General features: G+C 64.9%; 57 protein-coding genes and 5 tRNA genes (1 of these 62 only partly in view). 9 read left to right on the top strand and 53 right to left on the bottom strand.

Annotation, left to right across the window (positions count from 1 at the left end):
* The 40 genes from rplO to AC1VXD_RS10770 all read right to left on the bottom strand — a co-directional run.
* Nucleotides 1–425 carry the 5' portion of a 50S ribosomal protein L15 gene (gene rplO / locus AC1VXD_RS10965; protein ID WP_108758325.1) on the bottom strand. The gene continues 19 nt to the left of window position 1, outside the view, so only the first 425 of its 444 coding nucleotides appear in the window; the start codon lies at nt 423–425; its stop codon lies beyond the left edge, outside the window.
* Between the two features lie 6 nt (nt 426–431).
* Nucleotides 432–623, bottom strand: coding sequence for a 50S ribosomal protein L30 (gene rpmD, locus AC1VXD_RS10960; protein WP_004154497.1), 192 nt, complete (start codon nt 621–623; stop codon nt 432–434).
* Nucleotides 616–1,158, bottom strand: coding sequence for a 30S ribosomal protein S5 (rpsE, locus tag AC1VXD_RS10955; protein ID WP_004145411.1), 543 nt, complete (start codon nt 1,156–1,158; stop codon nt 616–618). Before rpsE ends, rpmD begins: the two co-directional genes overlap by 8 nt.
* Nucleotides 1,159–1,319: 161 nt before the next feature.
* Complete coding sequence (rplR, locus tag AC1VXD_RS10950) at nt 1,320–1,679, bottom strand: 50S ribosomal protein L18 (protein WP_024957318.1); 360 nt, start codon at nt 1,677–1,679, stop codon at nt 1,320–1,322.
* An 80-nt stretch (nt 1,680–1,759) separates the two neighbouring features.
* Nucleotides 1,760–2,284, bottom strand: a complete 525-nt coding sequence (rplF, locus tag AC1VXD_RS10945; RefSeq protein ID WP_108767852.1) for a 50S ribosomal protein L6 — start codon at nt 2,282–2,284, stop codon at nt 1,760–1,762.
* An 18-nt stretch (nt 2,285–2,302) separates the two neighbouring features.
* Nucleotides 2,303–2,701, bottom strand: a complete 399-nt coding sequence (gene rpsH / locus AC1VXD_RS10940) for a 30S ribosomal protein S8 (protein ID WP_005408210.1) — start codon at nt 2,699–2,701, stop codon at nt 2,303–2,305.
* 257 nt (nt 2,702–2,958) lie between these two features.
* Nucleotides 2,959–3,264: a 30S ribosomal protein S14 gene (gene rpsN, locus AC1VXD_RS10935; protein ID WP_079220758.1), complete on the bottom strand. Its 306-nt coding sequence runs from the start codon at nt 3,262–3,264 to the stop codon at nt 2,959–2,961.
* Between the two features lie 18 nt (nt 3,265–3,282).
* On the bottom strand, nt 3,283–3,825 hold the full coding sequence (rplE, locus tag AC1VXD_RS10930) for a 50S ribosomal protein L5 (RefSeq protein ID WP_079220757.1): 543 nt from the start codon (nt 3,823–3,825) through the stop codon (nt 3,283–3,285).
* An 11-nt stretch (nt 3,826–3,836) separates the two neighbouring features.
* Nucleotides 3,837–4,154 carry a 50S ribosomal protein L24 gene (rplX, locus tag AC1VXD_RS10925; protein WP_079220756.1) on the bottom strand — a complete coding sequence of 106 codons (318 nt, stop codon included), beginning with the start codon at nt 4,152–4,154 and terminating at the stop codon, nt 3,837–3,839.
* 16 nt (nt 4,155–4,170) lie between these two features.
* Nucleotides 4,171–4,539: a 50S ribosomal protein L14 gene (gene rplN / locus AC1VXD_RS10920; RefSeq protein WP_010483978.1), complete on the bottom strand. Its 369-nt coding sequence runs from the start codon at nt 4,537–4,539 to the stop codon at nt 4,171–4,173.
* A gap of 11 nt (nt 4,540–4,550) precedes the next feature.
* On the bottom strand, nt 4,551–4,820 hold the full coding sequence (rpsQ, locus tag AC1VXD_RS10915; RefSeq protein ID WP_079220755.1) for a 30S ribosomal protein S17: 270 nt from the start codon (nt 4,818–4,820) through the stop codon (nt 4,551–4,553).
* Nucleotides 4,821–4,831: 11 nt separating this feature from the next.
* Nucleotides 4,832–5,017: a 50S ribosomal protein L29 gene (rpmC, locus tag AC1VXD_RS10910; RefSeq protein WP_004145353.1), complete on the bottom strand. Its 186-nt coding sequence runs from the start codon at nt 5,015–5,017 to the stop codon at nt 4,832–4,834.
* The gene (gene rplP / locus AC1VXD_RS10905; RefSeq protein WP_004154486.1) at nt 5,017–5,430 is read right to left on the bottom strand and encodes a 50S ribosomal protein L16; all 414 of its coding nucleotides are present in this window, start codon (nt 5,428–5,430) and stop codon (nt 5,017–5,019) included. Before rplP ends, rpmC begins: the two co-directional genes overlap by 1 nt.
* Before the next feature lie 5 nt (nt 5,431–5,435).
* Complete coding sequence (gene rpsC / locus AC1VXD_RS10900; protein WP_005415414.1) at nt 5,436–6,170, bottom strand: 30S ribosomal protein S3; 735 nt, start codon at nt 6,168–6,170, stop codon at nt 5,436–5,438.
* Between the two features lie 18 nt (nt 6,171–6,188).
* The gene (gene rplV, locus AC1VXD_RS10895; protein WP_004145348.1) at nt 6,189–6,524 is read right to left on the bottom strand and encodes a 50S ribosomal protein L22; all 336 of its coding nucleotides are present in this window, start codon (nt 6,522–6,524) and stop codon (nt 6,189–6,191) included.
* Nucleotides 6,525–6,536: 12 nt separating this feature from the next.
* Nucleotides 6,537–6,806 (bottom strand): 30S ribosomal protein S19, encoded by a 270-nt coding sequence (gene rpsS, locus AC1VXD_RS10890; RefSeq protein ID WP_004145340.1) that lies wholly within the window; start codon nt 6,804–6,806, stop codon nt 6,537–6,539.
* A gap of 6 nt (nt 6,807–6,812) precedes the next feature.
* Nucleotides 6,813–7,640 carry a 50S ribosomal protein L2 gene (gene rplB, locus AC1VXD_RS10885; RefSeq protein WP_004145339.1) on the bottom strand — a complete coding sequence of 276 codons (828 nt, stop codon included), beginning with the start codon at nt 7,638–7,640 and terminating at the stop codon, nt 6,813–6,815.
* A gap of 10 nt (nt 7,641–7,650) precedes the next feature.
* Nucleotides 7,651–7,950, bottom strand: coding sequence for a 50S ribosomal protein L23 (rplW, locus tag AC1VXD_RS10880; RefSeq protein WP_079220754.1), 300 nt, complete (start codon nt 7,948–7,950; stop codon nt 7,651–7,653).
* Nucleotides 7,947–8,552, bottom strand: coding sequence for a 50S ribosomal protein L4 (gene rplD, locus AC1VXD_RS10875; RefSeq protein WP_004145337.1), 606 nt, complete (start codon nt 8,550–8,552; stop codon nt 7,947–7,949). The genes rplW and rplD overlap by 4 nt, the downstream gene beginning before the upstream one ends.
* A 12-nt stretch (nt 8,553–8,564) precedes the next feature.
* Nucleotides 8,565–9,215, bottom strand: coding sequence for a 50S ribosomal protein L3 (rplC, locus tag AC1VXD_RS10870; RefSeq protein WP_025879301.1), 651 nt, complete (start codon nt 9,213–9,215; stop codon nt 8,565–8,567).
* 11 nt (nt 9,216–9,226) lie between these two features.
* Nucleotides 9,227–9,538 carry a 30S ribosomal protein S10 gene (gene rpsJ / locus AC1VXD_RS10865; RefSeq protein ID WP_010341589.1) on the bottom strand — a complete coding sequence of 104 codons (312 nt, stop codon included), beginning with the start codon at nt 9,536–9,538 and terminating at the stop codon, nt 9,227–9,229.
* A gap of 332 nt (nt 9,539–9,870) precedes the next feature.
* Nucleotides 9,871–11,061, bottom strand: a complete 1,191-nt coding sequence (gene tuf / locus AC1VXD_RS10860; protein WP_108746020.1) for an elongation factor Tu — start codon at nt 11,059–11,061, stop codon at nt 9,871–9,873.
* A gap of 51 nt (nt 11,062–11,112) precedes the next feature.
* Nucleotides 11,113–13,254 carry an elongation factor G gene (fusA, locus tag AC1VXD_RS10855; protein WP_482992058.1) on the bottom strand — a complete coding sequence of 714 codons (2,142 nt, stop codon included), beginning with the start codon at nt 13,252–13,254 and terminating at the stop codon, nt 11,113–11,115.
* Between the two features lie 138 nt (nt 13,255–13,392).
* Nucleotides 13,393–13,860 (bottom strand): 30S ribosomal protein S7, encoded by a 468-nt coding sequence (gene rpsG / locus AC1VXD_RS10850; RefSeq protein ID WP_108767848.1) that lies wholly within the window; start codon nt 13,858–13,860, stop codon nt 13,393–13,395.
* Nucleotides 13,861–13,872: 12 nt separating this feature from the next.
* The gene (rpsL, locus tag AC1VXD_RS10845; RefSeq protein ID WP_004145320.1) at nt 13,873–14,247 is read right to left on the bottom strand and encodes a 30S ribosomal protein S12; all 375 of its coding nucleotides are present in this window, start codon (nt 14,245–14,247) and stop codon (nt 13,873–13,875) included.
* A 282-nt stretch (nt 14,248–14,529) separates the two neighbouring features.
* Complete coding sequence (gene rpoC / locus AC1VXD_RS10840; RefSeq protein WP_482992057.1) at nt 14,530–18,753, bottom strand: DNA-directed RNA polymerase subunit beta'; 4,224 nt, start codon at nt 18,751–18,753, stop codon at nt 14,530–14,532.
* Between the two features lie 87 nt (nt 18,754–18,840).
* Complete coding sequence (gene rpoB / locus AC1VXD_RS10835; protein WP_482992056.1) at nt 18,841–22,995, bottom strand: DNA-directed RNA polymerase subunit beta; 4,155 nt, start codon at nt 22,993–22,995, stop codon at nt 18,841–18,843.
* Between the two features lie 307 nt (nt 22,996–23,302).
* Complete coding sequence (gene rplL, locus AC1VXD_RS10830) at nt 23,303–23,668, bottom strand: 50S ribosomal protein L7/L12 (RefSeq protein WP_108767846.1); 366 nt, start codon at nt 23,666–23,668, stop codon at nt 23,303–23,305.
* Between the two features lie 64 nt (nt 23,669–23,732).
* Nucleotides 23,733–24,266 carry a 50S ribosomal protein L10 gene (rplJ, locus tag AC1VXD_RS10825; protein ID WP_108758331.1) on the bottom strand — a complete coding sequence of 178 codons (534 nt, stop codon included), beginning with the start codon at nt 24,264–24,266 and terminating at the stop codon, nt 23,733–23,735.
* A gap of 387 nt (nt 24,267–24,653) precedes the next feature.
* Nucleotides 24,654–25,352 carry a 50S ribosomal protein L1 gene (gene rplA, locus AC1VXD_RS10820; protein WP_079220747.1) on the bottom strand — a complete coding sequence of 233 codons (699 nt, stop codon included), beginning with the start codon at nt 25,350–25,352 and terminating at the stop codon, nt 24,654–24,656.
* Nucleotides 25,353–25,356: 4 nt separating this feature from the next.
* Nucleotides 25,357–25,785, bottom strand: coding sequence for a 50S ribosomal protein L11 (gene rplK, locus AC1VXD_RS10815; RefSeq protein WP_004145248.1), 429 nt, complete (start codon nt 25,783–25,785; stop codon nt 25,357–25,359).
* A 258-nt stretch (nt 25,786–26,043) separates the two neighbouring features.
* Nucleotides 26,044–26,604 (bottom strand): transcription termination/antitermination protein NusG, encoded by a 561-nt coding sequence (nusG, locus tag AC1VXD_RS10810; RefSeq protein ID WP_108748649.1) that lies wholly within the window; start codon nt 26,602–26,604, stop codon nt 26,044–26,046.
* Between the two features lie 10 nt (nt 26,605–26,614).
* Complete coding sequence (gene secE, locus AC1VXD_RS10805; protein ID WP_079220746.1) at nt 26,615–27,028, bottom strand: preprotein translocase subunit SecE; 414 nt, start codon at nt 27,026–27,028, stop codon at nt 26,615–26,617.
* A 48-nt stretch (nt 27,029–27,076) separates the two neighbouring features.
* Nucleotides 27,077–27,152 (bottom strand) — tRNA-Trp (locus AC1VXD_RS10800).
* A 103-nt stretch (nt 27,153–27,255) separates the two neighbouring features.
* A complete protein-coding gene (gene tuf, locus AC1VXD_RS10795) occupies nt 27,256–28,446 on the bottom strand; it encodes an elongation factor Tu (RefSeq protein WP_108746020.1) in 1,191 nt (396 codons plus the stop codon).
* A 39-nt stretch (nt 28,447–28,485) separates the two neighbouring features.
* Nucleotides 28,486–28,561, bottom strand: a tRNA-Thr gene (locus tag AC1VXD_RS10790).
* Nucleotides 28,562–28,609: 48 nt separating this feature from the next.
* Nucleotides 28,610–28,683: transfer RNA gene (locus AC1VXD_RS10785), tRNA-Gly, on the bottom strand.
* Nucleotides 28,684–28,709: 26 nt separating this feature from the next.
* Nucleotides 28,710–28,795: transfer RNA gene (locus AC1VXD_RS10780), tRNA-Tyr, on the bottom strand.
* Between the two features lie 137 nt (nt 28,796–28,932).
* Nucleotides 28,933–29,961, bottom strand: coding sequence for an isoaspartyl peptidase/L-asparaginase family protein (locus tag AC1VXD_RS10775; protein ID WP_482992055.1), 1,029 nt, complete (start codon nt 29,959–29,961; stop codon nt 28,933–28,935).
* A 91-nt stretch (nt 29,962–30,052) separates the two neighbouring features.
* Nucleotides 30,053–31,018 carry a cyanophycinase gene (locus tag AC1VXD_RS10770; RefSeq protein ID WP_482992061.1) on the bottom strand — a complete coding sequence of 322 codons (966 nt, stop codon included), beginning with the start codon at nt 31,016–31,018 and terminating at the stop codon, nt 30,053–30,055.
* Between the two features lie 231 nt (nt 31,019–31,249).
* Between AC1VXD_RS10770 and AC1VXD_RS10765 the strand changes: the two genes are divergently transcribed.
* On the top strand, nt 31,250–33,988 hold the full coding sequence (locus AC1VXD_RS10765; protein ID WP_482992054.1) for a TonB-dependent receptor plug domain-containing protein: 2,739 nt from the start codon (nt 31,250–31,252) through the stop codon (nt 33,986–33,988).
* 534 nt (nt 33,989–34,522) lie between these two features.
* Here the strand turns inward: AC1VXD_RS10765 and ychF are convergent.
* The 8 genes from ychF to AC1VXD_RS10725 all read right to left on the bottom strand — a co-directional run bounded on the left by ychF (nt 34,523) and on the right by AC1VXD_RS10725 (nt 41,572).
* Nucleotides 34,523–35,614, bottom strand: a complete 1,092-nt coding sequence (ychF, locus tag AC1VXD_RS10760) for a redox-regulated ATPase YchF (RefSeq protein WP_108767842.1) — start codon at nt 35,612–35,614, stop codon at nt 34,523–34,525.
* A gap of 213 nt (nt 35,615–35,827) precedes the next feature.
* The gene (gene pth, locus AC1VXD_RS10755; protein WP_100439553.1) at nt 35,828–36,406 is read right to left on the bottom strand and encodes an aminoacyl-tRNA hydrolase; all 579 of its coding nucleotides are present in this window, start codon (nt 36,404–36,406) and stop codon (nt 35,828–35,830) included.
* A 48-nt stretch (nt 36,407–36,454) separates the two neighbouring features.
* Nucleotides 36,455–37,072: a 50S ribosomal protein L25/general stress protein Ctc gene (locus AC1VXD_RS10750; RefSeq protein WP_150453323.1), complete on the bottom strand. Its 618-nt coding sequence runs from the start codon at nt 37,070–37,072 to the stop codon at nt 36,455–36,457.
* A gap of 110 nt (nt 37,073–37,182) precedes the next feature.
* On the bottom strand, nt 37,183–38,142 hold the full coding sequence (locus tag AC1VXD_RS10745) for a ribose-phosphate diphosphokinase (protein ID WP_025879147.1): 960 nt from the start codon (nt 38,140–38,142) through the stop codon (nt 37,183–37,185).
* 137 nt (nt 38,143–38,279) lie between these two features.
* Nucleotides 38,280–38,356: transfer RNA gene (locus AC1VXD_RS10740), tRNA-Gln, on the bottom strand.
* Between the two features lie 11 nt (nt 38,357–38,367).
* Entirely contained in the window at nt 38,368–39,237 is an 870-nt protein-coding gene (gene ispE / locus AC1VXD_RS10735) for a 4-(cytidine 5'-diphospho)-2-C-methyl-D-erythritol kinase (protein WP_482992053.1), read from the bottom strand.
* Complete coding sequence (gene lolB / locus AC1VXD_RS10730) at nt 39,234–39,890, bottom strand: lipoprotein insertase outer membrane protein LolB (protein WP_482992052.1); 657 nt, start codon at nt 39,888–39,890, stop codon at nt 39,234–39,236. Before lolB ends, ispE begins: the two co-directional genes overlap by 4 nt.
* Nucleotides 39,887–41,572 carry a tetratricopeptide repeat protein gene (locus tag AC1VXD_RS10725; protein ID WP_482992051.1) on the bottom strand — a complete coding sequence of 562 codons (1,686 nt, stop codon included), beginning with the start codon at nt 41,570–41,572 and terminating at the stop codon, nt 39,887–39,889. Before AC1VXD_RS10725 ends, lolB begins: the two co-directional genes overlap by 4 nt.
* A gap of 63 nt (nt 41,573–41,635) precedes the next feature.
* Between AC1VXD_RS10725 and hemA the strand changes: the two genes are divergently transcribed.
* The 4 genes from hemA to ppk2 all read left to right on the top strand — a co-directional run bounded on the left by hemA (nt 41,636) and on the right by ppk2 (nt 46,532).
* A complete protein-coding gene (gene hemA, locus AC1VXD_RS10720) occupies nt 41,636–42,919 on the top strand; it encodes a glutamyl-tRNA reductase (RefSeq protein WP_108767837.1) in 1,284 nt (427 codons plus the stop codon).
* Nucleotides 42,897–43,979, top strand: a complete 1,083-nt coding sequence (gene prfA, locus AC1VXD_RS10715) for a peptide chain release factor 1 (RefSeq protein WP_108767836.1) — start codon at nt 42,897–42,899, stop codon at nt 43,977–43,979. Before hemA ends, prfA begins: the two co-directional genes overlap by 23 nt.
* A 4-nt stretch (nt 43,980–43,983) precedes the next feature.
* Nucleotides 43,984–45,687: an O-linked N-acetylglucosamine transferase, SPINDLY family protein gene (locus AC1VXD_RS10710; RefSeq protein ID WP_482992050.1), complete on the top strand. Its 1,704-nt coding sequence runs from the start codon at nt 43,984–43,986 to the stop codon at nt 45,685–45,687.
* Between the two features lie 62 nt (nt 45,688–45,749).
* The gene (gene ppk2, locus AC1VXD_RS10705) at nt 45,750–46,532 is read left to right on the top strand and encodes a polyphosphate kinase 2 (RefSeq protein ID WP_482992049.1); all 783 of its coding nucleotides are present in this window, start codon (nt 45,750–45,752) and stop codon (nt 46,530–46,532) included.
* Between the two features lie 319 nt (nt 46,533–46,851).
* Here the strand turns inward: ppk2 and AC1VXD_RS10700 are convergent, their stop codons facing one another.
* Together AC1VXD_RS10700 and AC1VXD_RS10695 are read right to left on the bottom strand one after the other, a co-directional pair.
* A complete protein-coding gene (locus tag AC1VXD_RS10700; RefSeq protein ID WP_482992048.1) occupies nt 46,852–47,433 on the bottom strand; it encodes a TlpA family protein disulfide reductase in 582 nt (193 codons plus the stop codon).
* Nucleotides 47,430–48,704 (bottom strand): YihY family inner membrane protein, encoded by a 1,275-nt coding sequence (locus AC1VXD_RS10695; RefSeq protein ID WP_482992047.1) that lies wholly within the window; start codon nt 48,702–48,704, stop codon nt 47,430–47,432. Before AC1VXD_RS10695 ends, AC1VXD_RS10700 begins: the two co-directional genes overlap by 4 nt.
* A 77-nt stretch (nt 48,705–48,781) precedes the next feature.
* On the opposite strand from AC1VXD_RS10695, the gene wrbA reads away from it, so the two are divergent.
* From wrbA to AC1VXD_RS10680, 3 genes are all read left to right on the top strand, one after another.
* Nucleotides 48,782–49,375, top strand: coding sequence for an NAD(P)H:quinone oxidoreductase (wrbA, locus tag AC1VXD_RS10690; protein ID WP_482992046.1), 594 nt, complete (start codon nt 48,782–48,784; stop codon nt 49,373–49,375).
* Nucleotides 49,372–49,707: a DUF2069 domain-containing protein gene (locus AC1VXD_RS10685; RefSeq protein WP_482992045.1), complete on the top strand. Its 336-nt coding sequence runs from the start codon at nt 49,372–49,374 to the stop codon at nt 49,705–49,707. The genes wrbA and AC1VXD_RS10685 overlap by 4 nt, the downstream gene beginning before the upstream one ends.
* Nucleotides 49,708–49,786: 79 nt before the next feature.
* Nucleotides 49,787–50,272, top strand: coding sequence for an asparaginase domain-containing protein (locus AC1VXD_RS10680; RefSeq protein WP_079220726.1), 486 nt, complete (start codon nt 49,787–49,789; stop codon nt 50,270–50,272).
* 148 nt (nt 50,273–50,420) lie between these two features.
* On the opposite strand, the gene AC1VXD_RS10675 is transcribed toward AC1VXD_RS10680, so the two are convergent.
* The 3 genes from AC1VXD_RS10675 to sufT form a co-directional block, all read right to left on the bottom strand.
* Nucleotides 50,421–52,172 (bottom strand): S8 family peptidase, encoded by a 1,752-nt coding sequence (locus AC1VXD_RS10675; RefSeq protein ID WP_482992044.1) that lies wholly within the window; start codon nt 52,170–52,172, stop codon nt 50,421–50,423.
* 467 nt (nt 52,173–52,639) lie between these two features.
* Nucleotides 52,640–53,734: a branched-chain amino acid aminotransferase gene (locus AC1VXD_RS10670; RefSeq protein WP_482992043.1), complete on the bottom strand. Its 1,095-nt coding sequence runs from the start codon at nt 53,732–53,734 to the stop codon at nt 52,640–52,642.
* 59 nt (nt 53,735–53,793) lie between these two features.
* Complete coding sequence (sufT, locus tag AC1VXD_RS10665) at nt 53,794–54,345, bottom strand: putative Fe-S cluster assembly protein SufT (protein WP_108767828.1); 552 nt, start codon at nt 54,343–54,345, stop codon at nt 53,794–53,796.
* 122 nt (nt 54,346–54,467) lie between these two features.
* On the opposite strand from sufT, the gene AC1VXD_RS10660 reads away from it, so the two are divergent.
* Nucleotides 54,468–54,887 carry a hypothetical protein gene (locus AC1VXD_RS10660; RefSeq protein WP_482992042.1) on the top strand — a complete coding sequence of 140 codons (420 nt, stop codon included), beginning with the start codon at nt 54,468–54,470 and terminating at the stop codon, nt 54,885–54,887.
* Nucleotides 54,888–54,984: the final 97 nt, after the last annotated feature.

Raw genomic sequence — 54,984 nt, 5'->3', positions numbered from 1 at the left:
CCGGCAGCTTCGATTGCAGCCTTGGCACCGGCCGTGGCAGCAATACCCTTCAGGGTGAACGCCTTGGTCAGTTCGCCCTTGAGGACGACCTTGGCCTTCTTTGCAGTGCTCGGGACCAGCTTGGCAGCACGCAGGGCGGCGAAGTCGATCTCACCGGCCGGCAGCTTGTCCAGCGCGTACAGCAGCACTTCAGCGGTGTCCTTGGCGATCGGCGAACGGAAGCCGATCTTCGGCAGACGACGCTGCATGGGGGTCTGGCCGCCTTCGAAGCCAGCCTTGATCTTGCCGCCACCCTTACGGGCGAACGAACCCTTGTGGCCGCGGCCGGCAGTCTTGCCCAGGCCCGAGCCGATACCACGACCGACGCGGGTACGCTCGGTGCGGGCGCCCGGTGCCGGGCTCAGTTCATTGAGACGCAGAGTCATGATCGATTACTCCTCAACCTTGACGAGGTAGTGAACGGTGTTGATCAGACCGCGAACCTGCGGGCTGTCCTTCAGTTCACGGACATCGTTGAGCTTGTTCAGGCCCAGGGCACGCACCGACAGGCGGTGACGCGACTGGGTACCACGCAGGCCGCGCACCAGGCGCACCTTCACAGTCTTGTTGGACTCATTAGCCATGGTTGAGTTCCTCCACCTTCTTGCCGCGCTTGGCCGCGATGCGAGCCGGCGACTGCGCAGCAGACAGGCCCTTCACGGTGGCACGCACCAGGTTGATCGGGTTGCGCGAACCGGTGGCCTTGGCCAGCACGTTCTTCACGCCAACCGCTTCCAGCACGGCGCGCATGGCGCCGCCGGCGATGACGCCAGTACCTTCGGAAGCCGGCTGCATGAACACGCGGGCTGCGCCGTGACCATCCTTGATGGTGTGCCACAAGGTGCCGTTGTTCAAGTCAACGCTGACCAGGTTCTTGCGAGCCTGTTCCATCGACTTCTGGATGGCGACCGGCACTTCGCGCGCCTTGCCATAGCCGAAACCGACCTTGCCTTCGCCGTCGCCGACCACGGTCAGGGCGGTGAAGGTGAACTGGCGGCCACCCTTGACGGTCTTGCTGACGCGGTTGACCGCGACCAGCTTTTCGATCATGCCGTCGTCGACTTTCTCTTCGCGGTTACGGTCGCGATCGCGACCCCGCTGCTGACGTTCTTCTGCCATCTTGATTCCTTGGTAGTTTGGGTATGTACGGCTCGGGGCCGCTTATGGTTGTGGAGTACCGCGTTGGTGCGGTGGGCCGCTGCAGAAGAGCGGCGCCGCCCCGCCTCACTCAGGCGGGCGAGCAGGCGGACAGGGGACGCGAGGTCCCCTGCCCTTATCCCTTAGAACTGCAGGCCGGCTTCGCGGGCGGCTTCTGCCAGGGCCTTGATGCGGCCGTGGTAGCGGTAGCCCGAACGATCAAAGGCAACCTTCTCGACGCCGGCGGCCTTGGCGCGCTCAGCAACGATACGGCCAACCTTGGCGGCGGCATCGGCGTTCTTGCCGTTCTTCAGGCCTTCCATGACGTCGGTCTGGGTGGTGTTGGCGGCAGCCAGCACCTTGGAACCGTCGGCGGTGAAGACCTGGGCGTACAGGTGCTGGCCGGTGCGCAGCACCGACAGGCGGGCAACGCCGAGCTCACGAATGTGGGCGCGGGTCGACTTGGCGCGACGCAGGCGGGCGATGTTCTTGTTCATTTTGATTGTTCCTTGAAAGCTGAAGGATGGGCTTTTCCCTGAGGAGTCCGCACAGGGATGTGCGGGCTCTTGCGAGGGACTCGCACTTACGCCTTCTTGGCTTCCTTACGGATGATGACTTCGTCGGAGTACTTCACGCCCTTGCCCTTGTACGGTTCCGGCTTGCGGAACGCACGGATCTTGGCGGCGACTTCACCGACGACCTGCTTGTCAGCGCCCTGCACCAGAATTTCGGTCTGGGTCGGGGTGGTGATGGTGATGCCTTCCGGCGCCACGAACACGATCGGGTGCGAGTAACCGAGCGAAAGGCTCAGGTCCTTGCCCTGCATGGCAGCACGGTAACCCACGCCGACCAGCTCCAGCTTGCGCTCGAAGCCTTCGGAAACACCCTTGACCATGTTGGCCAGGATGGCGCGGACGGTGCCGGTCAGCGGGACCAGGTCAGCGTTCTCGGTGCTCAGGGTGGCAACGCCGTTGTCGACGTTGATGGCAATGCCAGCCGGCTTCGGCAGCGACAGGGTGCCCTTCGGGCCCTTGACGGTGACGGAATCGGCCTGGACGTTCAGTTCAGTCTTACCCAGGGTGACGGGCTTCTTGGCTACGCGGGACATAGTATTACTCCTTTCGCCTTAGGCCACGAAGCACAGGACTTCGCCGCCGACGCCCAGCTGGCGCGCCTGCGCATCAGTCATGATGCCCTTGGAGGTGGAAATGATGGAGATGCCCAGGCCATTCATGACCTTCGGCAGCTCGCTCTTGCCGCGGTACTGGCGCAGGCCCGAACGCGAGAAGCGCTTCAGGGTCGCGATGACCGGCTTGCCTTCGAAATACTTCAGCACGATTTCCAGCTCGGACTTGTTGTTTTCCAGCTGGGTCACGCGCAGGTCGGTGATGTAACCCTCGTCCTTCAGGACCTGGGCGATCGCAACCTTGATCTTGGACGACGGGGCTTTCACCGTCTGCTTGCCAACCGCGGCCGCATTCTTGATGCGGACCAGCAGGTCGGCGATGGGATCAGTCATGCTCATATGAGTACCTTTGAGTGCACCGATATCCGCTTTCGCGAAAATCTGTTGTCTCCTGGAAACGGGCCAGGTCCCTTGTTGCGGCGGGCCATCGGCCTGCCCTGCTACCCCGTTTGCACAGAGCAAGACGCGGGAGTATACGCCAAAAGAGCCCGGCTTGCGCCGGGCTCCCTGGTTTTTTTGCGTCGGGGAAGCTGAATGCTTCCCCTGCCCGGTTCAGGAACCCCCGGAGGGGCTCCTGATCACAGGGCCGGCCGGGATTACCAGCTGGCCTTGCGCAGGCCCGGGACGTCGCCACGCATGGTGGCTTCGCGCAGCTTGTTACGGCCCAGGCCGAACTTGCTGTAGACGCCACGCGGACGACCCGACAGTTCGCAACGGTTGCGATGGCGGCTCGGCGACGAATCGCGCGGCAGCTTGGCCAGCTTGGTTGCGGCGTCGATCTTCTCTTCGTAGGTCGCGTCCACGGAGGACACGATCTTCTTCAGAGCCGCACGCTTTTCAGCGTACTTCTTTGCCAGCTTTTCCCGCTTGATGTCGCGGTTGACCATGGAGGTCTTTGCCATTTCGGATTCCTCGACGGATCAGTTACGGAACGGGAACTTGAACGCTGCCAGCAGCGCCTTCGCTTCCGCATCGGTCTTCGCAGTGGTGGTGATGGCGATATCCATGCCGCGGATCGCGTCGACAGCGTCGAAGTCGATTTCCGGGAAGATGATCTGTTCCTTCACACCCATGTTGAAGTTGCCGCGACCGTCGAAGGAGCGACCGGACACACCACGGAAGTCGCGCACGCGCGGCAGCGAGATGTTGATCAGGCGATCCAGGAACTCGTACATCTTGTGGCGACGCAGCGTGGTCTTGCAGCCGATCGGCCAACCATCACGGATCTTGAACGACGCAACCGACACACGCGACTTGGTGACAACCGGCTTCTGGCCGGAAATCTTGGTCATGTCGCCGACGGCGTTTTCCAGGATCTTCTTGTTGGTGGCCGCTTCGCCGACACCCATGTTCAGGGTGACCTTGACAAGCTTCGGCACTTCCATCGGATTGGTGTAACCGAACTGCTTCATCAGCGCCGGCACCACTTCTTCCTTGTAGAACTTTTCGAGACGGGAACTCATCTTCTCATTCCTCAGGCGTCGAGCGCCTCACCGCTGGAGCGGAACACACGCAGTTTGCGTCCATCCTCCAGCACCTTGAAGCCAACGCGTTCGCCCTTGCCCGAAGCCGGGTTCAGCACATTCACGTTGGAGATATGGATCGAAGCTTCACGCTCGACCACGCCGCCGGCAACACCTGCCTGCGGGTTCGGCTTGGTGTGGCGCTTGACGATGTTCACGTTGCCGACGACCACACGGTCGCCGTCGACGCGGACGACTTCGCCCTGCTTGCCCTTGTCCTTGCCAGCGTTGACGACAACCTGGTCGCCCTTCTTGATACGGTTAGCCATGATTATCTCCTGTCGCTCACAGCACTTCGGGAGCGAGCGAGACGATCTTCATGAACTTCTCCGAACGAAGTTCACGAGTCACCGGCCCGAAGATACGGGTGCCGATCGGCTCCTGCTTGTTGTTCAGCAGGACGGCAGCGTTGCCGTCGAAGCGGATCAGCGAACCGTCGGCGCGACGCACACCCTTGCGGGTACGCACCACGACGGCGTCATACACTTCACCCTTCTTGACCTTGCCGCGCGGAATCGCATCCTTCACGGTGACCTTGATGATGTCGCCGATGCCGGCGTAACGGCGCTTGGAACCACCCAGCACCTTGAAGCACATCACCTGCTTGGCACCCGAATTGTCCGCGACGTCAAGGTAGCTCTGCATCTGGATCATGATTCAGCTCCTTATTCAGCCGCGCGCGTGATGACTTCCACCACGCGCCAGTTCTTGGTCTTGGACATCGGAGCAATCTCGGTCACGCGGACGACATCGCCTTCCTTGCAGGCGTTGTCGGCATCGTGGGCGTGCAGCTTCGTCGAGCGCTTGATGTACTTGCCGTACAGCGCGTGCTTGACCTGACGCTCAACCAGGACGGTAACCGTCTTGTCCATCTTGTTGCTGACGACACGGCCTTCGACCGTGCGCAGCGCCTTGTTTTCGATATTGTCGCTCATAGCGGCCGTCCTTACTTCGTGCTGCCGAGCAGCGTCTTGACGCGAGCAATCTCGCGACGGACGCGGCGGATATCGTGAGTCTTCGGCAGCTGGCCGGTGACCTGCTGCATACGGACAGAGAACTGTTCCTTACGCAGGTCGATCAGGTGGGCCTTCAGTTCGTCAGCCGACTTTTCACGGAGAGTTTTCAGTTCCATCAGCGCACCGTCCGGGTCACGAAAGTGGTGGTGACCGAGAGCTTGGCGGCGGCCAGGCGGAACGCCTCGCGTGCCACTTCCTCCGAGACACCCTCGATTTCATAGATCATGCGGCCGGGCTGGATCTGGGCCACCCAGTATTCCACGTTGCCCTTACCCGAACCCATTCGAACTTCGATGGGCTTCTTGGTGATGGGCTTGTCGGGGAACACACGGATCCACATCTTGCCGCCGCGCTTCACGTAGCGGCTGATCGAGCGGCGGGCCGCTTCGATCTGACGCGCGGTCAGCTGACCGTGGGCGGTTGCCTTGAGGCCGTATTCGCCGAAGCTGACAGCGTTGGCGCTCCAGCTCAGGCCGTCGTTACGGCCCTTGTGCACCTTGCGGTACTTGGTTCGCTTGGGTTGCAACATTGTCGTTACCTCGCTTCACGAGCCGGGCGCTGACGGTCACCGCGGTCGCCGCGATCGTGACGATCGTTGCGCGACGGGGTGTCGTCCTGCTTTTCCTGGCCAACCTGGGAGAAATCGAAGACCTCGCCCTTGTAGATCCAGACCTTGATGCCGATGATGCCGTAGGTCGTCTTGGCTTCAGCGAAGCCATAGTCGATGTCGGCACGCAGGGTGTGCAGCGGCACGCGGCCTTCGCGGTACCACTCCGAACGGGCGATTTCTGCACCGTTGAGGCGGCCACCCACGTTGACCTTGATGCCTAGGGCACCCAGGCGCATCGCGTTGCCGACCGAGCGCTTCATGGCGCGGCGGAACATGATGCGGCGCTCCAGCTGCTGGGCGATCGACTCGGCAACGAGCTGAGCGTCCAGTTCCGGCTTGCGCACTTCGGTGACGTTGATGTGCGCCGGGACGCCCATCATCTCGCTCACTTCCTTGCGCAGCTTCTCGATGTCCTCACCGCGCTTGCCGATCACCACGCCCGGACGGGCGGTGTGGATCGTCACGCGAGCGGTCTTGGCCGGACGCTCGATCAGGATCTTGCTGATGCCGGCCTGAGCCAGCTTCTTGCGCAGCATGTCGCGCACTTTCAGGTCGGCTGCCAGGTAACCAGCGAACTCGGCCTTGTTGGCGTACCACTTGGAGTTCCAGTCCTTGGAAATGCCGAGGCGGATACCAATCGGATGAACTTTATGACCCATGGTCTTTTCCTTATCCGCTTACTTGGCGGCGCCCACAACCACAGTGATGTGGCTGGTGCGCTTGAGGATGCGGGTACCGCGGCCTTTCGCCCGCGCCATGAAACGCTTCAGGGTCGGACCTTCATCAACCATGATGGTCTGAACCTTCAGCTCGTCGACGTCGGCGCCCTGGTTGTTCTCGGCATTTGCAATAGCCGACTCCACCACCTTCTTGATCAGGTGGGCAGCCTTCTTGTCCGAGAACTTCAGCAGATTGACCGCACGTTCGGCCGGCAGACCGCGCACCTGGTCAGCGACCAGACGAGCCTTCTGCGGGGAGATGCGCGCAGTGCGCAGGATGGCTTTCGCTTCCATTGTCATCTCTCCTTACTTACCCGACTTCTTGTCACCACCGTGACCCTTGAAGGTCCGGGTGATGGCAAATTCGCCGAGCTTGTGGCCGACCATGTTCTCGTTGACGAGAACCGGGATGTGGTTCTTGCCGTTATGCACGGCAATGGTGACGCCTACCATGTCAGGCAGGATCATCGAACGACGCGACCAGGTCTTGATCGGACGCTTGCTACCCGCAGCGGCAGCCACCTTAGCAACCAGGTGGTGATCGACAAACGGGCCCTTCTTGAGTGAACGTGCCATGGTCGATTAGCCCCTACGATCGCGGACGATGAACTGCTGAGTGCGCTTGTTATGGCGCGTCTTGTAACCCTTGGTCGGGACACCCCACGGGGTGACCGGATGCGGATTACCCTGGCCGGCCTTGGCCTCACCACCACCGTGCGGGTGGTCAACCGGGTTCATGGCAGCACCACGAACGGTCGGGCGGACGCCGCGCCAACGCTTGGCACCGGCCTTGCCCAGCTTTTCCAGGCTGTGCTCGTCGTTGCCGACTTCACCGATGGTGGCGCAGCACTCGACCGGAACCTTACGCATTTCACCCGAGCGCAGGCGCAGGGTGGCGTAGATGCCTTCGCGGGCAACCAGCTGCACGGCCGCACCAGCGGCGCGGGCGATCTGAGCACCCTTGCCGGGCTTCAGTTCGATGCAGTGGATGGTGGTACCGACCGGGATGTTGCGCAGCGGCAGGGTGTTACCTGCCTTGATCGGGGCGTCCGAACCAGCGATCACCTGATCACCAGCCTTCAGACCCTTCGGGGCGATGATGTAGCGACGCTCGCCGTCGACGTAGCACAGCAGGGCGATGTGGGCGGTGCGGTTCGGATCGTATTCGATGCGTTCCACGCGCGCCGGGATGCCCAGCTTGTTGCGCTTGAAGTCGATGATGCGGTAGTGCTGCTTGGCACCACCACCGACGTGACGCACGGTGATGCGGCCATGGTGGTTACGACCACCCGAGCGGCTCTGCGACTCGACCAGTGCGGCGTGCGGAGCACCCTTGTGCAGGTCGGGGGTAACCACGCGCACGGCCGAACGGCGGCCGGGGGAAGTGGGCTTGAATTTCATCAATGGCATGGGATGTACCTCAGGCCTTGGCCGTTACATCGATCGACTGGCCGTCGGCCAGGCGAACGTACGCCTTACGCCAATCGCCGCGGCGGCCAGCACGGTTACGGAAGGACTTGTTCTTGCCCTTGACGTTGACCACGTTGACAGCCTCGACCTTGACGCCGAACAGCTGCTCAACCGCGGCCTTTACATCGGCTTTGGTGGCTTCGTTCGAAACTTCGAAGGCATACTGGTTGGAGAGTTCCTGAATGCGAGCGGTCTTTTCGGAGACACGCGGGGCACGCAGCACGCTGAAGATTTTTTCGTTGCTGTTCATGCCAGCCACTCCTCGACCTTCTTGACCGCATCAGCGGTGATGACGACCGTGTCGGCACCGACCAGCGACACCGGGTCCAGACCCTGGACGTCACGCACCTGCACGTACGGCAGATTGCGAGCGGACAGGTACAGGTGCTCGGAGGCTTCTTCAGTGACGATCAGCGGGCGCTTGCCCACTTCCAGGCCGGCCAGCTTGGCGATCAGACCCTTCGTGTTGGTCACTTCGACATCGAAGGACTCCACGATGGTCAGACGGCCCTGACGGTTCAGCTCGGACAGGATCGCGCACATCGCGGCACGGTACTGCTTACGATTGACCTTCTGCTCGAAGCTGCGCGGCTTTGCCGCGAAGGTGACACCGCCGCCGACGAAGATCGGAGCCGTCAGTGCGCCATGACGCGCGCCGCCGCCCTTCTGCTTCTTCGACTTCTTGGTGGTACCTGCCACTTCGGAGCGAGTCTTCTGCGCCTTGGTGCCGGCGCGACCGGCGTTGCGGTAAGCAACGACGACCTGGTGGACCAGATCTTCGCTGAAATCGCGACCGAACACGGCGTCGGAGACCGAGACCTTGTTGTTGCTACCCGTGATAACGAGTTCCATCGTCATCTCTCCTTATGCCTTGCTCGCCGGACGGACGATCACGTCGCCACCCGCCGCACCCGGAACGGCGCCGCGAACCGCGATCAGACCGCGCTCCACGTCGACCTTGACCACTTCCAGGTTCTGCGTGCTCTGCTGCACTGCACCCATGTGGCCCGACATCTTCTTGCCCGGGAAAACGCGACCCGGGGTCTGGCGCTGGCCCAAGGAACCCGGCGCGCGATGCGACAGCGAGTTACCGTGGGTTGCATCGCCCATACGGAAGTTGTAGCGCTTGATGGTGCCCTGGAAGCCCTTACCCTTGGTGACACCCTGGACGTCGACGATCTGGCCGACTTCGAAGATGTCCGCCTTGACTTCGCCGCCAACGGCGAAATCGCCGAGCTGCGCGTCTTCAACGCGGAATTCCCACAGGCCACGACCCGCTTCCACCTTCGCCTTGGCGAAGTGGCCGGCTTCCGGCTTGTTGACCAGGGCAGCGCGACGAGCGCCGACGGTCACCTGCACGGCGCTGTAGCCATCGGTTTCGACGGTCTTGATCTGCGCGATGCGGTTGGGGGTTGCTTCGATCAGGGTCACCGGGATGGAGCGGCCATCTTCGGTGAACACGCGGCTCATGCCAGCCTTGCGGCCCACGAAGCCCAACGAATACTTCTTCGTCATGGTCGTAGTCCTCAGGTCAGCTTGATCTGAACGTCGACGCCGGCAGCCAGTTCGAGCTTCATCAGCGCGTCCACGGTCTTGTCATTCGGGTCAACGATATCGAGCACGCGCTTGTGCGTGCGGGTCTCGTACTGGTCACGCGCGTCCTTGTCGACGTGCGGGGAGACGAGGATGGTGTAACGCTCGATCTTGGTCGGCAGCGGGATCGGGCCACGCACTTGCGCGCCGGTCCGCTTGGCCGTCTCAACGATCTCGCTGGCCGAACGGTCGATCAGACGATGATCGAACGCTTTCAGCCGGATCCGGATCTTTTGGTCCGCCATGGCGGTAGGTTCCTTCGTTAAAAGAGCGACAGACAAAGCCTCTGGGTTGCTTTGCCCCATGAAATCCCTGAATACGGACGGCCCGCACTCCTGCAGGCCGACAAGGTCAATCCGTAGACCTCAAAAACGTAGGCAGACCTAGAAACAGGCCTGCCCAGACGACGAAGCATAATGGCACGCAAGGCAGCTGTCAACAGTTTCCTGTTGACGCCGCCTGAATGGCATTGACCCTTCCTGGTCCGGGGAACACAAGGCACATCCTGTGCCTACTTTCCCGTTTGATACGCCCCGATGCCCTACCCAGGCAACATCGGGGCGCAGAGTGTAGCAGATTACTCGATGATGGTGGAGACCACGCCGGCGCCGACGGTACGGCCACCTTCGCGGATTGCGAAGCGCAGGCCGGCGTCCATTGCGACCGGGTTGATCAGGGTGACAACCATCTTGATGTTGTCGCCCGGCATCACCATCTCGACGCCTTCCGGCAGCTCGACCGCACCGGTGATGTCGGTGGTACGGAAGTAGAACTGCGGACGGTAGCCCTTGAAGAACGGAGTGTGACGGCCGCCCTCGTCCTTCGACAGCACGTAGACTTCGGCGTCGAACTTGGTGTGCGGCTTGATCGAACCCGGCTTGGCCAGGACCTGGCCACGCTCGACGTCGTCACGCTTGGTGCCGCGCAGCAGCAGACCAGCGTTGTCGCCTGCCTGGCCCTGGTCCAGCAGCTTGCGGAACATTTCCACGCCGGTCACGGTGGTCTTCTGCACCGGACGGATGCCGACGATTTCGATTTCCTCGCCAACCTTGATCACGCCGCGCTCGATACGACCGGTCACCACGGTGCCGCGGCCCGAGATCGAGAACACGTCTTCCACCGGCATCAGGAACGGCTTGTCAACGTCACGCTCCGGGGTCGGGATCCAGCTGTCGAGAGCTTCGACCAGCTTGATCACGGCCGGCACGCCGATGTCGCTCTGGTCGCCTTCCAGCGCCAGGCGGGCCGAACCCGAGATGATCGGGGTGTCGTCGCCCGGGAAGTCGTACTTGCTCAGCAGCTCGCGGACTTCCATTTCGACCAGTTCCAGCAGCTCGGCATCGTCAACCATGTCGGCCTTGTTCAGGAACACGACGATGTACGGCACGCCGACCTGACGCGACAGCAGGATGTGCTCGCGGGTCTGCGGCATCGGGCCGTCAGCGGCCGAGCACACCAGGATCGCACCGTCCATCTGGGCGGCACCGGTGATCATGTTCTTGACGTAGTCAGCATGGCCCGGGCAATCGACGTGGGCGTAGTGACGGGTGGTGGATTCGTATTCGACGTGCGCGGTCGAGATCGTGATACCACGAGCCTTCTCTTCCGGAGCGGCGTCGATCGCCGAGTAATCCTTGAACTCGCCGCCGAAGCGCTCGGCGCCGATCTTGGTCAGCGCGGCGGTCAGCGTGGTCTTGCCATGATCGACGTGACCGATGGTGCCGACGTTGACGTGCGGCTTGGTGCGCTCGAACTTACCCTTTGCCATTGTTGTATCCCTTGATTGTCGTAAGTGGTTTCAGGAGAGGCTGAGCGAGGCTCAGCCCTTCTTCATGACGGCTTCGGCGATGTTGTTCGGCGCCGGCTCGTAATGGTCGAATTCCATGGTGAAGGTGGCGCGGCCCTGGGTCTGCGAACGCAGCGCAGTGGCGTAACCGAACATTTCACCCAGCGGGATCATCGCGTTGATGATCGAAGCGGAGCCGTCACCGGTGGTGTCGGAACCCTGCAGCACGCCGCGACGACGGCTCACGTCGCCCATCACGTCACCCTGGTAATCCTCCGGAGTCACGATCTCGACCTTCATGATCGGCTCCAGCAGCACCGGCTTGGCCTTGGCGAAGCCCTGCTTGAAGGCCATCGACGATGCCAGCTTGAACGCCATTTCCGAGGAGTCGACGTCGTGGTACGAACCGAAGACCAGCTTGACCTTCACGTCCACCACCGGGAAGCCAGCCAGCGGACCGCTGGTGATGGTTTCGCGCAGGCCCTTTTCGATCGAAGGAATGAATTCCTTCGGAATCACGCCGCCGGTGATGTCATTGACGAACAGGAAGTCGTCCTTGATGTTGGCCGACAGCTTGGCATCGGCACGGTCGGCAGCGGTCAGCGGCGACAGCTCGATCACGACGTGACCGTACTGACCCTTACCACCGGACTGCTTGGCGTGCTTGTAGTCCGACTTGACGTCGGCCAGGGTGATGGTTTCGCGGTAGGCAACCTGCGGCGCGCCGACGTTGGCTTCAACGTTGAACTCGCGCTTCAGGCGGTCGACGATGATGTCCAGGTGCAGCTCGCCCATGCCCGAGATGATGGTCTGGCCGGATTCTTCGTCGGTCTTGACGCGGAACGACGGATCTTCCTGCGCCAGACGGCCCAGGGCCAGACCCATCTTTTCCTGATCCGACTTGGTCTTCGGCTCGACAGCCATCGAGATCACCGGCTCCGGGAACGTCATGCGCTCCAGGATGATCGGCTGGTCGACCGAGCACAGGGTGTCACCGGTGGTGGTGTCCTTCAGGCCCACGGCAGCGGCGATGTCACCGGCCAGAACTTCCTTGATTTCTTCACGGTTGTTCGAATGCATCTGCAGGATGCGGCCGATGCGCTCCTTCTTGCCCTTCACCGAGTTCAGGACGGTGTCGCCACCGTTCAGGGTGCCCGAGTAGACACGGAAGAAGGTCAGTGCGCCGACGAACGGGTCGGTGATGATCTTGAAGGCCAGCGACGAGAACGGAGCCTTGTCGTCGGACTTGCGGGTCATGGCGACGTTTTCGTCATCCACGTCGGTACCGGTCACGTCCGGCACGTCGACCGGCGACGGCAGCAGCTGGATCACGCCGTCGAGCATGGCCTGCACGCCCTTGTTCTTGAACGCCGAACCGCAGTACATCGGAACGATTTCGGTGGCCAGGGTACGGGTACGCAGCGCGTTGATGATTTCAGCCTCGGCCAGCTCTTCGCCGCCCAGGTACTTTTCCATCAGCTCTTCGCTGGCTTCAGCCGCGGTTTCGATCATGAAGGTACGGGCTTCTTCAGCCTTTTCCTGCAGGTCGGCCGGAACTTCGCCGTACTCGAACTTCATGCCCTGCGAGGCTTCATCCCAATGGATGGCCTTCATCTTCAGCAGGTCGACGACGCCCTTGAAGCCGTCCTCGGCACCGATCGGCAGCTGCATCGGCACGGCGACAGCGCCGAGCTTGGCCTTCAGCTGGTCACGGACCTTGTAGAAGTTGGCGCCGGTGCGGTCCATCTTGTTGACGAACGCAATGCGCGGCACCTTGTAACGGTTGGCCTGGCGCCACACGGTTTCCGACTGCGGCTGCACGCCACCGACGGCACACAGCACGAACACCGCGCCATCGAGCACGCGCAGCGAACGCTCGACTTCGATGGTGAAGTCAACGTGCCCGGGGGTGTCGATGATGTTGAAGCGGTGCTCCGGCAGGGACTTGTCCATGCCCTTCCAGAACGCGGTGGTGGCAGCGGACTGGATCGTGATGCCACGCTCCTGCTCCTGCTCCATCCAGTCCATGGTGGCGGCGCCGTCATGCACTTCACCGATCTTGTGGCTCTTGCCGGTGTAGAACAGGATGCGCTCGGACGTGGTGGTCTTGCCGGCATCGATGTGAGCCATGATGCCGAAGTTACGGTAACGCTCGATGGGAGTGGAACGGGCCACGGGGAGCCTCTCAGATTTCTTGGATTTCGGATGGCCGAACGCCGCCTTGCGGCGGCCTTCGGATTGGCGCAGCCCTTCCGGGGCCGCGAGGCAGCACCGATGTGGTGCTGCCCTGCCTGTTTTACAAGGCCGTCAAACTCACCAGCGGTAGTGGGCGAAGGCCTTGTTGGCTTCGGCCATGCGGTGGGTTTCTTCGCGCTTCTTGATGGCGCCGCCACGGTTTTCCGAGGCGTCAATCAGTTCAGCAGCCAGCTTCTTCGGCATGGTGTTCTCACCACGCTTGCGCGCGGAGTCGATCAGCCAGCGCATGGCCAGGGCCATCTTGCGCGATGCACGCACTTCGACCGGCACCTGGTAGGTGGCACCACCGACACGGCGCGACTTCACTTCGACCGCCGGAGCGACGTTGTCCAGAGCCTTCTGCACCAGCTCGATCGAGTTGGCGTTCTTCTCGGCGATGACGTCCATGGCACCGTACACGATCTTCTCAGCGACGGACTTCTTGCCGCTCAGCATGACCATGTTGATGAAACGGGCGATGGTTTCGCTTCCGTGCTTCGGATCCGGCAGGACGGAACGCTGCGGAGTATTACCCTTACGCGACATAGTGGTCTCTCCTTATGCCTTCGGACGCTTGGCGCCGTACTTGGAACGGGCCTGGCGACGCTTGGCAACGCCGGCGGCGTCGAGCGAGCCACGAACGGTGTGGTAACGCACACCCGGCAGATCCTTGACGCGACCGCCACGGATCAGGACCACGGAGTGCTCCTGCAGGTTGTGGCCTTCGCCGCCGATGTAGGAAATGACTTCTTCCTGGTTGGTCAGGCGGACCTTGGCGACCTTGCGGAGAGCCGAGTTCGGCTTCTTCGGGGTGGTGGTGTAAACGCGCGTGCAGACGCCACGGCGCTGCGGGCACTTGTCGAGCGCCGGCGAGGCACTCTTGTACGTAGTAGCTTGCCGCGGCTTGCGGACCAGCTGGTTGATCGTCGCCATCAGTAGGTTCTTCTGATTGGTGGCCGGAAATCCGGCCAGAGATGCGGAAATGTTAAAGCAGGCCAAAATTCTGGCCTGCTGAGACAGACGATTGTAGCAACCTGTCAGGAAAGCAGTCAAACGCCTCCTGTCAAGCCCGTTCCTGATCCTGGAACGTTACTGGGGAGCCTCCGTGCACCCCGTTCAGGTTGACCGGGTGGATCGTGGACGATCCCCCCTGCCCTTTCCCAATGGCCGACCGGTGCAGTCGAGCAAGCTCGACTGCCGGCCGGACCTGATACCTCATTCTTCGCCAGACGCCTGTTCTGCTTCGGCTTCAACGGCCGGAGCTTCAACGGCTGCCGGGGTGCCGGTCAGGGCCTGCATCTCCGAGTCGGTGAGACCCGAAGCGCCACGGCGGCGGCTGCTGTGGTACGACAGACCGGTACCGGCCGGGATCAGGCGGCCGACGATGACGTTTTCCTTCAGCCCGCGCAGGTTGTCCTTGGTGCCGCGGACGGCAGCCTCGGTCAGCACGCGGGTGGTTTCCTGGAACGAAGCGGCCGAGATGAACGATTCGGTCGCCAGCGATGCCTTGGTGATACCCAGCAGGACCGGATCGAAGCGCGCCGGCAGCTCGTTGCGGGTCGACAGGCGCGCATTCTCCTCGATTACGCGCTGACGCTCCACCTGTTCGCCGTTCAGGAACTTGCTGCTGCCCTGGTCGGTGATCTCGACCTTGCGCAGCATCTGGCGGGTGATGACCTCGATGTGCTTGTCGTTGATCTTCACGCCCTGCAGGCGGTACACGTCCTGGATTTCCTTCACCAGGTAGGCAGCCAGCGGTTCGACACCCAGCAGACGCAGGATGTCCTGCGGGCTCGGCTCGCCGTCCACGATGGTTTCACCCTTGGTGACATGCTCGCCTTCGAACACGATGACCTGGCGGTACTTCGGGATCAGCTCTTCGTGTTCCGAACCATCGGTGTCCTTGATGATCAGGCGCTGCTTGCCCTTGGTGTCCTTGCCGAAGCTGATGATGCCCGAACGCTCGGCCAGCACCGCCGGATCCTTCGGCTTGCGGGCTTCGAACAGATCGGCCACGCGCGGCAGACCACCGGTGATGTCGCGGGTCTTCGACGCTTCCTGCGGGATCTTGGCGACGACGTCGCCCACGCCCACTGCGGCGCCGTCCTGCAGGTTGACGATCGAACGCGGCGGCAGCAGGTACTGCGCCGGCAGATCGGTGCCCGGGATGGTCAGGTCGTTGCCCTTGGCGTCGACGATGCGCACGATCGGGCGCAGGTCCTTGGCCTGGGTACCACGACGCTTCGGATCGGTGATTTCGCGCGAAGCGAGGCCGGTCAGCTCGTCGGTCTTCTCGATGACGGTGACGCCGTCGACGAAGTCGATGAAGCGGATGAAGCCGGCAACTTCCGACACGATCGGGTGGTTATGCGGATCCCAGTTGGCCACGGTCTGGCCAGCCTTCACTGCATCGCCGTCCTTCGAAGCGATCATCGAACCGTACGGCAGCTTGTAACGCTCACGCTCACGGCCGTGGGCATCGAGCACCGAGATTTCGCCCGAACGCGACACTGCTACCAGCGAGCCATTGGCGTGCTCGACCGACTTGAGGTTGCTGAACTTGACCGAACCGGTAGTCTTGACGGTGATGTTGTCGACCGCAGCAGCTCGCGATGCCGCACCACCGATGTGGAACGTACGCATGGTCAGCTGGGTACCCGGCTCACCGATCGACTGTGCGGCGATGACGCCGACGGCTTCGCCGATGTTGACGATGTGGCCACGGGCCAGATCGCGGCCGTAGCAGCGACCGCAGACGCCGAACGCCGACTCGCAGGAGATCGTCGAACGGACCTTGATGGTCTGCACGCCGGCATCTTCCAGCTTGGCCACCCAGGCTTCGTCCAGCAGGGTGTTGCGGGTGACGATCGGATCTTCGTCATTGCCCGGCAGGAACACGTCCTCGGCAACCACGCGACCCAGCACGCGATCCTTCAACGGCTCGACCACGTCGCCGCCTTCCACGATCGGGGTCATGATCAGGCCTTCGGTGGTACCGCAATCCACCTCGGTGATGACCACGTCCTGCGCGACGTCGACCAGACGACGGGTCAGGTAACCCGAGTTCGCGGTCTTCAGCGCGGTATCGGCCAGACCCTTACGGGCACCGTGGGTGGAGTTGAAGTACTCCTGCACGTTCAGGCCTTCGCGGAAGTTCGCCTTGATGGGCGTCTCGATGATCGAGCCATCCGGACGGGCCATCAGGCCACGCATGCCGGCCAGCTGACGGATCTGCGCCTGCGAACCACGCGCACCGGAGTCGGCCATGATGTACAGCGAGTTCATCGACTTCTGGTCGATGGTCTCGCCCTTGGCATTGACGACCTTCTCGGTACCGATGGTGTCCATCATCGCCTTGGCGATGCGCTCATTGGTGCGCGACCAGATGTCGACCACCTTGTTGTAGCGCTCGCCGGCGGTGACCAGGCCCGACTGGTACTGCTCCTGGATTTCCAGCACTTCGGCTTCGGCCTCGGTGAGGATGCCCTTCTTCTCGTCCGGGATCAGCATGTCGTCGATGCCGATGGAGACGCCGGCGCGGGTCGCGTAAGCGAAGCCGGTGTACATCAGCTTGTCGGCGAACACGACCGTGTCCTTCAGACCCAGCTGGCGGTAGCTGGAGTTGATCAGGCGGCTGATGTTCTTCTTGGTCAGCTCGGTGTTGGCCAGCGCGAACGGCAGGCCTTCCGGCAGGATTTCAGCCAGCAGGGCGCGACCGATCGTGGTGTCCACGATCGAGGTCTTCGGCTGCTTGTTGCCTTCTTCGTCGGTCACCACTTCGGTGATGCGGACCTTGACGCGTGCGTGCAGTTCCACCACGCGGTTGTCGTAGGCGCGCTTCACTTCGGCGATGTTGGCGAAGGCCATGCCCTCGCCCTTCTTGTTCTCCAGCGAGCGGGTCATGTAGTACAGACCCAGCACGACGTCCTGCGACGGCACGATGATCGGCTCACCGTTGGCCGGCGACAGGATGTTGTTGGTCGACATCATCAGCGCACGCGCTTCCAGCTGGGCTTCCAGCGAGAGCGGCACGTGGACGGCCATCTGGTCACCGTCGAAGTCGGCGTTGAACGCGGTGCAGACCAGCGGGTGCAGCTGGATGGCCTTGCCTTCGATCAGCACCGGCTCGAACGCCTGGATGCCCAGACGGTGCAGGGTCGGCGCACGGTTCAGCATGACCGGGTGTTCGCGGATGACCTCTTCCAGGATGTCCCAGACTTCGGCTTCTTCGCGCTCGACCAGCTTCTTGGCGGCCTTGATGGTGGTAGCCAGGCCACGACGCTGCAGCTTGGCGAAGACGAACGGCTTGAACAGCTCGAGCGCCATCTTCTTCGGCAGGCCGCACTGGTGCAGGCGCAGGTACGGACCGACCACGATGACCGAACGGCCCGAGTAGTCGACGCGCTTGCCCAGCAGGTTCTGGCGGAAGCGACCCTGCTTGCCCTTGATCATGTCGGCCAGCGACTTCAGCGGGCGCTTGTTGGTGCCGGTGATGGCACGGCCGCGACGGCCATTGTCCAGCAGCGCATCGACCGATTCCTGCAGCATGCGCTTTTCATTGCGCACGATGATGTCCGGCGCGCTCAGTTCAAGCAGGCGGCGCAGGCGGTTGTTGCGGTTGATGACGCGGCGGTACAGGTCGTTCAGGTCGGAGGTCGCGAAGCGGCCGCCATCCAGCGGGACCAGCGGACGCAGGTCCGGCGGCAGCACCGGCAGCACGGTCATGACCATCCATTCCGGACGGTTGCCCGATTCCAGGAAGGCTTCGATCAGCTTGATGCGCTTGGTGAGGCGCTTCAGCTTGGTTTCCGAACCGGTAGCGGCGATTTCTTCGCGCAGGCGGGTCATTTCCGACTGCAGGTCGATGGTGCGCAGCAGTTCGTACACGGCCTCGGCGCCCATGGCGGCGTCGAAGTCGTCACCGTGTTCCTGGCGGGCGGTCAGGTACTGTTCTTCGGTCAGCAGCTGGCGGCGCTCCAGGGCGGTCAGGCCCGGCTCGGTCACCACGTAGGCTTCGAAGTACAGCACGCGCTCGATGTCACGCAGGGTCATGTCCAGCATCAGGCCAATGCGCGACGGCAGCGACTTGAGGAACCAGATGTGCGCGACCGGTGAGGCCAGGTCGATGTGGCCCATGCGCTCGCGGCGCACCTTGGCCAGGGTCACTTCGGTGCCGCACTTCTCGCAGACCACGCCGCGGTGCTTCATGCGCTTGTACTTGCCGCACAGGCACTCGTAGTCCTTGACCGGCCCGAAGATGGCGGCGCAGAACAGGCCGTCACGCTCCGGCTTGAAGGTACGGTAGTTGATGGTTTCCGGCTTCTTCACTTCGCCGAAGGACCACGAACGGATCAGGTCCGGCGAGGCCAGCGCGATCTTGATCGCGTCGAAGTCCAGCGTCTGGCGCTGCTGGTTGAAGAGGTTGAGCAGGTCTTTCATGGTGTTCTCCAGAAGGAGGAATGCTGTGTCGATGGGCTTTCAGTTGACTGCCAGCGGCGCGGCGGCGGACCGCCGCGCCGGCATGGATCAGTTGTCTTCCAGTTCCATGTTGATGGCCAGCGAGCGGATTTCCTTCACCAGAACGTTGAAGGATTCCGGCATGCCCGCGACCATCTCGTGCTCACCGTCGACGATGTTCTTGTACATCTGGTTGCGGCCCTGCACGTCATCGGACTTCACCGTCAGCATTTCCTGCAGGGTGTAGGCCGCGCCGTAGGCTTCCAGCGCCCAGACTTCCATTTCACCGAAGCGCTGGCCGCCGAACTGCGCCTTGCCGCCCAGCGGCTGCTGGGTGACGAGCGAGTACGGACCGGTCGAACGGGCGTGCATCTTGTCGTCGACCAGGTGGTTCAGCTTCAGGTAGTGCATGTAACCGACGGTGGTGTGGCGGTCGAAGGCTTCACCGGTGCGGCCGTCGTACAGCTGGGTCTGGCCACTGCTCGGCAGGTCGGCCAGTTCCAGCATGCGCTTGATTTCCGCTTCGGTGGCACCGTCGAACACCGGGGTGGCCATCGGCACGCCGTCGGTCAGGTTACGGGCCAGACGCAGCAGTTCCTCGTCGCTGAACTGCGACAGGTCGACACGGTTGGCCACGTTGGTGTCGTCGTGGTTGTAGATGTCGTCCAGGAACTTGCGCAGGTCGGCAACCGCAGCCTGGGCTTCCATCATCGCCTGGATCTTGCGACCCAGACCCTTGGCTGCCCAGCCCAGGTGCACTTCCAGGATCTGGCCGATGTTCATACGCGACGGCACGCCCAGCGGGTTCAGCACGATGTCCACGGTTTCACCCGAGGCCATGTACGGCATGTCCTCGACCGGCACCACGTTGGAGACCACACCCTTGTTGCCGTGGCGGCCTGCCATCTTGTCGCCCGGCTGGATGCGGCGCTTCACGGCCAGGAACACCTTGACCATCTTCAGCACGCCCGGGGCGAGGTCGTCGCCGGCGGTGATCTTGCCGCGCTTGTCGGCGAAGCGACGCTCGAATTCCTTCTCGTGCGCCTGGATCTGCTTCTGGGCGCGCTCGATGGCTTCCGAAGCGTCCTCATCCTTCATGCGCAGGACGAACCAGTCAGCCTTCTTCAGGCCGTCCAGGTAGGCGTCGGAGATGACGTCACCCTTCTTCAGGCCGGCACCACCGTTGACCACCTTGCCCACGATCTGCGAACGCAGACGCATGTAGATGGCAGCTTCCAGGATGCGGAACTGGTCGTCGAAGTCCTTCTTGACGCGCTTGATTTCAGACTCTTCGATCTGGCGGGCGCGCTTGTCCTTCTCGATGCCGTCGCGGGTGAAGACCTGCACGTCGATGACGGTGCCGTCCATGCCCGGCGGAACGCGCAGCGAGCTGTCCTTAACGTCCGAAGCCTTCTCGCCGAAGATCGCGCGCAGCAGCTTCTCTTCCGGGGTCAGCTGGCTTTCGCCCTTCGGGGTGACCTTGCCGACCATGATGTCGCCGGCGCGGACTTCCGCACCGATGTACACCACGCCGCTTTCGTCCAGGCGGTTCAGCGCCTGCTCGGAAACGTTCGGGATGTCGGCGGAGATTTCCTCCGGCCCCAGCTTGGTGTCACGCGCGACGCAGGTCAGCTCTTCGATGTGGATCGTGGTGTAGCGATCCTCTTCCACCACGCGCTCGGAGAGCAGGATGGAGTCTTCGAAGTTGTAGCCGTTCCACGGCATGAACGCGATCAGCATGTTCTGGCCCAGGGCCAGTTCGCCGATGTCGGTGGACGGACCGTCGGCCAGCACGTCGCCGCGGGCGATGACGTCACCCACCTGGACCAGCGGACGCTGGTTGATGCAGGTGTTCTGGTTCGAACGGGTGTATTTGACAAGGTTGTAGATGTCGACGCCGGCGTCGGTGGCACCGACGATTTCTTCCTCGACCACCTTGACCACGATGCGCGCGGCATCGATCTGCACGATCTCACCGCCACGACGGGCGTTGACGGTCACACCGGAGTCACGTGCCACGGCACGCTCGATGCCGGTACCGACCAGCGGCTTCTGCGCACGCAGGGTCGGCACGGCCTGACGCTGCATGTTCGCGCCCATCAGTGCGCGGTTTGCGTCATCGTGCTCCAGGAACGGAACCAGCGCAGCCGCGATCGACACGGTCTGCATCGGCGAGACGTCCATGAAGTGGACTTCCGCCGGCGGCTTCAGCAGCGATTCGCCCTGGAAACGGCAGGGAACGAACTGCTCGGTCAGCACGCTGTCGGCATTGGTCAGGGCGTTGGCCTGCGCAATGACGTACTCGTTTTCTTCGATGGCCGACAGGAACTCGACTTCATCATGGACCTTGCCGTCCACGACCTTGCGGTACGGGGTCTCGAGGAAACCGTACTTGTTGGTGCGGGCGTACACGGCCAGCGAGTTGATCAGGCCGATGTTCGGGCCTTCCGGCGTTTCGATGGTGCAGACGCGGCCGTAATGGGTCGGGTGCACGTCGCGCACTTCGAAGCCAGCGCGCTCACGGGTCAGGCCGCCCGGGCCCAGGGCCGAGACGCGACGCTTGTGGGTCACTTCCGACAGCGGGTTGTTCTGATCCATGAACTGCGACAGCTGCGAGGAGCCGAAGAATTCCTTGATGGCAGCAGCAACCGGCTTGGCGTTGATCAGCTCCTGCGGGGTCAGGCCTTCCGACTCGGCCATCGACAGGCGCTCCTTGACCGCGCGCTCGACGCGGACCAGGCCGACGCGGAACACGTTCTCGGCCATTTCGCCGACCGAACGCACGCGACGGTTGCCCAGGTGATCGATGTCATCGACCACGCCGCGACCGTTGCGGATCTCGGTCAGGACCTTGATCACGTCCAGGATGTCGGAACTGTCGCCGTGGGCACCGACCAGGCGCTTGGACTCTTCGTCGTTGCGCTCGCCGAAGTACTTGCTGTCATACAGCACGGCTTCGCCGGTGGTTTCCTTGCGGCCCACGCGACGGTTGAACTTCATGCGGCCGACCGCGGACAGGTCGTAGCGCTCGAAGGTGAAGAACAGGTTGTGGAACAGGTTCTGCGCGGCATCCTTGGTCGGCGGTTCGCCCGGACGCATCATGCGGTAGATTTCGACCAGGGCTTCCAGCTGGGTCTTGGTCGGATCGATGCGCAGGGTGTTGGACAGGTACGGGCCACGATCCAGGTCGTTCACCCACAGGGTGCCCACCGCATCGACGCCGGCCTTGCGGAAGTTCTGCAGCTGCTCGTCGCTGATCTCGTCGTTGGCCTGGGCCAGCAGTTCGCCGGTCGAGGCATCGACCACGTCGTGCGACAGGATGCGGCCGACGATGTAGTCGTCCGGCACGGCCAGGGCGGCAATGCCCGAGGCTTCCAGCTGCTTGATGTGACGCGCGGTGATGCGCTTGCCGGCTTCCACGATGACCTTGTCGCCGTCGGCGAGGTCGAAGCCCAGGGTTTCGCCACGCAGGCGCTCCGGCACCAGCTCCAGCTGGACGCCTTCATCCGGGTTGATGTGGAAGGTGTTGATCTCGAAGAACTCGGCCAGCATCTCTTCGTTGCTGTAGCCAAGCGCGCGCAGCAGGATCGACACCGGCAGCTTGCGGCGGCGGTCGATACGGGTGAACAGCGCGTCCTTCGGGTCGAACTCGAAGTCCAGCCAGGAACCGCGGTAAGGAATGATGCGGGCGCTGTACAGCAGCTTGCCCGAGCTGTGGGTCTTGCCACGGTCGTGGTCGAAGAACACGCCCGGCGAACGGTGCAGCTGCGAGACGATGACGCGCTCGGTGCCGTTGACGATGAAGGTGCCGTTCTCGGTCATCAACGGGATTTCGCCCAGATAGACCTCCTGCTCCTTTACGTACTTGATGGCCTTGGTCGACGACTCGCGGTCGTAGATGACCAGGCGCACGGTCACGCGCAGCGGCGCGCCGTAGCTCATGCCACGCTGACGGCATTCACGCTCGTCGAAGACCGGCTCGCCCAGCTTGTAGCCGACGTATTCCAGGGCGGCATTGCCACTGTAGCTGGCGATCGGGAAGACCGACTTCAGCGCAGCGTGCAGGCCGTAATCGGCGCGCTTGGCCGGATCGATGTTTTCCTGCAGGAAATCACGGTAGGAGTCCACCTGGATGGCCAGCAGGAACGGCACTTCGAGGATCGAGCGCTGCTTGCCGAAATCCTTGCGGATACGCTTTTTTTCGGTGAACGAATAGGACGTCATGAGGTCTTCCACCTTGTTGTGCGGGCCGTGCGCCCACGACCCGAAGGAAACTTGAAATTGTCAGTTGGAAGTCGCTGGTATTGCCGGCACCAGCACGCCTTCTCTTGCTACTTCCAACTGCCAACTCGTCTGCATCTACTGCCCTGCTGCCGCGCGAGGCGCTGGCTGGCGAGGTTGTGACCGCAGCCCGTGTTGGGCTTTTTTCCGCATTTACATCGTGTACTGCGTGAAACGACCAAAGGCCGGGGGCTTACGCCCCCAGCCTTGGCTGCATCGCCGTGAATCGATGACGATGCAAGGGAAGTGCTTACTTGACTTCGACAGTCGCGCCAGCAGCTTCCAGGTCCTTCTTCATCTTCTCGGCTTCGTCCTTCGAAGCGTTGTCCTTCAGGACGCCGCCGGCTTCGGCCAGGTCCTTCGCTTCCTTCAGGCCCAGGCCGGTGATGGCGCGGACGGCCTTGATGACTTCAACCTTCTTGTCGCCAGCGGACTTCAGGGTCACGACGAATTCGGTCTGCTCTTCAACGACGGCAGCCGGGCCAGCCACAGCGGCGGCAACCGGAGCAGCGGCGGAGACGCCGAACTTCTCTTCGATGGCCTTGACCAGCTCCATCACTTCCATCAGGGACTTCTCGGCGATGGCGTCGACGATCTGTTCGTTGGTAAGGGACATGATAATTACCTTTGGATGATTTTCTGGGGTGAGGTTCCGTCAGGAACCACTAAATAGTCGAAACTCAGGCGGTCTCGGCGGCCGGTTCAGCAGCTTCAGCGGCTTCGCCACCGTTCTGCTTGTCACCGATGGCCTTGATGGCGCGGGCGAACATCGTGACCGGTTCGGTCAGGACGCGTGCCAGCATTGCCAGGGCCTGGTCACGGGTCGGCAGCGAGGCCAACACGTCGACGTGGCTTGCCGGGAACACTTCGCCACCGATGGCGACGACTTTAGCCTTCAGCTTGTCGTTGCCCTTGGCGGCGTCCTTGATCAGGCGACCGGCTGCACCGGGCTCCTCGAGCGAGAACGCGTACAGCAGCGGACCAACCATCTGGTCCTGTGCGACTGCGAACTCGGTGCCTTCAACGGCACGCGAAGCCAGGGTGTTCTTGACAACTTTCAAGAAAACGCCGGTTTCACGAGCCTGCTTGCGCATCGCGGTCATCTGGGCGACCGTGGTGCCAGCGTATTCGGCTGCGATCAAGGAGTGTGCCTTACCAGCAATTTCTGCCAGCTCCGCGACTACTTCTTGCTTCTGGGACAGATTGAGAGCCATTGCACTCCTCCAATTGAACTCCGCTTACGGCTCCTGCCGTGCGCGGTCCTGTGCGGCATCCGTCCTGGACGCCGGGAACATCGGAATGATGTTCCGGGGGGTGGGCCGTTCCAGACCTGGATGGCAATCAGGGAAAATCCCGGAAATGCGTGAACCAGAAAAACTCCAGAAGGGCACCATCTACGCAGGTTGATTCCGAAGAATCGATTAAGCGGTCATTGCTGCTCCGGCGGCGACTCCCTGCCATATCGAGCTTCCGTGCCCGTCGCCGGTATTGCCACGACCGCGCCTGCGGTCTTTGACGGCTACCGCCAGCGATGGACTGCCGGCGACGCCTTCAAATGTCACGGTCACGGTGCCCGAGGGTACCGTGACCGCTTGAAACAATTACTTCAGGGTCAGCGACGACTGGTCGACGGTGACGCCCGGGCCCATCGTCGAGCTGACCGAAACCTTCTGCAGGTAGGTGCCCTTCGAGGTCGCCGGCTTGGCCTTGATCAGGTCCAGCAGCAGCGCGGTCAGGTTCGACTTCAGCGCGTCTTCGGCGAAGTCGGCCTTGCCGATGGTGCAGTGGATGATACCGGCCTTGTCGGTGCGGTAACGGACCTGGCCCGACTTGGCGTTCTTCACGGCTTCACCCGGGTTCGGGGAAACGGTGCCGACCTTCGGGTTCGGCATCAGGCCGCGCGGGCCCAGCACGGTGCCCAGCTTACCGACGACGCGCATGGCGTCCGGGGTCGCGATGACGACGTCGTAGTTCAGATCGCCGGCCTGCATCTTCTCGGCCAGATCGTCCATACCGACGGCTTCGGCGCCAGCGGCCAGGGCTTCGTCAGCCTTGGCACCGGCCGGAGCGAAGACGGCGACGCGGACCGACTTGCCGGTACCCGCCGGCAGCACGGTGGAGCCACGGACCTGCTGGTCGGACTTCTTGGCATCGACGCCCAGGCGCACGGCAACGTCGATCGACTCGACGAACTTGGCCTTGGTGGCGGTCTTCAGGATGTTGATCGCGTCTTCGAAGGCGTACGACTTGCCCGGGACAACGGCGGCCTTGATGGCCTTTTCGCGCTTGTTCTGTGCCATCTGATTAACCCTCCACCACGAGGCCCATGGAACGGGCAGAGCCAGCGATGGTACGCACGGCGGCGTCCAGATCGGCGGCAGTCAGATCCGGTTCCTTCGCCTTGGCGATCTCTTCCAGCTGCTTACGGGTGACCTTGCCGACCTTCTCGGTGTTCGGGCGCTTGGAGCCCGACGAGATGCCAGCGGCCTTCTTCAGCAGGGTGGTGGCCGGGGTGCTCTTGGTGATGAAGGTGAACGTACGGTCCGAATAGGCCGTGATGATCACCGGAACCGGCAGACCCGGCTCGAGCTTCTGCGTGGCAGCGTTGAACGCCTTGCAGAATTCCATGATGTTCAGGCCGCGCTGACCCAGCGCAGGACCGACCGGCGGCGAGGGGTTGGCCTGACCGGCCTTCACCTGCAGCTTGATGTAACCGACAACTTTCTTTGCCATGAGTATGCTCTCCGGGTGCTAGCGCCTTGCGACAACAGGCTCCCCATCGGACCGGGAATCACGCGTCCCGGCATCGCGTTTTGAAATCATGCTGAAGGCCGCCTTGCGGCGGCTTCGTCCTGCTGGCTTCCCAGCGGGGAGCCGCGCACTATATCAGGTTTTTTCTTCACATGCCTGAAACGGCATGTAAACGAACGAAACCGGGCAATGCCCGGTTTCTGGTCCGGAGTCGAGCATGGCTCGACTCTACGGGTCCGCTTAGACGGCCTTTTCGACCTGGCCGAACTCGAGCTCGACCGGAGTGGCGCGACCGAAGATCAGTACCGAGACGCGCAGACGGCTCTTCTCGTAATTGACTTCTTCGACGACGCCATTGAAATCGTTGAACGGGCCGTCAGTGACCCGGACCATCTGACCCGGCTCGAACAGCACCTTCGGACGCGGCTTCTCGACACCTTCCTGAACGCGGTTCAGGATGGCCTCGGCCTCGGAATCAGCGATCGGCAGCGGACGATCGGCGGTGCCGCCGATGAAGCCCATGACGCGCGGGGTTTCCTTGACCAGGTGCCAGCTTTCGTTGTCGATGCGCGGGATGCCGGCTTCTTCGTGGGTCTCGATCTGGACCAGCACGTAACCCGGGAAGAACTTGCGCTCCGAACGGCGCTTCTGGCCAGCGCGCATCTCGACCACCTCTTCGGTCGGGACCAGGACATCGCCGAAGCGCTCCTCCATGCCGTCACGGGCGATGCGATCACGCAGGGCCTGCGCAACCGACTTCTCGAAGCCCGAATAGGCGTGAACGACGTACCAACGCTTCATGCAAATCTCCTTAGCGGGTCAGGAACAGCTGGACCAGCCGCTGAATGACGTAATCGAATCCACCCAGCAGCAGGCTGAGGATGATCACCACAACCATCACGACCCAGGTCATGCGGGTGGCTTCCTGGCGCGTCGGCCAGACCACCTTGCGCAGCTCGAAGCGCGACTCGGAGAGGAATTCGCGGGTATCACGACCCTTGCCGGTCAGCAGGAACACGCCGATACCACCAGCCAGACCCACCACAACGGCCAACGCACGCAGCTGACCCGTCCACGCGCCCAGCTGGGCAGCACGACCGGAATCAGCGGAGAACCAGAACCATACGAACAGACCAGCCAGCACCAGCAGCGTAGCGAGGGCGTACTTGACGATATCCCCACCCTGGGTGGAGGTGTCCTTGGAGTGTTCGATCTTGCTATTCATCAGGCTATGTCTGCTTTAGCGGACGAACCGCTGGATAAGGTGGGCAGATGGCACGCCAGGAGGGACTCGAACCCCCAACCTGCGGTTTTGGAGACCGCTGCTCTGCCAATTGAGCTACTGGCGTACAGATTGAAACTTGCCTTCCCTTAGACGGCGAAGGCGGACCGAGGTTCCCGGCCCGCCACTCGCGCGACCGGCAGCGCTATGCAACCGCCGGCTTTGCAGGCTTACTCGATGATGGTGGAGACCACACCGGCGCCGACGGTACGGCCACCTTCGCGGATTGCGAAGCGCAGGCCGGCGTCCATTGCGACCGGGTTGATCAGGGTGACAACCATCTTGATGTTGTCGCCCGGCATCACCATCTCGACGCCTTCCGGCAGCTCGACCGCACCGGTGATGTCGGTGGTACGGAAGTAGAACTGCGGACGGTAGCCCTTGAAGAACGGAGTGTGACGGCCGCCCTCGTCCTTCGACAGCACGTAGACTTCGGCGTCGAACTTGGTGTGCGGCTTGATCGAACCCGGCTTGGCCAGGACCTGGCCACGCTCGACGTCGTCACGCTTGGTGCCGCGCAGCAGCAGACCAGCGTTGTCGCCTGCCTGGCCCTGGTCCAGCAGCTTGCGGAACATTTCCACGCCGGTCACGGTGGTCTTCTGCACCGGACGGATGCCGACGATTTCGATTTCCTCGCCAACCTTGATCACGCCGCGCTCGATACGACCGGTCACCACGGTGCCGCGGCCCGAGATCGAGAACACGTCTTCCACCGGCATCAGGAACGGCTTGTCAACGTCACGCTCCGGGGTCGGGATCCAGCTGTCGAGAGCTTCGACCAGCTTGATCACGGCCGGCACGCCGATGTCGCTCTGGTCGCCTTCCAGCGCCAGGCGGGCCGAACCCGAGATGATCGGGGTGTCGTCGCCCGGGAAGTCGTACTTGCTCAGCAGCTCGCGGACTTCCATTTCGACCAGTTCCAGCAGCTCGGCATCGTCAACCATGTCGGCCTTGTTCAGGAACACGACGATGTACGGCACGCCGACCTGACGCGACAGCAGGATGTGCTCGCGGGTCTGCGGCATCGGGCCGTCAGCGGCCGAGCACACCAGGATCGCACCGTCCATCTGGGCGGCACCGGTGATCATGTTCTTGACGTAGTCAGCATGGCCCGGGCAATCGACGTGGGCGTAGTGACGGGTGGTGGATTCGTATTCGACGTGCGCGGTCGAGATCGTGATACCACGAGCCTTCTCTTCCGGAGCGGCGTCAATGGCCGAGTAGTCCTTGAACTCGCCACCGAAACGCTCGGCACCGATCTTGGTCAGTGCGGCGGTCAGCGTGGTCTTGCCGTGGTCGACGTGACCGATGGTGCCGACGTTGACGTGCGGCTTGGTGCGCTCGAACTTACCCTTGGCCATGGCTGCTTATCTCGAATTCGTCTGGTGTGGTGCTTAAGATGGTGCTCACAAAAGGAATCGAACCTTCGACCTCTTCCTTACCAAGGAAGTGCTCTACCGACTGAGCTATGTGAGCGAGTTTTGCATTATGGCATGAACTCGATAATATTCAAAGTTCATTCAATGGAGCGGGAGACGGGAATCGAACCCGCACCATCAGCTTGGAAGGCTGAGGTTCTACCATTGAACTACTCCCGCACCGGGAATGTGCCACAACGTGAATCTGGTGGAGGGAGGTGGATTCGAACCACCGAAGGCGTAAGCCAGCAGATTTACAGTCTGCCCCCGTTGGCCGCTTGGGTATCCCTCCTTACCACCCCATCCCGTTGCCGCCGAAGCGTTGCGGTGTGTGGTGGTGAGCCGCTTATTCTGCTGATGGGACGGGGGGCTGTCAACGCTTTTTTCGGTTTTTTTCACACGTTGTCGCAAACCCATTGATACGCAAGGTTATTGCCCCGGCAGCACCAAGGCCTCGTTGGCGAAAACTGCGACATGGGGTACTCCGTCGGCGCCAATCCAGCCCCGATACATGCCCTGCGTGTTGAACGGCGTGGCTGCTTTTCCGTCTGCGGACAGCACGATGGCGCCCCCATCGCCACCCATCTGCGGGATGGTGTCGTTGATGACGCCCTTGCCGGCCTGCTCCGGCGTCTGTCCCTGGTAACGCATGCGCGCGCAGATCTCGTGCGCCGCTGCGGTGCGGATGTAGTACTCGCCCCAACCGGTACCGGAGACTGCGCAGCGCGCATCGGCCCAGGTGCCGGCACCGATGATCGGCGAGTCGCCCACGCGTCCGTAGCGCTTGTTGGTCATGCCGCCGGTGGACGTGCCTGCCGCAAGATGCCCCTGCGCATCCAGCGCGACGGCGCCGACGGTGCCGAAGTGCTTGGCGGTTTCGAGATCGGCATGGGCCTGGCCGCTGGCCTCTTCGTTCAGTGCGCGCTGCAGTTGCTGCCAGCGCTTGTCGGTGCGGAAATACGAGGGATCCACCAGGCTGACGCCCTGCTCCACCGCGAACGCCTCGGCGCCCTGCCCGACCATCATCACGTGCGGCGATTTCTGCATGATCAGCCGCGCCAGCTGGATCGGGTTGCGCACGCGCTGCACGCCCGCGACCGCACCGGCCGCCTGGGTGGCGCCATCCATCAGCGCAGCATCCAGTTCGTTGTGGCCGTCATGGGTGAACACCGCGCCCTTGCCGGCATTGAAGGTGGGATCGTCCTCGAGCACGGTGATCGCCGCGGTGACCGCCGCCAGCGCCGGGCGACCCGCCGCCAGTTCGGCATGCCCCTTCAACAGCGCCGCCTTCAGCGCCGCGCGCGCAGCCTTCTCCTCGGCCGGCGACAGATCCTTGCGCTCGACCCCTGCCCCGCCATGGATGACCAGCAACGGCGAGGTAGACGGCGCTGCCTGCGCGAGCAGGGGCGAGGACAGGGACAGGGACAGCAGGGCAGACAGCGCCAGGCGCAGTTTCATCAGGTACGTCTCCAAGGAGTATGGTTCGATAGCGCCGGGCAATCCCCGGCGCCCTGGGCCCTTCGCTCTTGCCGCCGGGATTGGCCCGGCACTACCGGCGCGTGATCTCGATCTCACCGTCGGTGATGTCGACCACGGCGTGGTAGTCGACATCGGCCTGGAAGTCATCCAGGCGCAGGCGGCCACCGCTGGCGACCACGGTGACCGGCACGGCGTGGAACTGCAACGGCTCACCTTCGACCATCCGGTCGGCGTCGCGGCCGGGGCTGACCACCCAGACCTTGCCCTGGCCATCGGCGCTGTGGACCTGGGCTTGGCCGTCGGGCTCCACGCACAGTGCGGTGTCCTCGTCCACGCCGATGCCGACCATGTCCGGATCACCACTTTCCTGCGCGGCGCGGGCGACGAACACGATCAGGCGGCCGAGCCGGTCGCGCTTGTCGAAATGGGTATCGGTGACCACGCGCTGCAGGTAGGGCATGTGCAGGAAGCCGCTGTCCAGGGTGACCGCGTTGCCCATCGGGTCGGCCAGCGCACCGGCCGAGGTGATGCTGCCGCCATCGAGCGCGCCGTAGGCGTAACCACCGAGGATCGCCAGCCCGGCGCTGGTGCCGGCGATCGGCTTGCCGGCGCGGACATGCGCGTTGAGCGCGCGGTTGAGCGCCGTGCCCTTCCAGAAGCGGATGTAGCGCGACTGGTCACCGCCGGCAATGAAGATGGCATCGGCGGCGGCGATCACGCGCAGCACCGCCGGATCGTCCGCGCCGCGGCGGTTGTCGAAGACCAGGGTCTGCACGGCGGTGGTCCCGCCGATATCGCGGTACAGGCGCTCCTGCAGCTCATCGGCACCGGAGGCGCGCAGGATCAGCACGCGGCCGTTGCCGGCCTGCCGCAGCCACCACTGGAAGGCCTCGGGCACCCACTCGCCGCCGCCCATCAGCATCATCGCCGGGGCGCGTGGACCGGGACGAGGTGCATCCAGGTCGCCAATCTCGTAATAATCGAAGCCAGGGGAATGCAGGTCGCGGGAGTCCTGCGCTGACGCCAGCGGGGCCATCACGGCGAGCACCGCCGCCAGCACGAGGCTTGACCAGAATCGGCGGAGAAGGGAACTCATCGTGGATCTCCCTGAACAGAATCGGCTTGCAACCGTTTTCACTCTTTGCCAGATGAAAGACCTGTAGTCAAGGACATGAAAAAGGCGTTAAATGCGCGCGCCCATTCCGGATTGTGAATGGGGGACAGGGCCCCTCCTCTGCGGGCCGGCTTCACTCCCGAGATATCTCTCATGCGTAGACAGGCGATGGCGTGGTCGATCCAGCTGGCGTTGATGGGTGTTGCTGCCTCGGCAGCGGCCCAGAGTCCCGGTTCCTCTTCGGTGCAGCAACTCGATGCGGTCCAGGTGACCGGTTCGCGTATTCCGCGCGCACAGGTGGAAGGCCCGGCACCGATCACGGTGATCAATGCCGAGGAGATCCGCTCCAGCGGCTTCACCACGGTGCCCGACGTGCTGCGTGCGATGACCCAGAACGGCGGCGAAACGCAGAGCCAGCAGTCCTCCAGCGGCGCCGACTTCTCCCCGGGCGCACAGCAGGTCGACCTGCGCGGGCTGGGCCCGAACCACACTCTGGTGCTGGTCAACGGCCGCCGCATCGCTGATTTCCCGATGCCGTTCCAGGGCCGCAGCAACTTCACCGACGTGTCCAACATCCCGCTGGGCATGATCGACCGCATCGAAGTGCTGACCGGCAGCGCATCGGCCATCTACGGCTCGGATGCGATCGCCGGCGTGGTCAACTTCATCCTGAAGAAGAAGGCCGACGGCACCACGGTCGACGTGCGCATGGGCACCACCAGCGAAGGCGGTGGCGAGTCGTTCGACATGAGCCTGTCCAGCGGCTTCAGCAAGGGCAATTTCAATGCGGTGTACAGCGTGGAGCTGCAATCACAGACGCCGCTGTGGGCCTATGAGCGCGGCATCCAGGATTCGACCCGGGACGGGCCGACCGAAGGCTCCCGCATCGCCCGCCGCGCCTACCTGCGCACCGACTACAACGATGACTACCTGGACCCGGGCGCGGCCAGCTGCGAAGCGCTGGCCGGGCAGAACCAGGGCAGCACCTACCACGCCTTCCGCCCGCGCTATGGCTATTACTGCGGCAGCGATGCATCGATCGGCTACGGCACCATCCTCAGTAAGCGCCGCGGCGCCAACGGCTATGCCTCGCTGAGCTATGACTTCGAGAACGGCCAGCAGTGGTTTGCCGACGTGCAGATGGGGTACCACACGCTGGCCCTGATGCGCGATGTCACCTCGTGGGGCCGCATGGCCGCCGACGGCGACGAATCGGGCTACTTCAACAACCAGGCCACCGGTGAGATCGAGTTCTGGCAGCGCCAGTTCTCGCCCGAGGAAATGGGCGGCCTGCGCAATGCCATGGTGCGCAGCACGCAGAAGACCTTCAGCGTGACCACCGGCTTCAAGGGCAACCTGGCCGGTAACTGGGATTACGAAGCGGCACTGAGCCACTCGCAGTACCAGTCGCGGATCAGCTGGCCGCAGACCGTCGCCGCCAAGGCCAACGACCTGTTCCTGGGGCCGCAGCTGGGCGAGGACGATGACGGATTCCCGATCTACAACGCCGACCCGTCGCGCCTGTACCGGCCGCTGACCCGCGCCGAGTACGAGTCGATCGCCGCGCGCACGACCTACACGCCGAAGTCGCGCACCGAGACCGCCGCCCTGACCCTGACCAACGGTTCGCTGTTCGGCCTGCCCGGCGGTGATGCCGGCTTCGCCGCGACCGTGGAAGTGGGTCAGCAGGCCTACGCGTTGAATCCCGATCCGCTGGCGACCGAGTACTACTACTACAGCTGGAAGGATTCGGACGGCAAGGGGTCGCGCAACCGCTGGGCGACCGCTGCCGAGCTGCGCCTGCCGCTGCACGACACGCTGAACCTGAGCGTGGCCGGCCGCTACGACCAGTACCGCTATTCCGGCCATACCATCGGCAAGGCGACCTGGAGCGGCGGCCTGGAATGGCGCCCCGTGGACAGCCTGCTGGTGCGCGGCTCCTACGGCACCGCCTTCCGCGCCCCCGACCTGCACTACGTGTTCGCCGGCCCGGGCAACGACGAGACCACGGCCGAAGATCTGTACAGCTGCCGTGCCGACGACGCCGATGACTGCTCCGACTACGAGCGCAACGTGATCCGCAGCCGCAGCGGCAACCGCGAGCTCGACCCGGAGACCAGCACCTCGTGGAGTGCAGGCTTTGTCTGGTCACCGGCCGCCGGCCTGGACCTGTCGGTGGACTGGTTCGACATCGACATGCGCATGCAGGTGCAGGACATGGACGTGCGCACGATCCTGGCCAGCGAAGCGAACTGCCGCCTGGGCGACGCCGACATCACCTCGCCCACCTGCGTGGACGCGCTGGCGCGGGTGACCCGTACTGCCGACGGCCGCCTGTACGGCGTGTACGTGAACCCGATCAACGTGGCACGCGAGTCGACCTCGGGCATCGACCTGGGCCTGCGTTACCGCCTGCAGACCGGCGCCGGCGACTTCATCTTCAACGGCACCCACACCTGGGTGAAGAAGCATGATTTCCAGCGCTACCCGGGTGACCCCATCGAAGACCAGTTCGCGGTGAACAGCGGCTTCGACATCCCGCGCACCAAGACCAGCGTCAGCGTGACCTGGGAGAAGGACGCGTGGTCGGCGACCGTGTACGGCTCGCGCCTGGGCAAGCTGCCGAACTCGGACAGCTACGACCAGGTGTTCGACGAGGACAGCGGCGACAGCCCGTACATCAAGGCGACCTACCGCTACAACGCCTCGGTGCAGTACCGCTTCGACGACCACTCGCGCCTGTCGCTGTCGGTGGTCAACGTCTTCAACAAGATGCCGCCGAAGGACGCCACGTATACGGCCTACCCGTACTACGACGTGTCCTGGTTCGACAGCGTGGGCCGTACGATCAACCTGCAGTACACCCACACGTTCGGCGGCAGCGCGTTGTAAGCGCGGTTTCGCAGGACGTAGACGACAAGGCCCGCCATTGGCGGGCCTTGCTGTTTATGCACACCGCACGTGGAGAGCGATGGGAACTTGGTGTGGACAAGTGGGCGCGAGTATTGTGCCGCAGGGGTTTCCGGGCGTGGCGATTTTTTGTCCACGGCCCTGCTTGTTTTCCACACGGGACGTGGAGAGCGATGGGAACTTGATGTGGACAAGTGGGTGCGAGCGTTACGCCGCAGACGTTTCCACGCGTGGTGAAATTTTGTCCACGGCGCGGGGGCAAGTGTTGGTAGAGCCGAGCCCATGCTCGGCTCCGGCGGGCATCAGCCGAGCATGGGCGGGGCTCTACAGGGCAGGCTGGGTTTTCCACACCGCGCGTGGAAAGTGGTGGGGGTTTGGTGTGGACAAGTGTGTGCGAACGTTGCGCCGCAGGCGTTTCGAAAGGTGGTCATTTTTTGTCCAGCACAGAATCTGATGCCGGAAACGCGGACGCCCCGGTCGAGGCGGGGCGTCCGGGGTCGATCCGTTGGCGCTGGATCAGACGTTGAAGCGGAAGTGCAGCACGTCGCCTTCCTGCACGCGGTATTCCTTGCCTTCCAGGCGCAGGCGACCGGCTTCCTTGGCGCCGGCTTCGCCTTTGTACTTGATGAAGTCGTCATATGCGATGGTTTCAGCGCGGATGAAGCCCTTCTCGAAGTCGGTGTGGATGACCGCGGCCGCCTGCGGGGCGGTGGCGCCCTTGCGCACGGTCCACGCGCGGACTTCCTTCACGCCAGCGGTGAAGTAGGTCTGCAGGCCCAGCAGGCTGTAGGCCGCGTTGATCACGCGGTTCAGGCCCGGCTCGCTCAGGCCGAGGTCGGCCAGGAAGGTGTCGCGGTCTTCGTCGTCAAGCTGGGACAGCTCTTCTTCGATCGCGGCCGACACCGGCACCACCTGCGCGCCTTCGGCGGCGGCGTGGGCGCGCACGGCGTCCAGGTGCGGGTTGTTCTCGAAGCCGTCTTCCAGCACGTTGGCGATGTACATCACCGGCTTCAGGGTCAGCAGGAACAGGTCACGGACCAGCGCCTTCTCTTCCTCGTCCAGGCCGACCGAGCGACCGGACCTGCCGTCGGCCAGGGCGGCCTGCAGCTTGGCCAGCACCGGCTTGCGCGCGGCCGCTTCCTTGTCGCCGCCCTTTGCCGCGCGCTCGGCGCGGTTCAGTGCCTTCTCGACGCTGTCCAGGTCGGCGAGGGCCAGTTCGGTATCGATGGTTTCGATGTCCGAGATCGGGTCGACCTTGTTGTTGACGTGGATGACGTCGGCGTTCTCGAAGCAGCGCACCACGTGGGTGATCGCATCGACTTCGCGGATGTGCGCAAGGAACTTGTTGCCCAGGCCTTCGCCGCTGGCCGCACCGGCCACCAGGCCGGCGATGTCGACGAACTCGACCGCTGTCGGGATGACCTTCTGCGGGTTGATGATCGCCGCCAGCTCACCCAGGCGCGGGTCCGGCACCGGCACGATGCCGACGTTCGGTTCGATGGTGCAGAACGGGAAGTTCGCCGCGGCGATGCCCGCCTTGGTCAGCGCGTTGAACAGGGTCGACTTGCCGACGTTGGGCAGGCCGACGATGCCGCATTTGATACCCATGGGTGACAGCTCTCTGGGGTGAAAGTGATTGGGGAAGCAGCGACGTGGGCGCTGCTTTTCCAATCATTCTCCGTACCGACCAACGGTCGGTACCTACCGGTCTGGTTGATTCCGTACCGACCAACGGTCGGTACCTACCGGTCTGGTTGATTCCGTACCGACCAACGGTCGGTACCTACCGGCCTGGCCGACCAACGGTCGGTACCGGACCGGCTATTTCGGGGTGTGCAGCCGCTTCATTGCTTCGTTGAAATCGCCCTGCACTGCCAGGGGCAGCACGTCGATGGCATCGTCGATGGCGCGTGCGATCAGCACGTCGTCGTCCTTGGACGGACGGCCGAGCACCCAGCCCACCACGCGGTCCTTGTGGCCGGGATGGCCGATGCCCACGCGCAGGCGGTGGAACCTGCCGTGGCCGAGCAGGCGCATGGTGTCACGCAGGCCGTTCTGGCCGCCGTGGCCACCGTCGAACTTCAGCCGTACCGCGCCGGGCGGCAGGTCCAGTTCATCGTGCGCCAGCAGGGTTTCCTCCGGCTCGATCTTCCAGAACCGCTGTGCGGCGGTGACCGACTTGCCGCTGAGGTTCATGAAGGTGGCCGGCTTCAGCAGCCACACGGTCTGCCCGGCGATCTCGACCTTGGCGGTCTCGCCGAACAGCTTGCTGTCCACGTTCCAGCGTGCACCGGCTTTTTCAGCCAGGGCCTCAACGAAATGAAACCCGGCATTGTGCCGGGTCCGGGCGTGTTCCGATCCGGGGTTGCCCAGACCGACAATCAGTCGCAGTCCTGCCATGGTTCCTTCCAGAACGGTGCCTGCCCGCAGGCAGGCACCGCTACGGTATTACTCGGCAGCCGGAGCTTCAGCGTCGGCAGCGTCTTCCTTGCCGTGCTTGGCGGTGACGATGGCGTCGTCGTGGTCCTTGCCCAGCGCCAGGGCCGGGATTTCCACGCCCTTCGGCAGCTTGATGTTGGACAGGTACACCACGTCGCCAGCGTTCAGATCGGCCAGGTCGACTTCGATCGACTCCGGCAGGTCCTTCGGCAGGCAGCTGATGGTGACTTCCTTCAGTTCGTGGGTGACCACGACGTCGGCAGCCTTGCCAGCCGGCGAGGTGTCTTCGTTGATGAAGTGCAGCGGAACCGAAGCGGTCAGGGCTTCGTTCTCGTTCACGCGCAGGAAGTCCAGGTGCATGATCAGCTGCTTGTACGGGTGGCGCTGCATGTCACGCAGCAGCACGCGCTCGACCTTGCCATCCAGGTTCAGGTCCAGGATGGAGGCGTAGAACCACTCGTTCTGCTGGGCCAGCCAGATTTCGTTGTGGTCCAGGCTGATGGCGACCGGCTCGGCGGTGCCGCCGTACACGATGGCCGGGATCACACCGGCGTGACGCAGGCGGCGGCTCGCACCCTTACGCTGCAGTTCACGCTTGGTGACCTTGATTTCATGGGTCTTCGACATTTTCGACTACTCAGGTTGTTGCCTTGCCTTGCGGCTCGGCGATTGAAGATGCTTCCGCGACCAGAAGCACCCGGGGTGTGTCCCCGCCGTTGCCGGCAGGGACGAAAAAATCAGTCGACGTACAGCGAGCTGACCGACTCGCCGAAGGCGATGCGGCGCATCGTTTCGGCCAGCATTTCCGCCACGCTCAGCTGGCGGATCTTGCTGCACACCCGCGCCGCGTCCTTCAGCGGGATGGTGTCGGTCACCACCAGCTCGTCGAGCTGGGAATTGGTGATGTTGTCCACCGCCGGGCCCGACAGCACCGCGTGGGTGCAGTAGGCGGCGACCTTGAGCGCACCGCGCGCCTTGAGGGCAGCGGCAGCGGCGCACAGGGTGCCGGCGGTATCGACGATGTCATCGACCATGACGCAGGTCTTGCCTTCGACGTCACCGATGATGTTCATCACGGTGGAGACGTTGGCGCGCGGACGGCGCTTGTCGATGATCGCCAGATCGGCGTCATCCAGGCGCTTGGCCACCGCACGGGCGCGGACCACGCCGCCCACGTCCGGCGAGACGACGATCAGGTTCTCGGTGCCGTAGGCGCGCCAGATGTCGGCCAGCAGCAGCGGGGACGCATATACGTTGTCCACCGGGATATCGAAGAAGCCCTGGATCTGGTCGGCGTGCAGGTCGACGGTCAGCACGCGATCAGCGCCAGCGGTGCTGAACATCTTGGCCGCCAGCTTGGCGGTGATCGGCACGCGCGAGGAACGCATGCGGCGATCCTGGCGCGAGTAGCCGAAGTACGGCACCACGGCGGTCACGCTGGCCACCGATGCGCGCTTGAGCGCGTCGATCAGGACCAGCAGTTCCATCAGGTTCTCCGCGCTCGGCGCCGAGGTCGGCTGGATCACGAAGACGTCCTGCTTGCGGACGTTTTCTTCGATCTCGACCTGCACTTCACCATCGGAGAAGTGCGAGACCAGTGCCTTGCCCGGGCGGACTCCCAGTTCCTTGCAGATGTTCTGCGCCAGACGTTTGTTGGCGTTGCCGGAAAATACCAGCAGGTTCGGGGACTCTTGCATCATGATTGTCTCGGGCGGGGACGAGTGGCGGGGATCCGGTAGCGGCAAGGACCGCTGCGGCCCCTGCTGCTTACAACACCGCGGCTGTTTCCACGTCCCGCGCAGTGATGCGCTGGATGGCGCGGACGCAGCCGCATTGGCAGGGGCGGGAGGATTCGAACCTCCGAATGCCAGGATCAAAACCTGGTGCCTTGGGCCTCTTGGCGACGCCCCTGCATTGATGAATCAGTGTTGCTCGAGTGCATCCAGCAGTGGCGAACGTGCAACGCCCGCGGCCACCCTTGCCCGCAACTCCTTCGGCAACTCCGCTCGCCCCTGCTCTGCGGCAGCCTGCGAATCGAACTCGACGAAACAACCACTTCCGGACCCGGTCAAACGTGCCTGGCCTATGCTGCTCAACGCGACAAGCACCGCCTCGACGGCAGGCTCGCGGCGGCGCAGCACCGGCTCGAACACGTTTCCGACCAGAGCGCCGGAAGCGAAGTCGTCTATTTTCGCCTGTGGGCAGTCGCGCGTCAAATCCGGGTCAGCGAACAGGGCCGGGGTCGGAACATGAACGCCCGGTTCGACGATCACGTACCAGGCTGGCGGCAGGGCCACCGGCTGCAGGCGCTCGCCCACGCCCTCGGCCCAGGCGTTGTGGCCGCGCACGAAGACCGGCACATCGGCGCCCAGGCGCAGGCCCAGTGCGGCCAGCGCATCCTCGTCAAGGCCGGCCTGCCAGAGCCGGTTCAGGACTACCAGCACGGTGGCCGCATCGGACGAGCCGCCGCCGAAGCCACCACCCGCCGAAACATGCTTTTCAACGACGATATCCGCACCCTGGCCGACGTTGGCAACCGATTGCAGCAACCTGGCCCCACGCACCGCCAGATCATCGGCCTCGGCAACACCGGCCAGGCCCTCGCCCTGCCGTCGCACCTGGCCATCGCCGCGCAGGCGCAGGCCGATGCGGTCGCCCCAGTCCAGCAGGCGGAACACGGTCTGCAGCTCATGGTAGCCATCGGCGCGGCGGCCGGTGATGTGCAGGAACAGGTTCAGCTTGGCCGGGGCCGGCCACCAGGACCAGCCATCGGCGTCAATCTGCGCGGTCATGGCGCGTCGGCGCCCCACTGGTCGACCAGCAGGCGCACCTTGGCGTCCTCTCGGCTGGCCTCGATGCGCCGCGGCAGGGCCGGGCTTCCTTCCTGGGCCGGATACCAGTCCAGGTACTGGATCAGCCAGCCGGCCTGCTGCATGCGCCGCGGGCGGCCCTCGGCATCGCGCTCCACGCTGCTTTCCCCGGAACCGCGCAGCACCAGGCCACGGGTCCAGTCAGACAGTTCATTGACCGGGATATCCCAGCCGGTGGCATCGAGCAGCAGCTGGCGGGCGTCATCGCCGGCGCGCGGGCCATCACCGAGCCCTTCCAGGCGTGCCCCGCCCTGTACCGAATCCCCCTGCAGGGTCCAGCTCTGGCGGGTGACCGGCGCACTCAGCTGGATGCGGTATTCGCTGCCCTGCTGGACCCAATCGATGCGACCGCTGCCACCGTTCTTTCCCTTGCTGACCGCGACCCGGCCCTGGAAGCTGTAATCGGGCTGCGCGCGCAGCGCCTGCACGCGGGCTTCCTCGGCGCGCTCGGCGGCCGGCGACACGGTATAGACCACGTCCGGAGCCGGCGTCTTCTGCGTGCCCACACTGGTACAGGCGGTCACCGCCAGGGTCACGGTCACCAGAAGCAGCGGCCGGATCATGGAAACACTCATGGATTGAATTTCTCGCGGGCGCGCAGCAGCGCGCGGTTTTCAGGGTCGAGCTTGGCCGCCTCCTCGAAGAAGTGGCGGGCCTCGTCGTGCTTGCCGAGCACCCACAGCACCTCACCCACGTGGGCGGCGATCTCCGGGTCGCGGGACAGCGTCCAGGCACGGCGCAGCTGCACCAGGGCTTCGTCGTTGCGGCCCAGGCGATACAGCACCCAGCCATAGCTGTCGACGATGGCCGGGTTGTCCGGCTCGGCCACGCGCGCGCGGTCGATCAGTTCCAGGGCTTCCTGGTAGCGCTTGGTGCGGTCGGCCAGGGTGTAGCCCAGCGCGTTCAGCGCCGGCACGTTCTCCGGGTCGGTCACCAGTACCTTGCGCAGGTCGGCCTCGGCGCGGGCGATGTCATCGCGCCGCTCCCAGGCCAGGGCGCGGGCGTACAGCAGGCCGTTATCGTCCGGATAGGCGGCCAGGCCACGGGCCAGCGCATCCAGTTCGCCCGGCAGGTCGTCGGCGCGCTGGCGCAGCTCGGCTTCCAGCAGGTAGGCATCGCGGCGCACGTCATCATCGACCATGGCATCGGACTGGATGGCATGCACCTCGTCCAGCGCCAGCGCCTGCCGGCCGGCCAGGCCCTGCGCATTGGCCGCGCGCAGACGCGCCTCGTTCAGTTCGTCGCCGCCCGGCACGCTGTGGTACCAGTTCACCGCCTCGGGGTAGCGCTTGAGGTACTCGGCGATCTTGCCCAGCAGCAGGCGCTGCGCCGGGTCCGGCTTGGCGGCCTGCCGCGAGAGTTCGTTGTAGAGGCCCGACAGCGCGGCGGTGTCGCCCTGCTTGGCCAGCAGCGAGGCGCGCATGCCCCAGGTCTGCACGTTCTGCGGGCCGACGGCCAGCACCCGCTCGGCGGCGGCCGGCCGGCCCAGGCTGTCATAGGCAATGGCCACGGCGTTGCGCAGCTCCGGGTCCTGCCGGGTCTTCGGCTCGACCCCCTGCAGCAGCGCCAGCGCCTGCGCGGTCTGCCCGGCCTGCTGCAACTGGCTGGCGCGCAGCAGGGCCACCCGCGGCTCGTCCGGGAAGCGCTTGACCACTTCGTCGATCATGCGCCTGGCCAGCTCGGGCTTTTCCATGCGCAGGGCCAGCCGGCCGAATTCCTGCCAGGCCTCGATCTTCGGCGGAATGGCATTGGCATCGACCAGCTCGCCGAGCACCTGCGCCGGCACCGCGGGGTCGCGGCCACCGCCGATCAGGGCGGCCAGCGCGAACTTCCAGCCGCGATCGTCGGGGTCGGCCAGCAGGGCCTGCAGCTCGATGCGCGCGGCCTTCACGTTGCCCTGGCGCATCGCCAGCGCACCGGAGGCACTGCGCATGGACAGCGAGCTGGGGGCGCGCTTCTCCCACAGGGCCAGGCCCTTGGCGGCGCTGGCATCATCGTTGGCCAGCATGGAGATACGGGTGGCGCGTTCGGCCAGCCCGGCATCGCCGTCGGTCTGCTCGGCCGCCTGCAGGTACCAGTGCGCGGCGTCGGCCAGCTTGCCGGCCTGCAGGGCGAATTCACCGGCCATCACCGGTTCCAGGGCCAGTTCTTCGCTGGCCGGGCCCCGTGCGGGGGCCTTGACCGGCGCCGCCGCGAGCACCTGGCTGAAGGCCAGGGACAGCAGCAGAACACTGGGGATGCGAATCAATGCGGGCATCGTCGGCATCGGGGCCTTAAAATGTCGTCCAATGGCCAGCAGCTTATCGCAAGCAACTGAACAATGACCCTGTGGGTGCTCGGACTGAATCACCAGACCGCACCGGTAGAGCTGCGCGAGCGCGCGGCCTTCGCCGGTGACGCGTTGCCGCGCGCGCTCGGTTCGCTGCGCGATACCCCGCAGATCGCCGAGGCGGTCCTGCTTTCCACCTGCAACCGCACCGAGCTGTACGCGGTGGCCGATTCGCCGCAGGCGCTGGACCAGTGGCTGCACAGCCAGGCCGGCGACCTGCAGGGCTACCTGTACCAGCATGCCGACGCCGATGCGGTGCGCCACCTGTTCCGGGTCGCCACCGGTCTCGACTCGATGGTGCTGGGCGAGCCGCAGATCCTGGGCCAGGTGAAGGATGCTTGGTCCACCGCGCGCGACCACGGCCTGCTCGGCCAGCGCCTGGACCGGCTGTTCCAGCAGACCTTCTCGGTGGCCAAGCGTGCGCGCACCGATACCCAGGTGGGCGCCAATCCGGTCTCGGTGGCCTCGGCCGCGGTGCGCCTGGCGCAGAACGCGTTCGCCCGCCTGGACGATTCGACGGTGCTGCTGGTCGGCGCCGGCGAGACCATCGAGCTGGCTGCACGGCACCTGAGCGAAGGCAAGGTGCGCCGCCTGCTGATCGCCAACCGCACCCTGGCCCATGCGCAGGAACTGGCCACCCGCCACGGCGGCGTGGCGCTGCCGCTGACCGAGCTGGAACGCCACCTGGCCGAGGCCGACGTGGTGTTCTCGGCCACCGCTGCGCGCGAACCGGTCATCCACCGCGAGATGGTGGCCAAGGCCCTGCGCGCGCGCCGGCACAAGCCGATGCTGCTGTTCGACCTGGCCGTGCCGCGCGACATCGAGGCCGAGGTCGGCACGCTCAACGATGCCTTCCTGTACACCGTCGATGACCTTGAGCGCGCGGTGGAAGACAACCGCCGCGGCCGTCGCGAGGCGGCCGCCGAGGCCGAGGCGATCATCGACCTGCAGGTCTCGCGCTTCGTTGAAACCCTGCAGGCCAGCGCCCACCAGGCGCCCCTGCGGCAGCTGCGCGCCTTCGGCGAGGCCACCCGTGCCGAACTGCTGGAGCGCGCGCGGCAGCAGCTGGCCAACGGCAAGCCAGCCGACGAAGTGCTGGAACTGCTGGCCCATGGCCTGACCAACCGCCTGCTGCACCCGCCGACTGCCGCCCTGCGCGCGGCTGCGCTCAGTGGCGACGCCGACCTGACCCGCGCCGCCGAGCGCCTGTTCCCGGCCACGCCGGGCTACCGCCACCCACCCGTGAGACCCGATGACGCCGACCCTGCGCCGTAAGCTGGAAGCGCTGGCCGAGCGCCGCGAAGAACTGGAACGTCTGCTCGCCGAACCCGACGTGGTCGCCGACAACAACCGTTTCCGCGATCTTTCGCGCGAATTCGCCCAACTTGAACCGGTCGCCACCGCCTTGGCTGACGAAGCCCGTGCCAAGGCCGACCTCGCCGCCGCCGAAGGCATGCGCGCCGACCCCGACCTGCGCGAGTTGGCCGACGAGGAGATCGCTGCCGCCCAGGCCCGCCTGCAGGAGCTGGAACAGGAACTGGCCCTGCTGCTGGTGCCGCGCGATCCGCGCGACGAGGGCAACCTGTTCCTGGAGGTGCGCGCTGGTACGGGCGGCGACGAAGCGGCGATCTTCGCCGGCGACCTGTTCCGCATGTACGCCCGCTATGCCGAGCGCCAGGGCTGGAAGGTCGAGATCGAATCGGACAGCCCCGGCGAACATGGCGGCTACAAGGAAGTGGTGGCACGCGTGGTGGGTCGCGGCGCGTTCTCGCGCCTGAAGTTCGAATCGGGCACGCACCGCGTGCAGCGCGTGCCTGCCACCGAATCGCAGGGCCGCATCCACACCTCGGCGGCGACCGTGGCGATCATTCCCGAGGCCGACGAGGTCGATGACATCGTCATCAACCCGGCCGACCTCAGGGTGGATACCTACCGCTCGTCCGGCGCCGGTGGCCAGCACGTCAACAAGACCGAATCGGCCATCCGCATCACCCACGTGCCGACCGGCGTGGTGGTGGAATGCCAGACCGAGCGCAGCCAGCACGCGAACCGCGACAAGGCGATGAAGCGGCTGAAGGCGCAGCTGCTGGATGCCGAGCGCCAGCGCCAGGACGCGGCGCAGGCCGAGTCTAGGCGGCTGCAGGTGGGCAGCGGCGACCGCAGCCAGCGCATCCGCACCTACAACTTCCCGCAGGGCCGGATCACCGACCACCGGGTGGAAGGGCTGACCCTGTACGACCTGCCCAACGTTCTGTCCGGCGACCTGGACGCCCTGCTGCAGCGCCTGAGCCACGAGCACCAGGTCGACGCGCTCGCCCAGCTGTCGGCGGGCTGAGCCGATGTCGGCCTGGCAGCAACGGCAGCAACTGCAGCAGGCGCTGGCACGCCAGCCCGGTGATTTCATCGCCTGGGTGATGCTGGCCGATGTGGAACTGGAGGCCGGTGATATCGCAGCCGGCGAACAGGCCGCGCGCCGCGCCCTGCAGCTGCGGCCGAACCATCCTGAAGCCCTGGCCCGGCTGGGCCGGGTGGCGTGGATGGTCGGCGCCCACGCCGATGCGGCACAGCTGCTGGGCCAGGCTTCCGCGCTGGCACCGGAACACCCGGGCATCGCCCTGTGGCTGGGCCACGCGCTGGAAGATGCCGACGATGCCGAAGGTGCCGCCGCGGCCTATCGCCGCGCGCATACGCTGCTGCCCGGCGAACCTTACATCACCGCGCAGCGCCTGGCCTGGCAGCGCCGCCTGTGTGACTGGCAGGACGTGGACGCGCTGGCCGCACAGGTGCGCGCCGCCGTTGCCGCTGGCCAGGGCGTGGTCGAGCCGTTCGCATTCCTCAGTGAGGACGCCAGCGCTGCCGAGCAACTGGCCTGCGCCCGCATGCGTGCCGCTGCGGTGGCCGCGGCCGTGCGCCCGCTGCCGGTGGTGCCGATGCGTGCACGCGGCCCGCTGCGCGTTGGCTTCCTCTCCAATGGATTCGGTGCGCACCCCACCGGGCTCCTGATCGTGGCCCTGCTGGAGCAGCTGCAGGCCGACCCGGCACTGCAACTGCACCTGTTCGCGCTGAACCGCGATGACGGCAGCCGCATCCGCGAGCGCCTGCAGACCGCCGCACGCCTGCACGACGTGGCCGGCCAACGCCATGCCGATACCGCTGCACGGATCCGCGCGCAGGGCATCGACGTGCTGTTCGACCTGCGTGGCTGGGGCGGTGGCGGTGCGCCGGAGGTGCTGGCCATGCGCCCTGCCCCGCTGCAGCTGAACTGGCTGGCCTACCCCGGCACGTCCGGTGCGCCGTGGCTGGACGCGGTGGTTGGCGATGCCTTCGCCCTGCCGCCGGCACTGGAACCGCATTACAGCGAACGCGTTCTGCGCCTGCCGCGCGCCTTCCAGCCGTCCGACAATACCCGCGTGCTGGAACCTGCACCGACCCGCGCCGACTGCGGCCTGCCTGCGCAGGGCGTGGTGTTCTGCTGCTTCAACAACAGCTACAAGCTCAACCCGCGCAGCATGGCCCGTGCCTTCGCGGTGCTGCAGGCGGTGCCGGGCAGCGTGCTGTGGCTGCTGGCCGGCCCGGGCAAGGCCGATGCACGCCTGCGCGCGGCGGCACAGGCGGCCGGCGTGGATCCGGCACGGCTGGTGTTCATGGCCAAGCTGCCGCACCCGCAGTACCTGGCCCGTTATGCGCTGGCCGACCTGTTCCTGGACACGCACCCGTACAACGCCCACACCACCGCCTCCGATGCGCTGTGGGCCGGCTGCCCGGTCCTGACCTGCCCCGGCGACACCTTCGCCGCGCGCGTGGCCGGCAGCCTCAACCATCACCTCGGCCTGGCACACATGAACGTAGGCGACGATGCCGCCTTCATCGCCACCGCCAGCGCCTTGGGCAACGACCCGTCGGCCCTGGCCGCGCTGCGCATCGAGCTGGCACAGGCACGCGAGCGCAGCGGCATGTTCGACATGGGCGGTTTCGCCGCGGATCTGTCGGCACTGCTGCAGGCCTTGGCGCGCGAGCATGGCTGGGTGGGCGTGGCGGGGTAGCGTCGACACCGCCTCGGCAACCCCTGCGCTACGCTCGGGCTTCCTTCCAGCGTGGTGCAACGATGGGCAAGCTCAAGCGCAAGGAGTACGACGAACTGCTGCAGCCGCTGCAGCTGGAACTGACCGCGATGGCGCGCTGGGTGCAGCACAGCGGGCAACGCCTGCTGGTGCTGTTCGAGGGCCGCGATACCGCCGGCAAGGGCGGCGCGATCCAGGCCATCAGCCAGCATCTCAACCCGCGCCAATGCCGGGTAGTGGCGCTGCCGAAACCGACCGACCGCGAATCGACGCAGTGGTATTTCCAGCGCTACGCCAGCCACCTGCCGGCGGCGGGCGAGATCGTGCTGATGGACCGCAGCTGGTACAACCGCGCCGGCGTGGAACGGGTGATGGGCTACTGCAGCGAGGCCGAGTACCAGCAGTTCCTGCACCAGGCACCGGTGTTCGAGCAGCTGCTGGTGGATGACGGCATCCTGCTGTTCAAGTACTGGCTGTGCGTGGACCAGGCGCAGCAGGAGAAGCGCTTCGAGGAGCGCCACAGCGATCCACTGAAGGGCTGGAAGCTGTCGCCGGTGGATCTGAAATCACGCAGCAAGTACAGCGCCTACACCGAGGCGCGCGAGGCGATGCTGCGGGCCACGCATCGCGACGCGGCGCCGTGGACGCTGGTGGATTTCAACGACCAGCGGCTGGGGCGGTTGTCGCTGGTGCGCAACCTGCTGGACCGGCTGCCGGATACGCGGGTGGATGAGCCGGTGCTGGATCTGCCGAAGTTGAAGGGCAAGCTGCACGTGGAGCACTACGACGTGCTGCGACCGATCGAGGATTTCCCGGTCAAGGAATGAGGGTGGTTCGGCAGGGCTGCGCCCTGCACCTGCCGAAGCCTTCAAGCAACGGCCAAAACCAGAGCAACGGCGTGCATTCCGTGGAATGGCGGGGCACTGTGGGTGTGGGCAACGGCTGCTGTTGGTGGGTGCCGACCGTTGGTCGGCACATCTGTCGGATATCGAATGAATTCATCCACGCATGGCGTGGCTCTACTGGGGCGCGCGGCCTGGGGTGTGAGCGGCATGGATGCCGCGACCAAGCCCCCATGGATGGAATGCAGGCGTTTGACGTTGATTGCAGCAGGTGCAGGGCTGCAAGCCCTGCAAACAAAAAAACCTACTTTGCAGCAGCGATCTGCTGTTCGACGTCGGTTGCGGTGACCGGCCCCAGGAACGTGTGCGCGACCTTGCCGTTCGGATCGATCAGGTGCGTCAGCGGCAACCCGCGCGGAATCGCGAAGTCGGCCGGCGGGTCGAACGGATCGACCAACACGATCGGGTAGGTCACCGGATGCTTGGCCAGGAACGCCTGCATCTCCGGCGTCTCGATGTCCTCGTAGGCCAGGCCCACCACTTCGATGTTGCTGCGCATCGCATGCAGCGCCGACAGCTCCGGCATCTCCTTGCGGCACGGTGCACACCAGGTCGCCCAGAAATTCACCACTACCCACTTGCCACGGTGCGCAGCCAGGTCGTAGTCGCTGCCGTCGATGGCCTTCATCTTCAGGGTCGGGAACTCGGCGGTCGTGCGCTCGGCCGGATTCTCATCCGCGCCCTCCACCGCCGCCGGAGCCGCGGGCGTCGGCGCCTGGGCCGGCGGTGCACTGCTGGCCGGGGTCGGTTCCTGTGCGGGCTTGCAGGCGGCCAGAGCCACCAACAGAGCCAGCGGCAGGGCCTTCAACAGGGGCGTGCGGATCATGGGGTATCTCCGTAATCAGGATAGATGTCGCTGACGCGGCGCTTGAGGCGCTCGCGCAGCGGCAGGCGAAGTTCGTCCAGGGCGGCAAGCGCGGCCTTGCCCAAGCTGTCATCGCGGTACGGCAGGAACTGCTCGGCTACCGGGATGCGCAGCTGCGTCCATTCGTAAAGGTCAGACAGACTGACCTGGTCCAGATCCCGCGCGAGAAGCCAGTCGCCATTCTCGTCGCGGCGCAGCAGGCCATGGGCCTGCAGTTCGCAGACCAGATCATGCAGCAGCGCATCGGTCAGCAGCGGTTCCAGTCGCAGGATCTCATCGTCGTCAAGGCTTTTGCCGAGCGCGCGCGCCTGCTGGAAGCGTCCGAGCAGGCGTAGCAGGCCGTAGAACTCGAAACCCTGCGGCAGGCGCAGTTCCACTGGCTGGTAGCGGAAGGCGGCCATCGACGAGGCCAGCGACGCACCCAGCAGCACCGCCACCCAGCACAGGTAGATCCACAGCAGCAGGATCGGCACGAAGGCGACCGTGCCATAGAGCTTCTGGTAGGACTGGAAGCTGCCCAGGTAGGCACCGATGCCCCACTTGATCAGTTCCAGCAGCACTGCCGCCAGCACCGCGCCGGGAATCGCATGCCGCCACTTCACCGTGTGATGTGGCACTACCCGGTAGACCAGCATGATGCAGACAAATTCAATCAGCACCGGCGCCAGCCGCAGCGACAGGTCGGCCAGCCAGCGCCCTTCCTGGGTGCCGAACAGCGGCAGTGCCAGCACCCGCGCCGACACCGCCAGCGAAGCGGCCGCGAGCATCGCGCCGAGGGTCAGCACCGTCCAGTAGACCAGGAAGCGGGTCAGCTTGGGCCGCGTGCTGCCCACGCGCCAGATCTGGTTGAAGGTTTCCTCGACACTGTTGAGGGTGATCAGCAGCGACACCACCAGGGCGATGAAGCCGGCGGCGGTGAGCTGGCCGGCACTGGCCGAGAACTGCCGCAGGTAGCCTTCGGCCGCGCGCGCGGCGCTGGGCACGAAGTTGGAGAACACGTAATCGCTGAGCTGGTCGCTCCAGCGGTCGAACACCGGGAACGCCGACAGCACGCCAAATACCACGATCGCCAGCGGCACCAGCGCGAACACAGTGGTGTAGGCCAGCGCCGCCGCTGCCTGGAACAGGCGGTCGTCGAGGAAGCGGCGCCAGAGGAAGCGGCCGAAGCTGGCGGCCCGGGCGCGATCCCGCGCGCGTTCCATCCACAGGTTGAGCGTATCCAGAGGTTCCATCGGCGCAAGGGTACCCGATGCGGAATCGATGCAGGATAGCCATACTGGCATCCACACGATGAGGAGACCTGCACGCGATGGGCGAGATTCTGGTGCTGTACTACAGCCGGGGCGGTTCGGTGGCACGGCTGGCGCGCCAGATCGCGCGGGGCATCGGCGAGGTGCAGGGCATGACCGCGCGCCTGCGCACGGTGCCGCCGGTGGCCGCGGTGACCCAGACCGCGCAGCCGCCGGTACCCGATGACGGCGCGCCCTACGTGAACGTGCAGGACCTGGCCGAGTGCCAGGGCGTGCTGCTGGGCAGCCCTACCCGCTTCGGCAACATGGCCGCGCCGGTCAAGCATTTCCTCGATGGCCTGGGCGCCGAGTGGGTCAATGGCACCCTCGCCGGCAAGCCGGCCGGCGTGTTCACTTCCACCGCCTCGATGCACGGCGGACAGGAATCGACCCTGCTGTCGATGCAGGTGCCGCTGCTGCACCACGGCTGCCTGATCGTCGGCATTCCCTTCACCGAGCCGGCGCTGAGCCACACCACCGGTGGCGGTACGCCGTATGGCGCCAGCCACGTGGCCGGTGCCGCCGACGACCCGCAGCCGACCGACGATGAGGCCGTGCTGGCCCGTGCGCTGGGCCGCCGGGTGGCCGACATCGCACAGCGGCTGGCCCGATGAACACAGCGCCGCGCACGGCCGTGCTGCTGGCCCTGCTGGGCCTGGCGGCGCTTTACGTAGGCTGGTTCATCAATGACAGGCACTGGTTGGCCACCCAGCTGGTGTTCACCGCGCCGCCGCTGGCGCTGGCCATCGCTCTGCGCCTGGGCTGGCGCAAGGCCGGGTTCTGGGCCTCGGTACTGGCCCTGGGCTGGTTCAGCCACGGGGTGATGAGCGCCTGGAGCCACCCGCAGACCCGCTGGCTGGCGCTGATCGAGATCGCCCTGGCCCTGCTGGTGATCTTCACCGCCAGCCTGCCGGGGCTGCGCGCCCGCTTCAGCAAGCGACGCTGACGCTGCGGCCGCCGGGCCTTATCATCTGTGTTCCCGGCCCCGCGCCGCTGTACCTGTCCTGGTTTCGCGCATGCACATGATGGAAGAGCTCCTGGTCGTCACCACCGGTGGCACGATCGACAAGATCTATTTCGACGACAAGTCGGACTACCAGATCGGTGATCCGCAGATCGGCATGATCCTGCGGGAGCTGGGGGTGACCTTCCGCTTCAACGTCATTCCGATCCTGCGCAAGGATTCGCTGCACATCAACGATGACGACCGCGAGCTGATCCGCGCCACCATCGCCGCGCAGGCGACCCGCCACGTGCTGGTCACCCACGGCACCGATTCGATGGTGCAGACCGGCCAGGTGCTGGCGACGATTCCGGACAAGACCATCGTGATGACCGGTGCGCTGAGCCCGGCACGCTTCCGTGGTTCGGATGCGGAGTTCAACATCGGCTGTGCGATCGGTGCGGTGCAGTCGCTGCCGACCGGCGTGTACATCGCGATGAACGGCCGCATCTTCGACCCGCAGCACGTGCGCAAGAACGTGGCGGCGAACCGCTTCGAGTCGGTCTGACGAACCCGTAGTGCCGAGCCCATGCTCGGCAGCTTTCTGACAGCCGAGCATGGGCTCGGCTCTACGGAAACCAGCCGAGCGTAGGCTCGGCCTCCAGAAAAGACACCCCGGCCGGAGCCGGGGCGTGCCCTTGGAGAGGGACTTGGGCTCAGTACTGGGCGTTGAGGGTGACGCCCGAGAAGGTGCTGTACCCCTTCACCCTGACGTGCCAGGTGCCGGCGGCGGGGTTGTTGATGGTGCAGGTTTCGTTGTTGCCGCTCAGGTACGGGCGGCAGGTGTAGGTCGTGTCGGTCGGGGCACTGCCCTGGCGCACGTACAGGTCGGCATCACCGCTGCCGCCACTGATCGCCACGCGCAGCTGCGAGCGGCCGGCCGGCACCTGCACCGTGTAGCTGAGCGAGGCACCGCTGGCCGCGCCCAGGCCGGTCACCGGGACGTTGTTCTGCAGCACGGTGCCACCCGGGTCCGGGTTGGTGCCGCCGCCGGTACCATTCTTGGCGGCGGTCACCGCTGCATTGGCATCAACGATGCCCGCGCCGCAGCCGCCCGAGCAGGCGCCCGGCAGTGCACGCGCGGTGCTCTTGATGATGCTTTCCACCTGCGCCGGGCTCAGCGGCGAGGGCGCCACCGACTGCATCAGCGCCACGACGCCGGCCACGTGCGGCGCCGCCATCGAGGTGCCGTTGTAGGACGCATAGGTCGCGCTGGCCGGCACCGTGGTGCCGGTGTTTAGGGTGGAGAGGATGTTCGCGCCCGGTGCCGAGATGTCGATGCCGTTGCCGTAGTTGGAGAAGCTGGCCTTGGCGCCGGCCGAGGTCACTGCGGCGACCGCCACGACGTTGGCGCAGTTGGCCGGCACCGAGGTGGAGACATTGGCCGACTCGTTGCCGGCAGCCACCACCACGGTGGTGCCACGGCCGACCGCGCCGTTGATGGCGTTCTGGTAGGTGGTCGAACAGGTGCCGCTGCCACCCAGCGACATGTTGATCACTTCTGCCGGATTGGCGTTGGCCGGCACGCCGCTGACGGTGCCACCGGAGGCCCAGGTGATGGCGTCGACGATGTCGGAGGTGTAGCCGCCGCACTTGCCCAGCACGCGCACCGGCACGACCTTGGCGTTGTAGGCGGTACCGGCGACGCCGGTGCTGTTGTTGGTCACCGCGGCGATGGTGCCGGCCACGTGGGTGCCGTGCCAGCTGGAGTTGGAGGCCGGGTAGCCGGCGCCGCACTCGTTGGCGGCGTACCAGTCGCCTTCATCATTGGGGTTGTTGTCACGGCCGCCGCCATCGCGCGCCATCGCGGCATCGCTGATGAAGTCGTAGCCGGGCAGGATGTTGGCGTTCAGATCCGGATGGCTGGTGATGCCGGTATCGATGACCGCCACGACCACGCCGGTGCCGGTGGATTGATCCCACGCGGGGCGCACGTTGATCGACGCATTGGACGTGCCGAAGCCCCACTGTTCGCTCAAGCGCGGATCGTTGGGCACCAGGTTGGCACGCATGATCTGGTCGACTTCCACGTATTCGACGTTCGGGTCGGCGGCGAGCTTGCGCATCAGCAGCTCGGATTCGGCCTGGTCCAGCGAGCGGTCGGAGCGCACCACGCTCGGACCGGTAGCCAGGCGGCGGACCTGCTGCAGGCCGAGGGCGCGACCCTGGGCGCTGGGCAGGCCGGCGGCAGCGGCCTTCAGCGACGAGGCCAGTGCGGTGGTGTTGGCCACCAGCTGGTTGCCGTCCTTGAACTTGACGATGAACTGCCGGTGCTCCGGCGCGGACTTCAACCCGCTGAGCTGGACATCGCCAGCGAAGGCCGGGGCGGCCAGCAGCAGGGAGGTGATGACGGAAGCACTGAGAACCACCCACGACTTGCGCAGGCGCGGTTGCGAAACCTGGGACATCGGAATTTCCCTTTCTAGTGGTGTGAATGCCGGAATGGGCAGAAGCACCGGCCCGAGCGCGCGATGGAGGTGTGCACGCGTGACTCGAAGTCCGGTCAGTCAGCGGATTCCCCTGCGACCCGCCGCACTGTTGACGCTAATGGCCTGAAACGGACTCCACAAGATTTTCAGCGTCTTTTCAGCAACGTGAAATGTCTGATATGAGACGTTTTGGGTGTAGGGTTTGTGAAGGTGAAGGAACTTTCACGTGACCTCGACAGACATGAACGGGACTTTGAGTGTCCACTCATGTCTTTGCCGACATCGGCAGGCTGCCTGCCGGAGATGGTTGCTGAAACGCAGAAAGCCCGTCACGGGGACGGGCTTTCCGGGTACGGCAGTCGAGCATGGCGCGACTCTACAGGGAGCGCAGCCAAGCGTGGGCTGGACTCTACAGACCTGGTACGGGACAGACCTGGTACGGGCGATCAGCCCAGCTTGACCAGCCAGTTGTGGCGGTCCGGCTGGCGGCCGTACTGGATGTCGGTCAGCTCCTTGCGCAGCGACATGGTGACTTCGCCGGCCGGGGCGTTGATGTCGCCCACCGAGAAGCCTTCGCCCTTGAGCTGGCCGATCGGAGTGACCACCGCGGCGGTACCGCAGGCGAACACTTCGGCGATGTCGCCGGAGGCCACGCCGTCCTTCCACTCGTCGATGGTGACCTTGCGCTCTTCGACCTTCATGCCGCGGTCGCGGGCCAGCTGCAGGATGCTTTCGCGGGTGATGCCCTCGAGGATGCTGCCGGACAGTTCCGGGGTGACCAGGGTGCCGTCCTTGTAGACCAGGAAGACGTTCATGCCGCCCAGTTCTTCCAGATACTTGCCTTCGACCGGATCCAGGAACAGCACCTGCGAGCAGCCCTGTGCCTGCGCCTTCTGCTGCGGCAGCAGCGAGGCGGCGTAGTTGCCACCGCACTTGGCCGCTCCGGTGCCGCCCTTGGCGGCACGCGCGTATTCGGTGGACAGCCAGATCGACACCGGGGCAACGCCCTTGGCGAAGTACGGGCCGGCCGGGCTGGCGATGACGTAGTAGCCGGCCTTGTGCGCGCCGCGCACGCCGAGGAAGGCTTCGTCACCGATCATGAACGGACGGAAGTACAGGCTGGACTCATCGGCCGACGGCACCCAGTCGCTGTCCAGCGCGATCAGCTGCTTCAGCGATTCGACAAAGATCTCCACCGGCAGTTCCGGCAGCGCCAGGCGCTGCGCCGAACGCTGCAGCCGGCGGCCGTTTGCATCCGGGCGGAAGGTCCAGATCGAACCATCGGCGTGGCGGTAGGCCTTGATGCCTTCGAAGATTTCCTGGCCGTAGTGCAGGACGGCCGCGGCCGGGTCCAGCTGCAGCGGGCCATAGGCACGCACGTTGGCATTGTGCCAGCCGGTGTCCTTGTCCCAGCGCACTTCCACCATGTGATCGGTGAAGTGCAGGCCGAAGCCCGGCTTCTCCAGGATCTGGGCGCGCTCTTCAGCGCTGCGCGGGTGGTCCGAACGGGTGACGGCGAAGCTGGGAATGGACTGGGACACCGGAGGATTCCTGTTCTGGTTGCGGGTAGTGCCGGACCCGCCGTGCGGCGGGCCGTGGGTCAAAGCATGCCGGTTTCAAGCCGGGCGGCCTCGGACATCATGTGCTGGTTCCACGGCGGGTCGAACACCAGTTCGACATCGGCCTGGGCCACGGTCGGGACCATCTCGAGCTTGCTGCGCACGTCATCGACCAAGATGTCGCCCATGCCGCAGCCGGGTGCGGTCAGAGTCATCTTCACGTCGATCTCGCGCTGGCCCTCGTCCAGATGCTTGATCTCGACTTCATACACCAGGCCCAGTTCGACGATGTTGACCGGAATTTCCGGGTCGAAGCAGGTGCGAAGCTGCTGCCACACCAGCTGTTCCACCTGTTCATCCGTGGCATCGGCGGGCAGTTCCAGCGGCGCCGGGGCCTCCTTGCCGATGGCGTCGCCGTCCTTGCCGGCGATGCGGAACAGGTTGCCTTCGACGAACACCGAATAGCTGCCGCCCAACGCCTGGGTGATATAGCCATAGCTGCCGGCAGGCAGGGTCACGGTGTCGCCCTGCGGGACCATCACGGCCTCGCAATCGCGTTCGAAGTGGACAGGTTCGCTGCTACGGGAATACATGGGGACCGATATGGGGCCGCGGCCGAAGCCACGCAAGACGGCATTCTAGCCCAGCCGCCCTGCCCCCGCCGGTGCACTGCGGCAAACCACAGTATCCTGTGGGTGTCCTTCAGGAAGCTTCGATGTCCTCCAATGCCGCACGTGCCAGGACCGTCACCTGGCTTTGGCCCTTCATGCTGCTGCTGGGTCTGGTTGTCGCCCCGATGGTCTGGGTGCTGCTGGCCCTGATGACCGGTCGCCAGGTCGGCTGGATGGCGGTGCTGACCGCCCTGGAACTCACGTTCATGCTGCGCCTGGGCACGCTGGGCCCGGGCCGCCTGCGCATCGCGCTGGTGGTGCTGGGCACCGTGCTGGTGAGCGTGGTGGCCTACTGGTGCATCGCCAGCGCCTGGATGGGCGGTTCGATCGGCCTGAACCCGATGGACGCCGCGCTGCGGATGGGCCCGCACCTGGCCTGGACCCTGACCAGCCTGGCCAACGGAGCGGTTGAATGGATCTGGCTGGCCGTGGCCGTGGTCGTCGGCGCTTGGCTGGCGCGCTGATCGGGTAGAGCCGCGGGGGGGGGGCGGCCGAACGGCAGGACCACGAAAGCCGGGACGGGAAACGGCACCCACCGCCCCCCCCGACCCCCCCCACCCC

The sequence above is a fragment of the Stenotrophomonas sp. STEN054 genome (genome assembly GCF_056854535.1).
This window is presented reverse-complemented; position numbering and strand designations above follow the sequence as displayed.

What these genes read in the sequence shown, in the direction of transcription:
- rpmD (WP_004154497.1), bottom strand. Translation starts at nt 623, where the DNA reads ATGGCTAATGAGTCCAACAAGACTGTGAAGGTGCGCCTGGTGCGCGGC.
- rpsE (WP_004145411.1), bottom strand. Translation starts at nt 1,158, where the DNA reads ATGGCAGAAGAACGTCAGCAGCGGGGTCGCGATCGCGACCGTAACCGC.
- rplF (WP_108767852.1), bottom strand. Translation starts at nt 2,284, where the DNA reads ATGTCCCGCGTAGCCAAGAAGCCCGTCACCCTGGGTAAGACTGAACTG.
- rpsH (WP_005408210.1), bottom strand. Translation starts at nt 2,701, where the DNA reads ATGAGCATGACTGATCCCATCGCCGACCTGCTGGTCCGCATCAAGAAT.
- rpsN (WP_079220758.1), bottom strand. Translation starts at nt 3,264, where the DNA reads ATGGCAAAGACCTCCATGGTCAACCGCGACATCAAGCGGGAAAAGCTG.
- rplE (WP_079220757.1), bottom strand. Translation starts at nt 3,825, where the DNA reads ATGAGTTCCCGTCTCGAAAAGTTCTACAAGGAAGAAGTGGTGCCGGCG.
- rplX (WP_079220756.1), bottom strand. Translation starts at nt 4,154, where the DNA reads ATGGCTAACCGTATCAAGAAGGGCGACCAGGTTGTCGTCAACGCTGGC.
- rplN (WP_010483978.1), bottom strand. Translation starts at nt 4,539, where the DNA reads ATGATCCAGATGCAGAGCTACCTTGACGTCGCGGACAATTCGGGTGCC.
- rpsQ (WP_079220755.1), bottom strand. Translation starts at nt 4,820, where the DNA reads ATGAGCGACAATATCGAAAACAAGGCGCTGCGCACGGTCGAAGGCCGT.
- rpmC (WP_004145353.1), bottom strand. Translation starts at nt 5,017, where the DNA reads ATGGAACTGAAAACTCTCCGTGAAAAGTCGGCTGACGAACTGAAGGCC.
- rplP (WP_004154486.1), bottom strand. Translation starts at nt 5,430, where the DNA reads ATGTTGCAACCCAAGCGAACCAAGTACCGCAAGGTGCACAAGGGCCGT.
- rpsC (WP_005415414.1), bottom strand. Translation starts at nt 6,170, where the DNA reads ATGGGTCATAAAGTTCATCCGATTGGTATCCGCCTCGGCATTTCCAAG.
- rplV (WP_004145348.1), bottom strand. Translation starts at nt 6,524, where the DNA reads ATGGAAGCGAAAGCCATCCTGCGCACTGCGCGCATCTCCCCGCAGAAG.
- rpsS (WP_004145340.1), bottom strand. Translation starts at nt 6,806, where the DNA reads ATGGCACGTTCACTCAAGAAGGGCCCGTTTGTCGATCACCACCTGGTT.
- rplB (WP_004145339.1), bottom strand. Translation starts at nt 7,640, where the DNA reads ATGCCATTGATGAAATTCAAGCCCACTTCCCCCGGCCGCCGTTCGGCC.
- rplW (WP_079220754.1), bottom strand. Translation starts at nt 7,950, where the DNA reads ATGAACAGCAACGAAAAAATCTTCAGCGTGCTGCGTGCCCCGCGTGTC.
- rplD (WP_004145337.1), bottom strand. Translation starts at nt 8,552, where the DNA reads ATGGAACTCGTTATCACGGGTAGCAACAACAAGGTCTCGGTCTCCGAC.
- rplC (WP_025879301.1), bottom strand. Translation starts at nt 9,215, where the DNA reads ATGACGAAGAAGTATTCGTTGGGCTTCGTGGGCCGCAAGGCTGGCATG.
- rpsJ (WP_010341589.1), bottom strand. Translation starts at nt 9,538, where the DNA reads ATGGCGGACCAAAAGATCCGGATCCGGCTGAAAGCGTTCGATCATCGT.
- tuf (WP_108746020.1), bottom strand. Translation starts at nt 11,061, where the DNA reads ATGGCAAAGGGTAAGTTCGAGCGCACCAAGCCGCACGTCAACGTCGGC.
- rpsG (WP_108767848.1), bottom strand. Translation starts at nt 13,860, where the DNA reads ATGTCGCGTAAGGGTAATACTCCGCAGCGTTCCGTCCTGCCGGATCCG.
- rpsL (WP_004145320.1), bottom strand. Translation starts at nt 14,247, where the DNA reads ATGGCGACGATCAACCAGCTGGTCCGCAAGCCGCGGCAAGCTACTACG.
- rpoC (WP_482992057.1), bottom strand. Translation starts at nt 18,753, where the DNA reads ATGAAAGACCTGCTCAACCTCTTCAACCAGCAGCGCCAGACGCTGGAC.
- rpoB (WP_482992056.1), bottom strand. Translation starts at nt 22,995, where the DNA reads ATGACGTCCTATTCGTTCACCGAAAAAAAGCGTATCCGCAAGGATTTC.
- rplL (WP_108767846.1), bottom strand. Translation starts at nt 23,668, where the DNA reads ATGTCCCTTACCAACGAACAGATCGTCGACGCCATCGCCGAGAAGTCC.
- rplJ (WP_108758331.1), bottom strand. Translation starts at nt 24,266, where the DNA reads ATGGCTCTCAATCTGTCCCAGAAGCAAGAAGTAGTCGCGGAGCTGGCA.
- rplA (WP_079220747.1), bottom strand. Translation starts at nt 25,352, where the DNA reads ATGGCACAGAACAAGCGCGAAAAGGCCATCAAGGCCGCCGTTGTCCCG.
- rplK (WP_004145248.1), bottom strand. Translation starts at nt 25,785, where the DNA reads ATGGCAAAGAAAGTTGTCGGTTACATCAAGCTGCAGGTGAAGGCCGGT.
- nusG (WP_108748649.1), bottom strand. Translation starts at nt 26,604, where the DNA reads ATGAAGCGTTGGTACGTCGTTCACGCCTATTCGGGCTTCGAGAAGTCG.
- secE (WP_079220746.1), bottom strand. Translation starts at nt 27,028, where the DNA reads ATGAATAGCAAGATCGAACACTCCAAGGACACCTCCACCCAGGGTGGG.
- tuf (WP_108746020.1), bottom strand. Translation starts at nt 28,446, where the DNA reads ATGGCCAAGGGTAAGTTCGAGCGCACCAAGCCGCACGTCAACGTCGGC.
- AC1VXD_RS10775 (WP_482992055.1), bottom strand. Translation starts at nt 29,961, where the DNA reads ATGAAACTGCGCCTGGCGCTGTCTGCCCTGCTGTCCCTGTCCCTGTCC.
- AC1VXD_RS10770 (WP_482992061.1), bottom strand. Translation starts at nt 31,018, where the DNA reads ATGGCCCCGCTGGCGTCAGCGCAGGACTCCCGCGACCTGCATTCCCCT.
- AC1VXD_RS10765 (WP_482992054.1), top strand. Translation starts at nt 31,250, where the DNA reads ATGCGTAGACAGGCGATGGCGTGGTCGATCCAGCTGGCGTTGATGGGT.
- ychF (WP_108767842.1), bottom strand. Translation starts at nt 35,614, where the DNA reads ATGGGTATCAAATGCGGCATCGTCGGCCTGCCCAACGTCGGCAAGTCG.
- pth (WP_100439553.1), bottom strand. Translation starts at nt 36,406, where the DNA reads ATGGCAGGACTGCGACTGATTGTCGGTCTGGGCAACCCCGGATCGGAA.
- AC1VXD_RS10750 (WP_150453323.1), bottom strand. Translation starts at nt 37,072, where the DNA reads ATGTCGAAGACCCATGAAATCAAGGTCACCAAGCGTGAACTGCAGCGT.
- AC1VXD_RS10745 (WP_025879147.1), bottom strand. Translation starts at nt 38,142, where the DNA reads ATGCAAGAGTCCCCGAACCTGCTGGTATTTTCCGGCAACGCCAACAAA.
- ispE (WP_482992053.1), bottom strand. Translation starts at nt 39,237, where the DNA reads ATGACCGCGCAGATTGACGCCGATGGCTGGTCCTGGTGGCCGGCCCCG.
- lolB (WP_482992052.1), bottom strand. Translation starts at nt 39,890, where the DNA reads ATGAGTGTTTCCATGATCCGGCCGCTGCTTCTGGTGACCGTGACCCTG.
- AC1VXD_RS10725 (WP_482992051.1), bottom strand. Translation starts at nt 41,572, where the DNA reads ATGCCCGCATTGATTCGCATCCCCAGTGTTCTGCTGCTGTCCCTGGCC.
- hemA (WP_108767837.1), top strand. Translation starts at nt 41,636, where the DNA reads ATGACCCTGTGGGTGCTCGGACTGAATCACCAGACCGCACCGGTAGAG.
- prfA (WP_108767836.1), top strand. Translation starts at nt 42,897, where the DNA reads ATGACGCCGACCCTGCGCCGTAAGCTGGAAGCGCTGGCCGAGCGCCGC.
- AC1VXD_RS10710 (WP_482992050.1), top strand. Translation starts at nt 43,984, where the DNA reads ATGTCGGCCTGGCAGCAACGGCAGCAACTGCAGCAGGCGCTGGCACGC.
- ppk2 (WP_482992049.1), top strand. Translation starts at nt 45,750, where the DNA reads ATGGGCAAGCTCAAGCGCAAGGAGTACGACGAACTGCTGCAGCCGCTG.
- AC1VXD_RS10700 (WP_482992048.1), bottom strand. Translation starts at nt 47,433, where the DNA reads ATGATCCGCACGCCCCTGTTGAAGGCCCTGCCGCTGGCTCTGTTGGTG.
- AC1VXD_RS10695 (WP_482992047.1), bottom strand. Translation starts at nt 48,704, where the DNA reads ATGGAACCTCTGGATACGCTCAACCTGTGGATGGAACGCGCGCGGGAT.
- wrbA (WP_482992046.1), top strand. Translation starts at nt 48,782, where the DNA reads ATGGGCGAGATTCTGGTGCTGTACTACAGCCGGGGCGGTTCGGTGGCA.
- AC1VXD_RS10685 (WP_482992045.1), top strand. Translation starts at nt 49,372, where the DNA reads ATGAACACAGCGCCGCGCACGGCCGTGCTGCTGGCCCTGCTGGGCCTG.
- AC1VXD_RS10680 (WP_079220726.1), top strand. Translation starts at nt 49,787, where the DNA reads ATGGAAGAGCTCCTGGTCGTCACCACCGGTGGCACGATCGACAAGATC.
- AC1VXD_RS10675 (WP_482992044.1), bottom strand. Translation starts at nt 52,172, where the DNA reads ATGTCCCAGGTTTCGCAACCGCGCCTGCGCAAGTCGTGGGTGGTTCTC.
- sufT (WP_108767828.1), bottom strand. Translation starts at nt 54,345, where the DNA reads ATGTATTCCCGTAGCAGCGAACCTGTCCACTTCGAACGCGATTGCGAG.
- AC1VXD_RS10660 (WP_482992042.1), top strand. Translation starts at nt 54,468, where the DNA reads ATGTCCTCCAATGCCGCACGTGCCAGGACCGTCACCTGGCTTTGGCCC.